Raw genomic sequence first — 57671 nt, 5'->3', positions numbered from 1 at the left:
GGTGATTTCACAACAACGCAAACGCGTACACCAAGTGAGGAAGTCACCGAGCAAGATGATGGCTCAGTACTTGTAGATGGCGGTGCTAATATTCGCGATTTAAATAAAGAAATGGGTTGGGAGCTACCAATTGATGGGCCGAAGACCCTGAGTGGTTTAATAGTTGAATATTTAGAAGATATCCCAGACTCAAACCTCAGTTTGCGTATTGCTGGCTATCCAATCGAAGTTCTCGAAGTTAAAGAAAACATGGTTAAACTTGTTAAAGTACTGCCAAGTAAGCGTACTACTTAATCATCATTAATTTTCAACAAAAAGGAGTGGTCATCCACTCCTTTTTTGTATCTAAATTCTTATTTCCTTTCTGAAGTTTCATATTTACAACGTACGCTCCCGCAAACCGCTAGTGTTTCGGCTACTATTAGTAGCTATTTAACTGCCGCATTTAATAAGGAGCAATCATGGACGAAATATCGATCGAAAACATTTATAATCAAGCAATTGAGCTACTGCTACTCTATGGACCTAAATTCATTCTCGCTATTGTTGTTTTAATAGTTGGGTGGTGGCTTATCGGTCGTATCTCAAATATGGCTGAAAAATCAATGACCAAGGTTAAGTTTGAAGTGGGACTTACACACTTTTTGGTGTCATTTATTTCGGTCATTTTAAAAGTACTTCTGCTAATTTCAGTTGCGTCAATGATAGGAATTGAAACTACTTCATTTATTGCAATGCTTGGTGCAGCCGGTTTGGCCGTTGGAATGGCCTTACAAGGCAGTCTTGCTAACTTTGCAGGTGGTGTGCTTATCCTGTTCTTTAAGCCTTTTAAAGTGGGTGATGTTATTGAAGCCCAAGGCTATATGGGCACAGTAGTTGAAATTCAAATTTTTGTTACCGTTTTACTTACCTATGATAATGAAAAAATTATTATTCCTAATGGCACTCTTTCAAATGGTTGCGTTAAGAATAAGTTCTCAGAGCCATTACACCGGGTTGCGATTGAATTTGGTATCAGCTACGGCGATGACGTACATAAAGCCCGTGATGTGTTAATGAAGGTATTAAATGACTATGATCTAGTTTTGAAAAATATCGAAGAGAAAAAGCCGGTTGTACATGTCAGTCAACATGGTGAGAGCCATATTGGTATGCTCGTTTGGGCTTGGGTTGAAACAGACAATTATTGGCCAGTCTATTTTGGTTTATACGAACGTGTGAAAATAGCATTTGATGCTGAAGATATTACCATTCCGTTCCCACAACGCGATGTGCATATACACCAGTTCCCTGGTAAATAACCATTAAAAAGCCCGCATATTGATGCGGGCTTTTTAATATGAAAACCTTAACTAAATAAGCGTTCAAACCAGTTTTTATCTAGATCAGCTTCGCACTTTTTAAGTTGTGCGCCATACCGGCTAGCTCGGTGTTTTACTTTATTGGCAACACTCATCAACCACTTTTTACTTTTATAAGTACCGCGTTTATAGCCGCCCCACCCTTCATGGTAATTCAAGTACTGCGCGTAGGCGTCCCATTTTGATATTCCGTTTACTTTATGAGTTTTATAAACAAACCAAGCCATAAAGTCTATCGCATCATCAAAATCGTCTCTGTCTGCCCCACTATTACCAGTTTCGCGAATGTAATCTGACCAAGTTGGCGTTTTTGCTTGCGAGTATCCATACGCTGAACTGGCTCGGCCAATAGGAATGACCCATAAGAAATATTCCATAGGTGGCGCTGCATCATGGCGAAATGAGCTTTCTTGATACATCATACTCATGAGTACGTGTTTAGGTGAGCCCCACTTTTCTTGCGCATCACGCGCATCGTAGTACCAGTCAGGCTTTTCCTCAAAAATCTTACAAATATCATGAGGTTGCTCTGGAGGAGCCGTTGCGCAACCCGCCATTAAAGCGGCCAGCGATAAAATAATTAAACTTTTTTTCATTTTTTTATGTATCTCGCTGAACTTTTTCTCATCAGGTCAGTCTGAACTTATGAATGCAGCAGTATAGCATTGTTTCATCCCTGAAGAATCTTTGACGCAGCCTCCCTAGGCTGCGTTTTTTTATGTACTCACCTTATTAAGCTTTAGCAAAATAATCATCTAAAAACGCAGTAAAAGATAGCTTGTCTGCTGCTTTTACTTCTCGCTCTTTAAGCACTGAATCAGATGCCTGTTTAGTCAAAAATGCATGATCATAAAATTGATAATCAGCCTCGACATGGTTTTGCTTATATTTTTGCGCAAGTGTTAAGGCAAAAAGACCATTATCTTGATTTTCTTTTGCAAGTGCACTGACATATCGACCAGAGAAAGTTTTATTAGGGTTTTTGACCCAACTTGCAAGCTCTGCGATTGTTTCGCTGTAATAGCTCACACCATATGCGTTATCCATATAGTTAGCCACAGCAGCTAGATTAGTAAATATAGATTCAGCCCAGTCAACAAGCAGAACCTTTTCACCTTGCTTATTCAACGTAAGCTCAGGGTCTCGGCCTTCATTTACAACCGCATCAAGATTAGCTGTACTTAACTTTTGTTCCTGCCAATCCATTTCTGGAGACTCAGACAATAAACAATAGGTCAAAAATACGTCTAAAAAGCGAATTTGCTGTAAATCAATACCGGTTTCACTGAATGGGTTAACATCTAGCGCGCGTACTTCTATATACTCGATCCCACCTCGTAACAAGGCATCAGTAGGTGTTTCTCCTGAGGCTGCATTACGTTTAGGACGTATCGGTGAGTAAAATTCATTTTCAATTTGTAGAATATTTTTGTTCAGTTGTTTTGGCTGCTCACTACGGTAGTCATCAAGGTGACCATATAGGTCTGATGGCGTATGAATCGCTTCTTTTAAACCTGCTACATATTCTTCTAATGAATTGTACATAACTCGTAAAGACGATTGTGCGCTATTAGTATAACCAAGGTTGCCTAATCGCAGTGCCGTACCGACTTCTAAATAAAGTGTGCCTTTACCTAGTTTCTTAAACGGTAAGTCTGTTTGACGACCCTGCAAGAAAGAATTACACAACGCAGGCGAAGCGCCAAATAAGAAACTAATTAACCATAACTCGCGCTTAAAGTTGCGAATGAGCCCTAAGTAACCATTCGAAATTGAATCTGCAAGTGTGCCTTGGCTGCCGTTTAAACTATACAGGCTTTGCCATAAGCTTTCAGGAAAGGAAATATTGAAATGAACACCCGCAATCGCTTGCATCATACTACCATAGCGATTTTTCAACCCTTCTCGGTAAAGAGTTTTCATACGGCCGATATTTGAATCACCAAACTGAGCTAGTACGATATCATCTTGGTGCTCAATAAAGCATGGCATACTAATCGGCCACAGTAGTTCGTCACCCATTTGAGATAAGGTGAACTTTTGTAAGTCTTTAAGTTGAGCTAGGGTTTCCTCAGCTGAGGTGCTCACTGGAGTAATAAATTCTAATAACGATTCTGAAAAGTCAGTGGTGACATGATCATTGGTTAAAGCGCTACCAACGCCTTGTGGATGACCTTGCCCTGAGATAACACCATTTGGTTTGATCCTTAATGCTTCTCGCTCGATACCACGTTTAATCCCATTAATTGCGTTAGGAAATTGTGCCGTTAACGCTTCTAGCGTTTTATTTAAATCATGTTTTATCAAAAATGCTTCCTCGAGCCGCGTGGCTGTAATCCTAAGGGTATGGGGGCAAAAAATAATTACTCAAGTGCGAAAAATAACATTCAATTACCACCTCACCACTTGAAGCACAATCTTGCCATTGTGAATAGCATTATACAATTGCTTTAGTGGCACTTAATTAATGCTAAATCTATTCATCTGTATAATTTTTATCACTAACTTGTGAACATTAGACCTTTTGCCTAATATGAAAAGGTGAGGCTAAACACAATAATTCTCGCAAGATATTGTTTTAGATCAAGGGAAAGGTGAAATTTTTAAAACTTTAACAGTTATCAATATGTTCCCCCTTCCCTTACATTTTTCTGAGACTATAATCCGCACACCATAAAAAAGTACATTTCAAGGACTCATATGCGTCGTGGGCAAGAAATAATCAATCAAGAAGTGACATACTCCGAACATCAAGAGCTTGTCTCTACAACAGATTTACGCGGCATCATCACATACGTAAATAAGGAATTTTGTACCATTGCTGGTTATACCGAAGAGGAGTTACTCGGGAAAAACCACAATATAGTACGCCACCCAGATATGCCAAAAGCGGCATTTAAAGAGATGTGGGAAAAACTAAAGCAAGGCCATTCATGGCGTGGCATGGTAAAAAACCTCTGTAAAGATGGTCGCTACTATTGGGTTGATGCGTTTGTAACACCTATATACGAACACGGTCAGCTCGTTGGCTATCAGTCAGTGCGAACAAAACCATCTGAACAGTTAAAAACTCGTGCAATGGCGCTTTACACTAAAATTAATAATGGCAAGTCTGTCGCGTCATTTCGTGAAAATATTTCGCTAAGACAAACATTTTCTACGGTATTATTAGTTGCTGGCATTGTTGCTTTAGCGCTTACTACGTCATGGATTGTTGCCTTAGCTGCAGCTGCCCTCATTGCAGCACTTTTTGCACTCAATTATGACGAACTCATTGTAACGCCTAGCCATTTAAAACAGCAGCGTGCTGAGTTTGACTCGGTATCTCGTTATGTGTATTCGGGCTCCCACCCATTTAGTATTGCGACTTATAATCAGCAAATGTTATTTGCTAAGCTACGTACCGTACTTGGCCGTGTTAAAGACTCTACCTACTCATTTAAAGATATTGCCACCAACCTAGATAAGCAATCATCGCTAACAGAGCAAGGAATTGCTGCACAGGGTCATCGTTTAAGTGATATTGCCGCTGCGATGAGTCAGATGAGTACAACTATTGGTGAAATATCTGCAAACACTCACCACACTGCTGAGAAAGTCAATACAACGTACCAAAGCTGTAATGATATAAAACTTCACATTGAAGAAAATAGCTCTATGGTGTCTGATCTGGCTAACCAAGTTGAGCAAGCAGCGAGCACCGCTAACTCTCTTGCCAGCGAAGCAGACAAAATTGGCCAAGTAATGAGTGAGATTGAAGGTATTGCTGAACAAACAAATTTATTAGCGCTCAACGCAGCAATTGAAGCAGCTCGCGCCGGTGAACATGGTCGTGGTTTTGCGGTTGTAGCTGATGAGGTACGTGCGCTTTCATCACGCACTCAAAATGCTACATCACAAATTCACAGCTCAATAAAAGAAATTCAAGATACCTTGTTTAGCTGGTCGAAAGTAATGCAGTCAACTAAAACGCAAGCTGATAGTTGTGTTAATACAACGGCCCATACTAAAACTGAGTTAGCGAGTATTTTTGCGCAAATAAATGAAATTTCAGGTCTTGCTGCAGAAATTTCGACAGCAGCTGAAGAGCAACAAGTTGTGAGCGCTGATATTCGCGAAAATGTCGACAGCATCAAAGAACACAGTGAGGAAAACTTAAAACTTAGCTACAACGTCGCTAAAGACGCTGCAGGGCTGGTTGAAGGTTCACGCAAAGTAAATGATATGCTGTTAACGTTTAAGGTTTAAACTTAGTTAATACAAAAAAGCCGCATTGTATTAATGCGGCTTTTTGCTTTTAAAGCATATTAACGACTTGAGAAAACAAGGCCATTTTCATCGGCGTCAATATGAATAATGGCACCAGGTTGATAATCGCCCCCTAACAAGCGCTGTGCTAATGGGTTTTCAATGGTGTGTTGAATAGCACGTTTTAGCGGTCTTGCACCATAAACAGGATCAAAGCCACTTTCAGCGATACGATCTAATGCTGCATCCGTTACTTCAAGAATGTAGCCTTTTTCTGTTAAGCGCTCGCGTAGCTTGCTTAATTGAATATCGGCGATTTCTTTAATATGCTCATTAGCAAGCGGGTGGAATACCACAGTTTCGTCGATTCGGTTAATAAACTCAGGACGGAACTGACTCACCAATACGCCCATTACTTTTTCTTTTAACGTCGCATAATCATTTGAACCGGCTTGCTCTTGAATAATATCTGAGCCTAAGTTAGAGGTCATAATGATCACCGTATTTTTAAAATCAACGGTACGACCCTGACCATCCGTTAAGCGACCATCATCAAGGACTTGCAGCAAAATGTTAAATACATCTGGGTGCGCTTTTTCGACCTCATCCAATAAAATAACTGAATACGGACGACGGCGTACAGCTTCAGTTAAATAGCCACCCTCTTCGTAGCCGACATAACCAGGAGGCGCACCCACTAAACGTGCAACCGAGTGCTTTTCCATAAACTCCGACATATCAATGCGCACCATGGCATCTTCGGTGTCAAACATAAAGCTAGCAAGAGCTTTAGTCAGCTCTGTTTTACCCACCCCTGTTGGACCTAAGAATAAGAATGAACCGATTGGGCGATTTGGATCAGCAAGTCCTGCGCGAGAGCGACGTATTGCATTAGCAACAGCCACAACGGCTTCATCTTGACCAATCACTTTGTGGTGTAATTGATCTTCCATTTGCAGTAGCTTTTCGCGTTCACCTTGCAGCATTTTCGATACTGGAATACCTGTCCAACGCGATAAAATTTCCGCAATTTCATCTTCACCGACTTGATTTTTAAGCAAACTCATTTCTTGCATTTCGGCTTGTGAAGCAAGGTCAAGTTTGCGTTCAAGCTCAGGGATACGACCATATTGCAGCTCAGACATGCGTTGTAAGTCGCTGGCACGACGTGCCACTTCTAAATCAAGACGCGCCTGTTCAAGCTCAGCTTTGATTACTTGCGTGCCTTGCAATGAGGCCTTCTCAGCATTCCACACTTCGTCTAATTCACGGTATTGAGCTTCAAGTTCAGTGATCAACTCTTGCATTTCGGTGCGGCGTTTTTGGCTCGCTTCATCTTTTTCTTTCGCCAACGCATTGTCTTCAAGCTTTAACTGAATAATACGTCGCTCAAGTTTATCTAAAGACTCTGGTTTTGAGTCAATTTGCAAACGAATTGAAGAACCCGCTTCATCAATTAAATCAATCGCCTTATCTGGTAATTGGCGATCGCTGATGTAACGATGCGACAGCTGCGCCGCAGCAACAATAGCGGGATCGGTAATATCAACTGAATGATGCAGCTCATAACGCTCCTTTAAACCACGTAAAATTGCGATGGTGTCTTCAACCGACGGTTCATCAACAAATACTTTTTGGAAGCGGCGTTCAAGTGCAGCATCTTTTTCGATGTATTGACGATACTCATCAAGTGTTGTGGCACCAACGCAATGTAACTCACCACGGGCAAGTGCAGGCTTTAACATATTACCCGCATCCATCGCGCCATCTGTTTTCCCAGCGCCTACCATAGTATGGATTTCATCGATAAAGAGGATGACTTGGCCTTCTTCTTTGGCAAGTTCATTCAAAACTGATTTTAAACGCTCTTCAAATTCACCACGGTATTTAGCACCGGCAACCAACGCACCTAAATCGAGCGATAATACTCGCTTGTTTTTTAAGCCCTCAGGTACTTCACCGTTGATAATTCGCTGCGCAAGACCTTCAGCAATCGCCGTTTTACCTACACCCGGCTCACCAATTAACACCGGATTATTTTTAGTGCGGCGTTGTAATACTTGAATAGTGCGACGAATTTCGTCATCACGGCCAATAACAGGGTCAAGCTTGCCTTGCTCTGCTCGCTCAGTTAAATCGATGGTGAACTTTTTTAATGCCTGACGGGTTTCTTCAGCATTGGGATCATCAACTTTTTGGCCACCACGAATAGCTTCGATTGCGGCTTCAATTTTGCTAGAAGTAATATTCAGTGCTTTGAAAATATCCCCAAGTGGACCTTTATCGTCACACGCAGCAAGGACAAATAACTCACTCGAAATGAATTTATCTTTGCGCTTTTGGGCATATTTATCACACAAGTTGATTAACGAAATCAGGTTATTTGACAGCTGAACATCACCACCAATACCTTCAACTTTAAACAGCTTCTCAATTTCTTGGGATAACTTGGTGTTTAACTCATCAGCACTCACACCTGCTTGCGCAAGTAGTGCACGCACACTTGAACCATTTTGCTGAAGCAATGAATACATTAAATGCACAGGCTCAATAAATTGATGATCGCGCCCAAGTGCTAATGACTGCGCATCTGAAAGCGCAGATTGAAATTTACTTGTAAATCTATCTAAACGCATAAGGGTTTACCTATTAAAAAATCTAATTGCTTAATTAATGGGTATGCTTAGTGATTTGTTCAAGTAAAGAAGAAAATTTAATCGCAAAAAAGGCGTATTAATTGCGCCAGATCAAGCTAGCCATGCGGCCAGTTTGCCCGTCGCGGCGATAAGAGAAAAACTGTGATTTATCAGTGACGGTACAATGCTCACCACCGTAAACGTTTATTACACCTAATTGTGTTAATTGTTGACGTGCGAGCAGGTAAATATCCGCTAAATACTTATTGCCCTTAACTTTAAATGCGCTTTGATGCTCAGGATTCAATTCACAAAAGCATTCTTTTACTTCTGGGCCCACTTCAAATTGTGATGGGCCAATAGCAGGGCCAAGCCAAACAATTATCTCGCTTGGTTTTGCTTTAAAATGTGCCACTGTATTAGCTAAAATGCCCTGAGCTAAGCCTCGCCATCCGCCGTGTGCTGCAGCAACTTCATTACCCGAAGCCGAGCAAAATAGTACGGGTAAGCAATCTGCGGTCATTATCGCAAGCGGTTGTTTTACTAAACGAGTATAAAGTGCGTCAGCAGAGCGCAACTCACTTAGCTCAGACCTTTCATCAATCACCACCACTTCGCTGCTATGTGTTTGGTTCAACCACACAGCAGGGTTTGGCAGCTGATTTGTAAGTAACGCGCGATTTGCAAGCACGGCTTGCTCATCATCACCAACATGTAAACCCATATTAAAACTATCAAAGGGTGCAACGGATACACCGCCCTGTCGGGTGGTACTCAGTGCGCTAACAGTTTTTGGGGCTGTCCATGCTGGTGTGATCATAATGCTTAAAACTCGATATTTGGGTTTGCTTTAGTATCAGCACGAAGAGCTTCTGTCATCGCTGCCATATCATCTGGAATTGGCGCTTGCCATGTCATTAACTCACCCGTTATAGGATGCGCGATAGAAAGCTTAACTGCATGTAATGCTTGGCGTTTAAAGTCGCGTAGCATTTGGAACAGTTCAGGTGTTGCGCCCTTAGGCGGACGCGGACGACCACCATAAAGTTGATCGCCAACTAATGGGTGATTCAAATAAGCCATGTGCACACGAATTTGGTGAGTACGACCTGTTTCTAAGCGTAAACGTAAGCGCGTGTGAGCACGGAATTTTTCTGCAACACGGTAGTGCGTTATCGCTGGTTTGCCCATTTCATGAACAGCCATATGAGTACGCTTTGTTGCATGACGGCCAATTGGTTTTTCAACCATACCACCTGCAGTCATAGTGCCATTACAAATTGCTTCGTATTCACGGGTGAAGTTTTCGCGCTTTTGCAATGCCGTCACTAAATGTGTTTGCGCGGGAATAGTTTTAGCAACCACCATTAAACCTGTGGTGTCTTTATCTAGACGATGGACAATACCGGCACGTGGCACATTGATAATGTCTGGGTAATGATGAAGTAAAGCATTTAAAACAGTACCATCAGGGTTACCTGCACCAGGGTGAACAACTAGCCCCATCGGTTTATTTATAACTAATATATCATCGTCTTCATAAACGATGTTTAATTTGATATTTTGTGCCTCATATTCTCGAGGAGCCTCAATGGTTGTTTCTACACTGACCATTTCGCCACCGAGTAATTTTTCGCGAGGCGTGTTCAATATTTCGCCGTTTACCGTGATTTTGTCATCCAAAATCCATGTTTTTATCCGTGAACGCGAATAATCAGGGAACAATTGCGCCAATACTTGGTCTAGACGTTTACCGCCAAGGTCTATTGGAACCTCGGCTTGGAGAGAAATTTGCTCTGACATTAGTAACTTTACCCAATTTACCAGTGCAAGCTGTGCTCGACTGGGTTAGAATCGCTTTATTAAGCATTGTATAATACGTATAGTTTACTCGGTTTTCCTCTGTTGGCCTAGCCGAAGACATCGAAGGTAATAAATAAAATGATAAATAAAATAGGGAAACGTGCGTTCGCCATTGTTTTTTCAGTTACAGTACTTGGTTTAGGGGCTTGCTCGTCAGCACCAGATCAAGAAGATATCCAACGCGTTCCTAATAAATCTGCGCAAGCTTTATATGAAGATGCGAAACAAACATTAGATTCAGGCTTATACGCTCGAGCAATTGAGTTGTTGAGTGCTATTGACTCTCGCTATCCTTTTGGTCCGCTATCAAAGCAAGTACAAATGGACCTAGTGTATGCTCACTATCAAGCAGGTAATACTGAACAAGCACTTGCAACTATTGACCGCTTTATTCGCTTGAACCCAAACCACAAAGATTTAGATTACATGTACTACATGCGTGGCTTAGTGAACATTAAAGCAGACCAAAATGCTTTCCAAGAGTATTTTGGCGTAGACCGTGCGGATAGAGATGCAAATCGTACCCGTGTTGCTTTCACTGACTTATCAACATTATTAAAACGCTATCCTAATAGCGCTTATGCGCCAGAAGCAAAAAAACGTTTAGTGTGGCTTCTCAACAAAATGGCGCGCTACGAGTTAAAAGTGGCTGAATATTACTATGAACGCGAAGCATATCTTGCTGCCGCTAACCGTGGCAAATATGTAGTTGAGCATTACTCACAAAGCAGCTACTTAGATCAAGCTTTAGAAATCATGGAAAAAAGTTACGACAAACTCGGCTTACCTGAGCTAAGCGCGCATGCTAAAGCAACGCGTGAAGCGAATAAACGTTAATCCATCACATTTACATTAAAAAAGGCGCCATAGGCGCCTTTTTTAATGTTTGCGATCGAATATACCCAAACCACCTCAAGGTGCGAGTTTCAGTTGGAGTTAAAAGCGATTTAGGCAAGGCATTGATTGCAAGTTATAGTGGTTCTATTGTTAAAATCAATAACGCAGTATAAATCGCTTTTAAACCAACCCTTTGGGCGCTCACAGGCACTTACTCTCATCGTTGTTACTTCTTAAAAGGGACTACCATTCTTGCAAAGTAACGCCTTGATATTAAGCACCTGTGAATCGCTGAATTCTGCATCTTGAGGTGGCTTGGGTATACTAATTAAATCGCATCTTCATCTTCTTCGGCGGTACGAATACGTACTACACGTTCCACATCAGTGACAAAGATTTTACCATCGCCAATTTTACCTGTTTGCGATGTTTTAACGATCACTTCAATCGCTCTATCAACATCTTCATCGCTAAGTACAATATCAAGTTTAACTTTCGGTAAAAAATCGACCATGTACTCAGCACCGCGGTAAAGCTCAGTGTGCCCCTTTTGACGGCCAAAGCCCTTAACTTCGCTAACCGTCATTCCTGTGATACCCACATCTGACAACGCTTCACGAACATCATCAAGCTTAAAGGGTTTTATAATTGCTTCTATTTTTTTCATAGTAACCAGTTAGTTTAAAACATATTTGCCTCGATTTTAGACAATCCATGTCAGCATAGCAAACAAACTGAACAAATAGGTGCACTATAAACAAAGCGTGATATTATTATTAAACTACTTGTAAGTGAGGTACAAGCAATGAAAAACAACAGGAAACATAAAGGCTTCACGCTTTTAGAATTAATGATAGCAGTTGCGATTGTCGGCATTGTTGCCACAATTGCGTTATGGGACAGCTCAGATACATTAGAAAGAAATAGAGCAGAAAATTACTTACTCGACTTGCAGCGGATAATTAGTTTTGCCCGGGCTAAAGCTGTTAGTACAGATACCCAAGTAACTGTATGTAAGGGCTGGGAAAGCCGCATAAAAAGGGACCAAGTGAGTATCTGCCACCCTCTGTCAAAAAATAACGCACAAGAACAAGTTATCTTTATGTTTAGTAACGATAAAGAAAGATTTCCACGTAATGTAATTCAATGGTACGAACCTTATTATGGTGACGAGGTCTACAGGATGCTTCCTCCGCCTAGCAATAAGGATGTGATCACTTATAATGGTGGCGAACAAATTATTTTCGATACCAGTGGTAGTATACTTACTCAAGTGGGAACTTTTGTATACTGTCCAAATCCTAATAATAATGACAATAATAAAGCCCTTCTAATAAACAAATCAGGTAGTGCGTTTTATCTTGGTGATACAAACCTCAAATGTAATTAAATAAACACTTGACATGATTTTAGGTACATCTATATTTAAATAAAATATATCAATAGGGAGTCTTCAAGGATGAAGACACATCTCTTTTATTGTCGAGTACTTGGCGCAACACTCATTGAGGTTTTAATAATGGTATCGGTTGTTTCGATACTTTTAAACCTTGCATTGTTCGATTTAAAACCTTTCTTAGCGCAAAACCGTCTAGATAATCAAATACATCTTATTAAACGCGCAGTCGCTATTAGCCGCTTAAATGCACAAGCAAACAATGCGTATGTCACGTTTTGTGCATTACACAATAACCAGTGTAACTATCAATTCTGGCATAAAAAACTCACTGTCTTTATCGATCATGGACAGATTGGCGTGTTTGATAGTAATGACACTAAAATAGTACAGTTTGAGGCAATCAATAAGCTTGATATGCTCACTTATAACAAACGCAATGCACTAACCTTTTTACCTAATGGAAGACTGATGGGACTCAATAATGGGACTTTTGTTTATTGTCCTGAATACAAAGAAGCAAGCCTAAGTGGGCTTGCTATATCGGTAAATAATGTTGGCAGGGTGAAAGTAATAGATACTGATAAATGTCAGCAATAAGCTAATTAGCGACCCCAGCAAACATCAGTAGACGCTGCAGAGCCTCCATGACGCTGAATACCACGGTCGTCTATTATTAATCTTGTACATTCAGTATCTTTGGCAGGGGGGCCTGCAATTGCAATAGCTGATGCATAGAAAACTGCGCGGCCGACAGTGTTATTAACTTCCAGCCTTAACCGGTAATAACCATTTTCCGTGGTATCGTTTAAGCCAAGTTGATCAAATGTGGTAGCGTATTGACGATTATCCGCAAAGTATTGCTCCTGCTTATTTGCTATATCTAATAAAGCAGTAACAGCTTCACTTCTTGCTGCACGCTTAACATATTCGAAATAATTAGGTAGCGCAATACTTGCTATAATTCCTAAAATAGCAACCGTAATCATTAGTTCAATTAAGGTAAAACCTAACTGCTTATTTTTCTTTCTTGATCTTATATATTTTATACCCATCAAATATTTCTCAAAGACTCGCTATACATTTGATTATAATAGGTTCAGTTTTTTATGATTGCAATTAACTTTATTTTTATACCTTTCTAAAAGGTAAAAAAATGTAGCAATAAAACCATAATCAAACTTTAGCACTGCAGCGAATAATCAAATTAATTAATTTTTACTAGTAAGTTAGATCACGTTTTTCTTGTTTATAAATATACATCTGTTGGGTTTTAAAACCAAAACCAATTGGCACTTTATCACTAACAAGTTTTATTTTACCGTTTTCAATTGTTAACCCAGGGCCTAAGATTTCTTGTACTTTGAATGGGTTTTGAGCGCCCTTAACTCCAGGTCCAATCGATAAAAACTGGCTTTGTTCTCTCACTTTTTCGCTAGTATTGTCATCACAAAAACCATCGCTATTTCCATCGACACAACTATCACCAACGCCAAAATAAAGTTGAGGCGTGTCTGGAACATCGTTCGAAGTTGTGAATTTTAAACTGTCATAGACTTTGGTGCCATAATGTAAATGAAAAGCATAAAGACCGCCAGACCCACCAGTCAGTGAACATTGATTTGCAGTGGCTGTCGCAGGAGAAAAGCTAGTAAAATAAGCTACACCACCAATAACCGTACTTGCAGCTAGTGACTTTTCTCCCGAAGCCGGCAAGTTATAGTACCAACCTTTAAACTCCCCGAGCGTTACTTCTAGTTCTGTGAATTTTTCGACATCGTCAATAGCTTTGCCAAAAGGATCCGAATCTACATTCATTAAGTCTGCTTGAGTGATCACGTCAGGTACATCAGCACCTTTAAATGATTTTGTCACGGTATTAATATCACGGATCATAAAAAGTTGATCGTTGGCTGTCGAAGAAAGAGGCTTAGCGCGGTTTCCGCTACCAATTAATACTGCGTCAAATGGCGTATCAATTCGCGTTTTAATCGTTTTCCCTTCAAAAGTGGTTTCTGATACTTTGCTGAACATTGTACGAGCAATCATTGGTTTATAGAAAAAACGACGATCTTGAGTAGACAAAGCACCACCTAGGCTCGCTAATTTAAAATGCGTCCATGGTTTTTGTGAATCATTAGGGTTATTTGAGGGCATATCAACACGCCATATATCTCCACCTGTATCCGCTGCATACAATCTATCTACATAGCCATCATAATCTGAATCAAGAATGCTAATATCAGAAGCAATGCTGTGCTTTCCTAAAAAGCCATTTTCAGTTGGAGTCAGAGCCCAAATTTTCTTACCTGTTTGCGCATCAACAATAAATATACCCCGCCCTTTACTATCATTGGAGCGCGAAACATTATCTTTATTTGTGTCATATCCGCCCCCAAAAACTAATACAGGGCGGTCCTCATAACCTGCTAAATTAATGTAGGTTACGATTGGCTTTGACCAGGTTTGACCAAGCTCTAAAAAGTCACCAGTTCCCCCTTTGATAGGCTCATCCCACAATAATTTAGGAGAATTAGGATTTGTAATATCAAGGCCATAATAATAATTACCGCCTCGTCTTAAACCAAAGAATGCCCAAACACGATCACTATCATTAACAACACCGTCTCCATTTTTATCATCAAAGAAAACAGAGATAGGTCCGTCTACACCATAGACTTTTGTGTCTGCTTGATTATCACGTAGCGGCTTAATAATTTTATATAGACTTCTAGGTATAAATGCCCAACTTTCGCTTAATACATCATTTTTATCTTGGAACATATGCAAGTACCCAGCATTAGTGCCAATTAAAATTCGGATATCATCATTACCGTAATCAATCGTTACGGGTTTTGAATGCAATGGATCACCGAATATGTCATTACGCGAATCACTGGTAGATCCATCTTTATCTTCATCATCTACATCTACACCACGCGACCAGAAAGCAAGATCATACAACTCTTGTCTGGTTGCCCCACTAACACCAAATGCTTCAGCTGCCTTTTCAACACTACCGTAGTAATCTATTGCATTCCAACCAGAAAAATGACGTAGTACATTCCCTTTTAGATTTGATAATATAACCCGCCTTCCCTGTGCATAAGGAACGCTATCTTGAAGTGCCAAATATGCATTCACCCCACCGAGTTCTACTGAGCTACCATCTGCTCCTTCGCCACTTGGTAACCAAAATGTTTTCGCATTTTTATCAATTAGGCCATCTTCATTTAAAGCAGGTTTTCCATCTTTATCAGTGATTTTGTCGCCAGACACTTTTAATTTTTTCAAATTTCCGCGCCAACGAGCCCCAGTTTTAGGATAAAACATCGCATAATAAATCGACTCTCTGCTACGTGTTTGGTCAACATTGTTACTCGCAACAGAAGGAGAGGTAAAACTATCGTTCACTTCCCTAATTTGAGTTATCGTATTTTTTAGTGCATCAGAAAGCTGATCAGCAGTATTTGCGTGAAGGTATTTCCCCCCCCCTAACTTTGCTGTCTCAGACAGTAAACGCTTACCGTTTTCGCTCATACCACTTCCAAATCCGATAGTATAAACGCGGCCTGTCTCATGGATCTCACTAGTCGAAGGAAATAAGTCAACTTTAACATTTTCCGAGCCATGAATTATTTGCGCAAGCTTGTGGAGGTATACACCCGCGATACGATCGGAGTCGCCCAAATAGCGGCCAAAATACGATTGATACAGATTACTGATAGTGCCATCTTGTTCATTATCCGAACCTGAGCTAGGGTCGCCATCAGTCATGTAGATAACATTTACAGAATGGTCACAGCGTTTAACTTCTTCTGTATTATCAAAGGGAGAGATGTATGAATAGGTATAGTAACGATTCCACCATGGACCTGAAACCGTTTTGTTCTCAATTGAATTATCACGTAGCGCCTCAGCCACCTTTGCACCGTAGTAAAGGCTTTTCCCAGTGATATACAAATAAGCTTCCCAGAGTGTTTCGGTTAAGGGCGTCCCCCCATTAGCAGGTAATGTAGCAATCGTTTGCTTTAGAAAAGAGTTAGAAGAACCGATACCCGCAAGAACATATCCCCCATCAAGTCCATTAAAACGCATTAAGCCAAAATCTATATCGTCATTTCCATCAATTAAATTAGTTATAGCATCTTGAGCGATACCTAACCGGCTATCAGGGCAAAGAATATATCGCCCATACGAAAAACCACAGTTAAAACCTGAGCTTGTTGAGAATGCCATACTACCTGAGGTATCGAAAACTATCAGAACACGGGGTTTCTCATCGAGCTTTACATTATGATTAACGTACAGTTCAATGTCTTCAGCATGGGCCATTGAGCTGAAAATAACAGCACTACCAAGCAAGATTTTGCTGATTAATTTTCCTATATTCATTACAACCCCCACTAAACACCAACGTTCAAAACCAATAACCTAATTGAAAAAAGTTATCTCGAAAGCCCAAGAGTAAGTTACCTTCTAACAACACGATGACTAAATACTTGTAGCTGACGTAATGCAAATAAATTTAAAATTGATACAAGTTAAATTATAACTAATTATTTTGAATTAAAACATAAGTGCTACAAATAAATTAATTATTTGCACCATTTTTTCTTAGAATTTCACTAAAAATAACTAGAGCTTTGGCTATTCACTGAATTCAATACATATTTTGCAGTGTATTGCTTTAACTATTAACAAAAATAATAAAAAAGAGCCAATTTTAAAAGAAAGGTAAGCGAAAGGGATTGCTTTCTACAAAGCAAAGTAACACATTGAATTTTAATGGAAATTTATGTACTTACAATTATTAAAAGGACACCGCTTTAAAACTGGTGCCCTTATTACAGCTGCATTATACAAGTATAAAGCCGCGACTAAATAATATGATAAAAACATTGCATATACTATTATTGAGTTCGGTCATACTTCTCTTGTTTATATATATAAGTTTGTTGAACTTTAAATCCAAGAACCTCATCACTCAGTAATTTAATTTTACCATTTACGGTATGTAAGCCAGGGCCCAATACCCCTTTGGCAACAAACGGATCTTTTTGGCTAACAATCCCGGTACCAATCAACATAAACTGACTTTCACCTTTATCCGATTCACCAAAGAATAGTTGCGGAGTATCAGGTACATCATTCCCTGTTTGGAACTTAAGTTCATCATATACTTTGGTTCCATAATGTAGGTGAAAAGCATAAAGACCACCAGTACCGCTACCTAGACTACACTGGTCGACAACATTGGTTGTCGAGCCTGGTGCAAAACTTGTAAAGTAAGCAACACCTCCTACAACGGTACTCGCAGCTAATGATTTCTCACCTTGAAGCGGCAAGTTATAGTACCAACCATTAAAGCGCGCTAATTCAACCTCAAGCTTGACAAAGCCATCAACATTATCAAGTTTCTTAGCAAAAGGATCTGAACTTACATTCATTAAATCTGATTGTGTGATAGTGTTCGGGACTTTACTCCCTGTAAAAGACTTAGTCACAGTATTTATATCGCGGATCATAAATAACTGATCATTCACCGCTGATGAAAGCGGATTTGCTCTATTCCCGCTGCCAATTAATACGGCATCAAACGGAGTATCAACGCGAGTTACTGTGGATTTACCATTTACAACAACTTCAGATACTTTGCTATATACACTTCTCGCAATAGTCGGTTTATAAAAAAAGCGCCGGTCATTGTTAGCCCGAGTGCCCCCAAGACTAGCAAGTTTAAAGTGCGTCCAGTTCCGTGAGTTTTGCGTAGGCATGTCCACTCGCCAAACATCACCACCTGTATCAGTGGCATACAAACGATCTATATATCCGTCGTAATCAGAGTCTAAAAGAGCAATATCAGATGCGATACTGTGTTTACCTTGAAAACCATTTTCAGAAGGAGTCAATGCCCAGACTTTTTTACCTGTCTCAGCATCAACAATGTAAATTCCTCGCCCCTTAGAGTCATTAGTTCGTCGACTATTATCTTTATTAGTATCATAGCCAGCTCCAAAGATAAGCACAGGGCGATCTTTATATCCAGCTAAATTGATATAGGTTACTTGTGCTTTTGACCAGCTTTGTGCCAACTCTTTGAAATCACCTGAGCCACCGACAATTGGTCCACCCCACATTATTTGTGGGCGATTAGGGTTAGTAATATCTAAAGCGTAATACTCATTTCCGCCACGTCTTAAGCCAAAAAATGCCCAAACCCTATCTGTTCGCGTATCTACAACACCATTTTTGTTTTTATCGTCAAAGAAGATAGAAATAGGTCCATCAACACCATAGACCTTTGTATTTTTATCATTGTCTCTTAATGGTTTGATAATTTTATATAAACTTCTTGGAATAAACGCCCAGGTTTCAGTTAAAACATCATTTTGATCTTTAAACATATGCAGATAGCCTGCATTCGTACCTATTAAGATACGTACGTCATTATTTCCATAATCAATAGTGACGGGTTTTGAATGAAGTGGATCACCAAAGACATCCTCACGAGTATCCGTTGTTAGGCCATCATTATCTTCATCATAAATATCTACACCACGTGACCAAAATGCTAAATCGTATATCTCTTGTCTAGTCGCGCCTTTGGCCCCAAAAGCTTCTGCTGCTTTATCAACACTTCCATAGTAGGTAATAGCATTCCAACCACTGAAATGACGCAATATTTCATCCTTTAAGTTTGATAATATTGCTCGTCTGCCTTGAGCATATGGTATGCTATCTTGTTTAGCCAAATAAGCATTAACCCCACCAAGTTTAACATCATTGCCATCTGGTTTTTCGCTGTCAGCTGACCAGAATGTATGAACATTAGGGGCAATTTTTCCGCTATCATCTAAAGCAGAAACCCCACCTAAACCAACTATCTTATCACCAGATACCTTAAGCTTTTTTAAATTACCTCGCCAACGAGCACTTGTGCTTGGGTAAAACATCGTATTATACAGTGCATCCCGACTACGAGTTTGATCAGTATTGTTCGATGCAATAGATGGTGAAGAAAAAGCCCCACCCTCCTTTCTTAAAGCTGCGAATGAAGTCTCAAGAGCTTTTGATAACTCTTCTGGATTCGTAGCAAGAATATAGCTTCCGCCACCCGCTTTGGCCGTTTCATCTAGGATTTTTTGTCCTCTCTCTGTTAAGCCGTTACCAAATCCGATTGTATTAACAATACCGCGGTCATGTACCTTTGACGTTTTAGGGTACAAATCTATATCGACATCGTCTGTACCGTGAATTATTTTTGCAAGCGGAGCTAAATAACTCTGACCATTATAGTCGTCTAAAAATGTTGTTGCTGGCTCAGAGAAATAATGTTGATGCAATGACTCAATATCAGTATTGCTTTCGTTGTCATGTTGAGGCGAGCCATCACTTATCATCATGATATGAACATCATTGTTACACCTGGCGTTTTTTGTGAAGGTTGAATCTAAAGGAGAAATATATTTAACGCCATCTTCTGCAGTGGTATCACGAAATTCAGCCGGAAATAATGCACCAAACTCAACATTTTGCCCTGTCAAATATAGATAAGTCTCCCACAGTGTTTCTGTAATAGGCGTAGCTCCAATTGCGCCATTGTCCAAAATGAGTTCTTTCAATTTACTATGTTCAGTTCCCAATTTGGCTCTGATAAAACCACCATTTCCAAATGGAGAAAAACGAATAAATCCAAAATCAATATCAGGATTTTCATCGATTACTTTTATGAGTGATGATTTAGCAGCTGCAATTCGGCTATCAGGACACTCATACAAGTAACCATCAACTGGGTGAAAGCATTTAAGCCCTGTATTGGCAGAATACTGCATGCTACCAGAGGTATCGAGTACAAAAATAACACGCGATTTTTCATCAAGATCTTTATCATAATTAACATATAGCTCAGTATCATCAGCATTTGCAGCGGTTAAAAATCCAAGCGTGCAAACATATATAAATACACATTTAAAGTTAACGACCTTCATTGCAATTCCCTCTCTAGCCACCCGTGTTTAAACTTGCCATTTCTTGAGCGACGCCCGTTTTAACAGTTAATGTATGAATACTTTTTTTACCATAGGTAATTGTGGTATTAACTTCGACCATGTTGCATGACACACCGGAGGTGAAGTTGTACTTGCGAGGACATGGCAAATCCAATTCGCCATTATTTAAATTAGTCATTTTATTCGTGGAGTCACCGATCGCGCCCAAATCGAAGCCACCCTCAGGTATTTGCTCAGGCTTTTTAAAAAAAGCACTATTTCTTCCAGCAGCGGCTTGATTTGCAATCACCTTAAGCACTGTGCCCATAACTTCATTTTCAGCAACTTCACGCTCTTGTACCGCGGCTGTTATTTTTGCATCAATACTACTGCTATTCATTAAAGTTACTGCAATCCCTGTTACTGCAACAACCATAATTAGAGCAAGGATCAATACTATGCCCTGTTGCTTTTTAGGAGGGTTTAAATGCGCCACAAATTTGCTCCTACATTGTTTAATCTAATGGTGGTTGTAAAAATTGCGCGTCGATATTTATCATTGAATGTAAGTGTTCTACCACTAGCCCCTTCTCCTAACTCATAGGTTTGATTTTTAATTTGTAAGTCGCCATCTGGCATCAGAGATCTAGCAAGTAAAAATACTTGTACTGTCAAAATTCCACGCCTATTCTCCCAATCAGTAGCCGTCATTTGATTAATACTTTTATAGGTATCAACTCGACTATCATTAGTGGTATCTAAGCCAAAAACAAACCGCATATTTTCAACTCCCTCCATAACAGTTTCTGTATACATACCGCGTACTGGGGTCAGTCGTTTTCGTTTCAGAACAGGAATAACAACACGTTTTTTATTGATATAAATAGTTTCTTTAGAAACATAATAAACATTATGGCGGTAGCGCCACACCGTTGCGTTGACATTTATTGTTGCTGCATTCACAGACCCACGAGTAAACAATGCAAATTCTTGCTCTGCAACAAAATAATAAGAATTATTGCTTGTGTACTTAGGCTCATTTTGAAATCCTTCTAAAAACTTTAATTGTAATACATCCGTATTTGCTGCAGCGTCACGAATACAGCCCAGCGCGGAGGAGCCTGCAGCCTGCACTGCATAAATTGAACGAAAATTAGTACTAGAAGCTAGGTCAGGGAAACTACCGTTATTTAAACCAGCAGAGCAGTCAGGACTTGGATTTGCAACTTGACTAAGTTGCGTATTAGCAGCAGAAAAGGAATCCTCGTAAAAAGTGCCCCAAAAACCAACTTGCTCAATATCCCGCTGTAGTATATTGAGGGCTAATCTGCCAGTTTCTTGCAGCTCGCCAATCATCATCGTGTCTTTAGTTGTGGCTTTCATACTTACATAAGTAAACATTACACCACCTAAAACAATACCACCTATGAATAAGGCAACCATCATTTCAATTAATGTAAAACCTTTATACTTATTCATCTTACGACCTTAAATAAATATAGCTGTCAAGAACGACAAGGCGACGACGGTCATTTACTGAACCACATCCGGTTTTTAAGTTTTCTGCGCTTGCTTTAAACTCTTGTCGACCACGCCAACTAACAATCACTTCAATATTATACTCACTTGGAAGGCCCCCTGAGACTGCAGTGGCTTTAATGCACACCCTTGCTTCATCCAGAGCTCCGGTGTTTTCACGTGCCTGAATTGCTCGCACCCATTGCTGTTTATCAAGTGCAGCGATTTGCTGTGGAGAGCATGTAGCCTGATAACAGCTAGAGACTTTACCTAATGCTGTTTGGCTATGAAACTGCCCACTATATAGCGCTGAAAAAGTAGCCGTATCATTTGCTCTCATGCGGTGGATAATATCATTCCCTAACGCAATTGCAGCCGAGCGCTGCATAGCATCAAAACTTGCTTGCTTTGCTTTCGCTTGAAGCGCGATAGCACCTAATAAACCAAGGCTCAATATAATAAATGCAATGAGCACCTCGATTAAGGTAAAGCCCTGTTGATGAGAGTTATTTTTCATAATGAACGTGGCTAATAAATTGACATACCTTAAGCATAAGAAGCCTAAAAATAATAGCAATAGGTGTATGTATAAACGGTCAATATGTTAGATGAACGGTCAGTGAAACTCTCGCTCCTACTTACCCAATGCCGCTTTTACCGCTTTTAATTCCCGACGACTAACAGATAAAGGCTCTTCTAGCTGGTTCATAATTAAAATATGCCCACCAGGCTGTCGGCTGTTTAAACTATAAATATGTTGCTTATTTACAAGGGTATTACGATGTATTCGCAATAATTGTAAAGGGAAAGTACGCTCGAGTTGTTTAAGGCTCTGTTCAATGATTGCTTCGCCCCCTTCGAATACGACACGAGTATATTTTTGTTCCGCAATGCAACAAATCACATTCTCAATATTTACTCTGCGCAATACACCACCGAGCTGATAACTTATGTAGCTTTTAGCAGAGTCACTTAATTGAGTTCGATTAAGCTTGCTAAGTTGCGATAATGTTTGATTAAGCGAAGACTCAGAAACTGGTTTTACTAAATAACCATCAGCACAGAGTCGGAATGCCTCTAGTGCGTGCTCAGGGTGAGCTGTAAGAAATACGATGGCAGGTGGTATAGTTAACTGTTTTAATGTCGCAGCAACCTCCAGCCCATTAAGCTTGGGCATATTAATATCGAGTAGCACGACATCAGGCTGTAACTGTTTACAATATTCAATTGCTTGTTCGCCATTACAGGCATCACCAATCACTGTATAATTACTATGCTCTGACAATAATCGTGAAATACGTGCTCGAGCTAGCGGCTCATCATCAACAATTAATACTTTTATCATGCTGTTTTCTGCCTTGGTAATACAAGTTTTACCCTAAATATTCCATCGCGATGAGTGGTTGTTATTGTTGCCTTTCGTTGATAAAACAGTGATAAGCGTTCACGAATATTATCAAGTGCCATACCATTACCCGACCTTTCATTCATGATGTTCTTCACTACTGGGTTAGTAATAATGAATGTGTAAGTTTTATCAGACTGGTGCATTTCGACATTTATTTCACCTTGCTCTGCAGTCTCGATCCCATAAAATACTGCATTCTCAATAAGAGGTTGGAGAGTCAAACATGGGATATCGATATCAGGTAGTTTATCAAGTAACTGCCAGTTTACTGTTAGCCGTTCTCCGTAACGCCATCGCTCTAGTGCTATATATTGTTGGCATAGTGTTATTTCATCGGTAAGTAAAATAGCTTTACCACTTTTCATAGCAGCCTGAGAGAGTGCAGCTAATGCAAGAATGGCTTGTTCTGCCGCCACCACATCATAGTGGGTTAGCTCAGCAGCAGTATTCAAACTATTAAATAGGAAATGAGGACGAATGCGGGCTTGAAGCGCATCTAATTTGGCTTTAGCCAGAGCTTTTGTTTGCTGCTCCTTTTGATTATGCATCAGCAAAAATTGAACAAAAAGCACTGTAACCAAAAAAATTATCAGTAGATTACTCACAATAAAGTGCGTCTTAGATGCCATTTCAAAGATATCTGCGAATACGTTAAGTACTGCAAAGCTATACAAGTATGTAAAAATCAGTAAAACAATTACTAAGATAGATAACTGTACTGCCTGAGATAATTTAGCAAGTACAGACCGTGAGAGATAAAGACAAGAAAGACTTGATAAGAAAATAAGGTGCAAAAAGAAACTAAAAATGGCCAGACGTAACCATACATCACCAAAACTTAACGGTGAAAACGCCAATAAAACAGCAATAACTTGACTGACGATAAGTATGGCGAGTACACCACGGGATTGGAAAAGAGCCGCAATCAGCAAGCCGTGTGAATTTGGCTGTTTGCTCATGGGCTCCTCTTTTAACTGTTGACTACTATTTGCTTAGATTAGCGTAGCTCAACAGGAACGGCAAATACTATGTTCTCTTCTTCACCAGGATTTTCAACAACTTGATTACCACCTAGTTCTTTTAAACGAGTAATAACCTGTTGAACTAAAACTTCTGGCGCAGATGCCCCAGCAGTCACACCTACGGCATTTACATTGTTAAACCAATCCGCCTCAACATTACTTGCATCATCAATTAAATAAGCAGTGGTGCCCATTTTGTCAGCAAGCTCACGTAAACGATTTGAGTTAGAACTATTTTTAGCCCCTACTACAAGCAGTACATCCACTTTATCAGCTAAGTCACGAACCGCATCTTGACGGTTTTGCGTAGCATAACAAATGTCGTCTTTACGCGGGCCATCAATGGCCGGAAACTTAGTACGTAGTGCATCAATCACATCTGCCGTATCATCAACAGATAACGTGGTCTGGCTACAGTAAAAAAGGTTTTCAGGATTTTTAACAGATAAAACGGCAACATCTTCAGGGGTTTCTACTAAGTAAATACCGCCCGCTTCGTTGTCGTACTGACCCATAGTACCTTCAACCTCAGGATGGCCATGGTGACCAATCAATACACACTCAATACCTTTACGGCTGGCTCGTGTTACTTCCATATGTACTTTTGTTACCAGTGGGCAGGTTGCATCGAACACTTTAAGGTCGCGACGTTTTGCTTCACTTCGAACGGCTTGCGATACACCATGCGCACTGAAGATAACAATACTATCGTCAGGAACCTGATCTAGCTCTTCAACAAAAACTGCACCGCGATTTTTTAAGCCATCAACAACATATCGATTGTGAACCACTTCATGACGCACATAGATTGGCTTTTCAAAGATATCGAGTGCGCGCTCCACAATACTAATTGCACGGTCGACACCAGCGCAAAAACCACGTGGATTCGCTAATAAAATATCCATTAACCTGTTACCTCTAAAATATCGACTTCAAAGGTTAAGCGCTGCCCTGCAAGTGGGTGATTAAAGTCAATTGTGACCGATTCACCTTGAACTTCACGAACAAGACCGGGTAACTCAGTGCCATCAGGCTGAGTAAAGGCAATAATGTTACCTACTTCAGCAGGGGTATCTGCACCAAACTTACTGCGATCCACATAATAAATGTTATCTGGATTTGGCTGACCAAATGCATCTTCAGGCTCTAATGCAAATGACTTGCTGTCACCGGCGGTTAAACCTAGTAAACATTTTTCAAAGTTTTCTGTCAGGCTACCATCACCCATTCGCAATTTTGCAGGTTTATTATGTACCTTAGTTGAGTCGGCTGCAGAGCCATCTTCTAACTTAATTGAGAAATGAAAGATCACTTCAGAGTTTTCACCAATTACAGCTTGGCTCATGCTTGTTGCTCCTTAGGACTTTCGCCTGTGAAGGCATCAAATAAAAGTAATGCGGCACCGATACAAATCGCGCAATCGGCAATATTGAAAACAGGAAAGTGCCAGTTTTCGTAATATACATGCAAAAAATCAATAACATAGCCATAAGCAATGCGGTCATACAAATTGCCAATTGCACCGGCTAATACTAACGCATATGCAGAACATAATACCTTGTTCGTCGCGGGTAAGCGTTTAAGCCACCATACTAAAAGTACACTGATCGTTACCGCTATTATGCTAAAAAACCAACGCTGCCAACCACCTGAATCACTTAAAAAGCTAAATGCCGCACCATAGTTATGTACGTAGGTAAAATTAAAGAAAGGCAGAATATCTATCGACTCTTTGTAGGCCATGGTATTAACAACAAGTGTTTTTGTCGCATGGTCTACTACTAAAAGTAGTAGACTCAGCCATAGCCAAACTAAGCCACTTTTTCCGGCTAGTTTGCTCACAAACAACTCCTACGCGAACTGACGCTGTTCACCATCGCCGTCAACATTGCTTACACAACGGCCACAGATCTCAGGGTGAGCAGGATCAGCACCTACATCATCACAGTAATGCCAACAACGCTCACATTTTTCAGCGGTTGTTGCAGCAACTTTAATGAATAAACCATCAATTTCTGTAGCTTGAGTACCTTCAGGTTGTGTTGTCACAGTTTCAACAGTTACGCCCGAAGTTAATAGCACAAAGCGCAACTCATCACCTAACGCAGCTAATTTCGAACTTAGCTCTTCACCTGCGTAAATACTTACGTTTGCTTGTAATGTTGCACCTATAATTTCTTCTTTACGAGCCGCTTCTAGTACTCGGTTTACTTCATCACGAACATTAAGGATTGTTAACCAATCATCGTTGCTGAACTTACCTTGTGAAGAGGCTTGTAAACCATCATACCAAACTGAAGTGAACACAAAATTATCACGTTCGCCTGGTAATGCTTCCCAAATTTCTTGTGCAGTAAAGCTTAAAATCGGTGCCATCCAACGCGTCATTGCTTCAGCAATGTGGTAAAGCGCAGTTTGACATGAACGACGGGCATGGCTATCGCTTTTCGCTGTGTATTGACGATCTTTGATTACGTCTAAGTAGAACGAACCAAGTTCACCAGTACAGAAGTTCATTAGCTTTTGCGTTACAAGTAACATTTGATACTTATCGTAAGCCGCTAAGATTTCATCTTGAAGCTCAGCTGCACGGCCCACAATCCAACGATCAAGCTCAACCATGTCTTCAATCGCAACTTTATCAGTTTTTGGATCAAAACCATTAAGGTTCGCAAGTAAGTAACGGCTTGTGTTACGAATACGACGGTAACGGTCAGCAGAACGTTTAAAGATTTCATCAGATACAGTCATTTCTGCTGTAAAGTCAGTTGATGCAACCCATAAACGTAAGATGTCAGCACCTAGTTTGTTCATCACGTTTTGTGGCGAAATTACATTGCCTAATGATTTAGACATTTTGCGGCCGTTTTCATCAACTGTGAAACCATGTGTTAACACTTGTTTATATGGCGCATGACCATTGATAGCAACCGAAGTCATCATTGACGACATGAACCAACCACGGTGTTGATCTGAGCCTTCTAAGTAAAGATCAGCAGGACCGGTTAAATCTTCACGTGCATCAACCACACATGCGTGAGTCACACCTGAGTCAAACCATACATCTAACGTATCTTGTACTTTCATGTATTGCTCAGCGTCATCGCCAAGTAAGGTTGCAGGGTCTAAGTCATACCAAGCTTGAATACCTGATTTCTCAACCAGTTTTGCGGCTTCTTCGATTAGCTCTTGCGTATTTGGGTGAAGCGCACCTGTGTCTTTATCAACAAATAATGCAATTGGCACACCCCATGTACGTTGACGTGAAATACACCAATCAGGACGGCCTTCAACCATGTTTGCAATGCGGCTCTCGCCCCACTCAGGCAACCACTCAGTCTTTTTGATTTCGTTTAATGAATCTTGACGAAGGTTAGCTTGGTCCATACTTACGAACCACTGTGGCGTAGCACGGAAGATAATAGGTGTTTTATGACGCCAGCAATGTGGGTAGCTATGTGTAAGCGCATGATGGTGTAATAACGCATTGTTTTCAGTTAATACGTCAATCACGCTCGCATTTGCTTTAAATACGTGCTGACCAGCAAACATCGGTGTGTCAGGTAAGTAAACACCGTTTGCACCAACAGGGTTAGCAACTTCTAAACCATAAGCAAGACCTGCCGCGAAATCCTCTTGACCGTGACCAGGCGCAGTATGAACCACACCTGTACCAGAATCAGTCGTTACGTGATCAGCAACAATTACAGGCACTGTGAAGTCATAGAACGGGTGAGCAACCTGTAAATTCTCAAGTGCCGCACCTTTTACATAACCTAATACATGGTAATGCTTAAAGCCATAACGGTCCATTGCATCTTTTACTAGCTCTGAACCTAAAATTAAACGCTGCTGTGCGCCTTCGTCATCAACTTGAACTAGGGCATATTCAAGCTTTTCGTGAACTGCTACTGCACGGTTAGCTGGTAATGTCCAAGGTGTAGTTGTCCAGATAACAGTACTAACTGCACCGCTACCTTCATGGCCTTCGGCAAGTTCAAACGCATTGATTACAGCCTCTTGATCAGCAAATTCAAAACGCACATCGATTGCTGGTGACTGTTTATCTTGGTATTCAACCTCTGCTTCAGCAAGTGCTGAGCCACAATCTGTACACCAGTGAACAGGCTTAGCACCTTTATGTAAGTGACCATTTTTAATGATGCGACCAAGTACGCGAATAGCATTCGCTTCAAAGTCAAAGTTCATTGTTAGGTAAGGCTTGTCCCAATCACCAAACACACCAAGACGTTTGAAGTCTGTTTTTTGACCTTCAACTTGTTTCTTAGCGTATTCGCGACACTTTTCACGGAACTCAGCAGCAGACACTTTCACACCTGGCTTGCCTACCTTCTTCTCAACCATTAACTCAATTGGTAAACCGTGACAGTCCCAACCAGGCACATAAGGTGCATCAAAGTCAGACAAGGTTTTTGACTTAACAATAATATCTTTAAGAATTTTGTTTACCGAGTGGCCTAAATGGATATCACCGTTTGCATACGGAGGGCCGTCATGCAAAATGAAGGTTTTTTTACCTTTTTTAGCGCTGCGAATTTGACCATAAAGATCGTCTTCATACCATGTCTTAAGCATCTTTGGTTCACGTTGAGCCAAATTGCCGCGCATTGGAAACGCTGTTTCCGGTAAATTCAAAGTATGTTTGTAGTCGCTCATTAATCCTACTTTCCGTATCGGCTACCTAATTTAAACCAAAACACTGCTTAGCGGCGGTCACATCATCTGCAATCTGCGCCGTCAGTTGTGTTAATGTCTCGAATTTTTTCTCATCGCGAAGCTTTTTAATTAGCTCCACGTGCATAAATTGTCCATAAATGTCTTGCGCAAAGTCGAACAGATGAACCTCTAACAAAGCGCGTGTTCCATTAAATGTGGGTTTGTTGCCAATATTTGCAACCCCAAATAATTCTTTTTCGCCAACTTTAGCTCGTACCGCGAACACCCCATTTACAGGGCATACTTGGCGTTTTAATGCTATATTGGCCGTTCTGAACCCTAATTCACGACCTTTTGCCCAGCCATGAATAACACGTCCAGAAATTGCATAACCATGACCTAACATGGTTTTTGCGTCTTCTAATTGCCCTGCTGCAAGTGCCTGGCGAATAAGAGTACTGCTCACTCTATCATTGAGCCTGCGAAAACTCGCAGTACTTTTCACATCCATGTTTAACTCAGCACCCATTGCTTTAAGCAACGCAAAATCACCACGGCGCCGCTTTCCAAAGCAAAAGTCATCGCCTACAGTTAGAGCTTTTACACCTAACTTATCAACCAATACTTGGCTTACAAACTGCTCTGCTTCCATATTGGCAAATTGTTGATTGAAGCTAATGCAAATCACTCGCTCCACTCCCAATTTAGCAAGTAAGCTAAGCTTATCACGTAGTCGAGTTAAACGCGCTGGAGCATTATCTTTAGCAAAAAATTCTTGTGGCTGAGGCTCAAATAACATCACGGTACTTGGCAATTGATGCTTTTCTGCGTCTTGCAGCAAGCCTTTAATCACTTCTGCATGACCTAAGTGCACACCATCAAAATTACCAATGGTCAACACACAGCCATAATGCTGCGCGCGAATATTGTGAATACCTCTAATTAACTCCATGCCACCTTTTTGCCTTTATCAGCGAGCCCAAAACATTGATATCGGGCTTGAAGCGCCGATTATAATCTTTTTTTTAGTTTGATTCAGTAGTTGCAACACTTTTTATCGTATTTAGTCGCACCCCTAAAATGAATAAGGCTGCAAAATATACAAAAACCGCCAACACTAATAACCCGCCCAACAACAACACTTGCTCAGTAAAGTGCCAAGCTTGCCATATAAATTGCTGGCCTACGTACCACACAGACGCAGCCATTAATAAACTTGAAAACAAACACTTAAAGGTAAAACCAAGGCTCATTGCAGAAAACTGATAGACCCCTTCTTTACGTAATTGATGATACAACAAATAAGCATTACAACTAGCCGACATTGATGTGGCCAAAGCCAGACCTAAATAACCAATAAATGGTGCCAACATAATGTTAAACACCATGTTTAAAACCAGAGTTTTAATACCAATTTTAACGGGAGTTTTTGTATCTTGACGCGAATAAAAGCCTGGCGCTAACACTTTGATTAGCATAAAACTAACTAATCCCACTGAATAAGCCATCACACCGTAGCTCACCGCTTGGACATGATCAATTTCACCGTCCTGAAACGCACCGTGGTCAAATAAAACCGTAATAATAAGCGGGCTAATTACCATTAAACCAAACATGGCAGGCAAGCCTAAGAAAATAACAAACCTTACCCCCCAATCAAGGGTCAGCTGAAAATCTTTTGTACTTTTTGTGCTATGTAATTTTGACAATGCAGGCAATATGACCGTTGCGATACCAATACCAAATAAGCCTAGAGGAAACTCAATCAATCGGTCTGAGTAATAAAGCCAAGCGATAGAGCCTGTCATTAACATAGAGGCAATCATGGTATCGAGTAACAAGTTTATTTGGCTTATCGAAACGCCAAACAAGGCAGGTAGCATGAGCTTTCTAACTTTTTTGACGTTTTCATCTTGCCACCCCCATTTAGGGCGGCTCAGCATGCGGGCTCGATACAAAAACGGCAACTGGAACAGTAACTGAACTAGACCACCCACAAATACGCCGATGGCAAGTGCATACGCCCCCACCGAAAACTTATCATGTAGAAAAATAGCGCAAGTAATAATTGATACGTTTAAAAGTACGGGTGTAAAAGCGGCAACGGCAAAGCGATTATATACGTTCATAACCGCACCGCTGAGGGCTACCAGACTAACAAAAAATAAATACGGGAAAGTCAGTTTTAACAGCGCACTAGCAAGAACGAACTTTTCGGCATTTTCGCCGCCTTGCCACCAATCAATAAACCAGCCAGTACCAAATAATGCAGCAATGACAGGCGAGGCAACCACACCAAATAGAGTAACCGCTAATAAAATGGTACCCAAAGTACCGGCAGCTTGAGCAACAAACAACCTGACCTTATCATCGCCTTGCTGTTCTTTTATCTCAGATAGAACAGGTACAAATGCTTGTGCAAAAGCGCCTTCTGCAAATAAGCGACGTAAAAAATTAGGAATTCGATTGGCAAACAAAAACACATCCGCTGCGGCACTTGCACCCAGTAAATTAGCCACTACAGCATCTCGCACCAATCCTAAAATACGCGAAATCATTGTCATAGCACTGACTATCATTCCGGAACGAAATAATCCTTTTGCCACCTTAAACCCGTTATCAAAAATCTTATAAGATGGGCGATTATGCCTAAAATATCTTTAAAGCACTAGGCTCGAACCCGACCCTTTGTTACAATAGCGATATTAACTGCTAAAGCGGCAAATTGATGTTCGTTATAAGGAGCAGTTTTTCTTGAGATGTCAAAATTTCGTTGACATTCATGATAAAAACAGGCATATTCCACGGCCTTTAAATTAAGCTTATTTTAAGATTGTTAGGAGCAAACCTTGGCTAACATCAAGTCTGCAAAAAAACGCGCTATTACGAGCGAAAAAAATCGTCAACATAACGCAAGCCGTCGTTCAATGATGCGCACTTACTTCAAAAAAGTAGTTGCTGCAATTGAAGCGGGCGACAAAGAAGCTGCACAAGCGGCATTCGCTGTTGCAACACCTATCCTAGACCGTTACGCAACTAAAGGTCTAATCCACAAGAACAAAGCAGCTCGTCATAAGAGCCGTTTAGCAGCTAAAATCAAAGCGCTATAATTTGTTTTTGATGAATATAAAAAACCGGCTTTTGCCGGTTTTTTTTTATCTTAATGTTTTTCAGATAACTGCTATGCAATCTCTAAATCGGGGTAAAACTTTTTCAGCATTGCCGCGATCTTCTTTGGGGTAAAAGGCTTTACAACGAAACCTTTGGCGCCCTTTTCAATCGCTTCTTTAACATTTTCCACTGTTGAATGTGCAGACACCATAACAACATTTGCTTCAGGTGAAATATCATTTATCTGTGAGATGATTTCCTTACCGTCACCATCAGGTAGTTCAATATCTAAAAAGATAATATTAAACTCCTTCTCTTTACACGCGCTTAAACACTGCGCTGCTGTGGATGCCTCTCGAACATTATCGATACCTAGGTGCATAAGCGTTTGGTTTAAAAAGCTACGCACGGTGCCAACATCGTCCACGATAAGAATTGAAAGCTGAGTGTCCATACTATTCCTCTAATCTTTAAAGATAACACTTATTGCTAATACAATATTAACTTAAATAAATAATTTACGCTTTGAATTTGACTATTATATCAAAAACTTCGTTATAATCTCATTATAGAGAGCTATATATAAAAGGCCAGATAAGCTTTATGTCTAATAAAATAAAAAAACAATCTTTGCTTGGTAAAACACCTGAACGAAAAAAACCAACACAAGCAAAGCGACAAAGACCAGTAAACCAACAACAAGCACGCGCACAAGTCGCGCAACAAAGCATTCCTGAAATCGAGCTTAAAAAAAGTAAAGCACGTTGGTATACACTCGCAGCGGTTGTATTAATTCTACTAATTACACCAAAACCTATTTTAATCACCTATGAAAAGCTTGGTATGGTATCTCAGAGTGTGTTCTGGCCAGGCATTTTTGGCTATGGAGCAAACTTATTTGATTCAACCCTCAGTCCCCGTGCAGACCTAAGTCGTAACGTTATTTATCTTTGCCAAGATAAGCGTAAACCAGACACTTGCCAGAAGTACCGTGTGACAGATAAAAGTGGTTTCTTCGCAGCAATGAAAAAACTAACAATAGATTAAAAAAACTAATCTGAAAATTAAAAATTACTTGGTTGAAAGCTGTGTAAAAGATCACCATAATGGCGCTCCTTTTTCAACACAGATATGAATTGATACGACCATGGTAAACGAGCTAGATTGGCTTTTAAACTTAACGCTACTTGCCCTAGGATTAGGTGCATTTTTTATTAACCAGCTGACATTACTACGTTTTGCAGCGATCAGCGCGTGTAGTTTATTGTTTCTATCATTTAGCTTAGATCTAATGTCGTCAAGTGTTATCTCGAATATGAGCTTAGTGTTGATCAATACATTTTATTTATTCAAGGTCTATACATTTGGCCAACTGAATATCAATCAAGGTTAATCTTCTCCTAAGATAAATTGATAGAATAGGCTATCCCATCTATCATCTTTTCTGCCCAAGCAGCATTCTGTTTGGGCTTTTTTTTGCTTACAAGATGACTGAACTGAGATACCATATTAGTCGTATATAAATAATTTGGAGGTGCACTGTGTCATTTAACGACTTCGACTTATTTCTTTCGTCAATGGAAGACGTAAAACCTCTTAAGCATGACACTGTTCAATTTGATTCCACGAAACAAGGCCCTTCACTAGCGCAACAAGAAAAACGTAAAGCAGCTGAGTGTGATTTAGCAATTGATGAAAACTATTTACGCAGTGAGTTTGTTGAGCTGTTAGATCCCCATGCCATATTGGCATTTAAAAAAGATGGTGTACAAGGCCAAGTATATAAAAATCTGCGTTTAGCTAAATATCAACTTGATGCCACGCTTGATTTGCATGGTCAGCCTCTTCAACGAGCTCGCAGCACGCTTTTAAATTTTATTGATGACTGCCACAAACGAAATATTCGTGTCGTGCTTATACGCCACGGCATTGGTATCAAAAATAAATCACAACCAGGTATTTTAAAAAGCTATACCAATAAGTGGCTGCAAGAAATTCCAGCAGTTTTAGCGTTTCATAGTTCCCTTAAGCATCATGGTGGTAGCGGTGCAACGTATGTGATGATTAAAAAGTCAGACGAGAAGAAACACGAGAACAGAGAAATCCATTCAAAAAGAAGTTAACAGAAAAAGCGATTGAAGTGCAGCATTAAAACATGCTGCACATACTTACTGAGATTGGTTGGTTATGATTGGCTAACTTTAGTGGCCTGATCTGGCTGCTCCGATGCATTAGCTTGATTAAACCATGCTGAAACACCAAGAACGATAACTGACACTACGACTAGACTAAATTTAGCTCCACCTTGATTAGATTTCATAACGCCTCTTTTTTATTGTTGTTTTTTTATTGAGCAACAACAGAATAACAAAGTTACAGATGTTAACAAGGTGTTTATTAAACTAATTTGTAATTTGTCAATAACCTTTTGTTCTATCAATCTGATTCATTAGGTTTTTACCTTCGATTAGTCTCTTTACATTATCTGAAATTTGCAAAGTAACTGACTCTATATCTGACAATGCAGCACAGTGTGGGGTTAAGGTCACTTTGTCATGAGACCAATAAGGGTGTGTTTTAGGCAAAGGCTCTTCGCTAAACACATCTAGCGTAGCGCCACGTAATTGCTCATTATCAAGTGCCTCGAGTAAATCTTCATCAACGACATGTTTGCCTCTGGCAACATTAATTAGTACCGTATGGCTTTGCAGTTTGCTAATGAGTGATTTATTTATAATGCCTTGAGTGTGCTGATTAAGTGGTAGTAAGCAAACAAGATAATCAATTTGACCAAGCATGTCATCTAATCCATGCTGTGTGTAATACGTGCCCACCTCAGAATCATGTTTTTCACTATTAGACCAAGCGCTCACTTTAAAGCCATTTGCAAGTAAGCGCTTAGCACAAGCTTTGCCTAGTTCACCATAACCTAAAATACCCACATGTTGCTGTGAATACGCTCGCTTTGGCTTCCAACTGCCGGCTGATTGTTTTAAATAATACTCTTTAAGCCTAAGCTTGTGTGCCAATACATGGGTCAACACATACTCTGCCATATCATTAGCCAGGTTATCATCAACAATTCTAACAACGGGAACATGTGCAGCTATCTTGGTTAAATCAATGCTATCAACACCCGCACCAAAAGAAGAAACGGCTTTTAAATTTACTAACTTAGGCCATAAATCAGCGGGCGCATTCCAAGCAAGTACAAATTCAACCGCTTCGTAATCAGTACACTCTGACCAAAGCTGTACCTTGACCTCTGGTAATAAAGCTTGCAGCTTAGCAATTAATTGGCTGCAATCTCGGCCTGTTATAGCCACAAGTAAAATCATTGTCTTCTCCATTTTGCCTCGTACTCAAAGCGCTCATTAAAAAGTCACACAACTGCAACCTAACTGTCACAGCAAACTCTTAACCTAATTTCATCGCTAAATGCGCTTAAGATTGAGGTGTGTATGATCAGTGTTGATAAAGTAATAGAAGCAAATTTACCACAGTTAGAAAATTCACCAAAAGTAAAAGGCTTAGTAAAAAAAGGCCTGGGTTATTTATTACATGAGCAAGAGTTTGTTGCCTTTGGCGATGCATACCCACACTTACAAGGACTTGAGTTTGTAGAGCAGGTGCTCGAAGAGCTAGACTTTGACACACGCTACAAGCCAAAGCAAATGGAGCATATACCTAGTGAAGGCAATATTATTATTGTGGCAAACCACCCAATTGGTTCACTCGATGCATTAGCGCTAATAAAAGTCTTATCAACTGTGCGCCCTGACTTAAAGGTTGTTGCAAACCGCATGCTAATGTCTATCACCCCAATGCACTCGTTGCTACTTCCCGTTGATAACCTCTCTGGTACGAGTAAAAAGAAAGAACTTGCTAATATCCAACAGCACTTAAAATCAGACGGTGCGTTATTAATTTTCCCTGCAGGTGAGGTATCGCGCTTAAGTCCAACGGGAATTAAAGACTGTAAATGGAACAGTGGTTTTTTACGTATGGCAAAAAAAGCTAACGCGCCTATTTTACCTATTTACATCAAAGCGAAAAACAGCCCGCTATTTTACGGCACCTCAATGATTTATAAACCATTAGCCAGTTTGTTATTGGTCAAAGAGATGTTTAAACAACGACAAAAATCATTAGAGTTTGAAATTGGTGCATCTATCCCACCTGAGTCATATTTAATCGAGAATTTAAAAGATAAAGAAATAGCTCAGCTGATAAGAAAGCAACTGTATCGACTTATTACTAAAAAACCTCTGCCGTTAAAAACACAAACCCCCATAGCCAGCCCAGAAGCGACTAAAGACCTTAAAAAAGCCATTGAGGAGTGTGAATTATTAGGTGAAACCTCTGATGGAATGAAAATTTACTTATATCAATACCGTGGCAGCTCGCCGATTTTTCGTGAGCTAGGCCGACTGCGTGAAATTGCGTTTCGCGCAGTCGGTGAAGGCAGTGGTAAACGCCGAGATATAGATAAATACGACATGGATTATCAACACCTTGTACTATGGGATGCCAAACAACTTGAACTAGTTGGCGCATATCGACTTGCCTGCGCACAAGACATCATAGAAAAACATGGCCGCAAAGGTTTATATACCGATAGCCTATTTAGCTACAGCGATGATATGGCACCGTATTTAGAAAAAGGTATAGAGCTTGGTCGAAGCTTCGTGCAACCCAAATACTGGGGCAGAAAGAGCCTAGATTATTTGTGGTTTGGCATCGGCGCATTCGTTAACCGTTACCCGCAATACCGCTATTTGTTTGGCGCGGTTAGTGTGTCAAATGCACTACCCGAGCAAGCTAAATCGCTACTAGTTCATTATTACCAACATTATTATGGCGCTAAACAAGTGTTAGCAATCCCCAATAATGAATATCGTCATACAGAATCACAAAAAGCACAATGTGCTCAGTTATTTTCTGGTAATGATATTAAAGAAGACTTTGTTGAACTTAAACATGTGCTTGCCAATATCGGCGCACAGGTCCCAACCCTATTCAAACAATACACTGAACTTTGCGAGCCAGGCGGCGTACAGTTTTTAAGTTTTAGCATCGACCCTGAGTTTAATAATTGCATTGATGGATTAGTACTTGTCGACTTAGATAAAGTAAAAGCCAGTAAAGCCAAAAGGTATTTGGGACAGACACGCTAATAGTCATTAAAAAATAAGTCGGCATGTTCGCCGACTTTTTCTTTTTTAACTAAATATATTTCTAAGCGCAGCTAAATATATTTGCTCAATAGTTTTTAAGTCTACTATGGGTACGTGTTCATTAACTTGATGAATGGTATGGTTTCGCACGCCACATTCAATCACTTGCGTGTGCTCATTGGCAAAAAACCGACCATCGGATGTGCCACCACTTGTACTAAGCATTGGAAAGCTGCCAGTGATTTCATGCACAGCTTGTTCAAGCTGCTGCAACAAGCAATTACTTGCTTGATGCAGGGTATAAAATGATTCACACGGACGCTCCCAAACAAGCGTTAGCTGCGATGCTAAATCAGCCAATGCAAATTGAATTTCTTCTTTAACATCTTTGCTTTTATAGCCATGACTATAACGCACGTTAAAGGTGAGCTCACACTGAGCAGGAACAAGGTTATCGACCACATTGGCAATATTAATTCCGGTTACTTGCAGTGTTGTTGCCGAGCTAGCTTCATCTTTGTGCCAGCTAATTGCCATTAAGCGCTTTACAACCTCGGCACTTAAATGTGCTGCGTTTATGGTGTTTTCTGGATAAGCAACATGCCCTGCTTTACCTTGAATAGATAATCGTGCAGAGAGCGCACCCCGCCTGCCATTTTTTATGGTATCACCCACATGCTGATGGCTTGTTGGCTCGCCTACTAAGCAACCATCAAGCACAACACCTTGTTTGGCAAGACGTTCAGCAATCAGTAAAGAGCCGTATTCAGCCTCGCCCTCTTCATCTGAGGTAATTAACCAGTAAAATGTGCCGCGTTTATTGTTATTTTGCGCTAAAAACCGTTTGGTTGCGCAAAGCATAGCGGCAACGCCGCCTTTCATATCTGCTGCGCCACGGCCATAGACACTGCCATCCACTATCTCGCCACTAAATGGATCAACTCGCCAATCACCTTGCGCTGCAGGTACCACATCAATATGACCTGAAAAAGCAACGACAGGGCCTTCTCCAAAAGTGATTTTAGCAATTAAATTAGTAACATGATTAAAACAAAATACATCACAATCAAAGCCTAGCTGGCTTAAGTTACTTTCGAGCCAGTCAATTGCCCCAGCTTGCTCGGGCGTTACCGATTTAAATCGGATCAAGGTTTGTAATGTTTCTACCACCTCCGATTGCTCTGATAGGTGCGTTGCTAACTCTGCATTTGATATCAAACTCATAATAACCCTAGTTATGTAGAAAGCTTGGGTTATTACAACGAGAGTTTATGACCACAATGTGAAACTTAAATTAATGATTTCCTTCTTCAATGAGGGTTTCTTGGGTCACTTTAGCAATGTCTTTGTCTTCTTTGGTTAATTGTGTTCGTTGCCAGCGACCTGCTGCGAACCATAAATAAGTAATAATTGCCACAAGTACATTAGTAATAGCAAACGAATACCATATGCCTTGTGGTCCCAGTGAGGTATGTTTAGACAAAATATACGCTGCAGGAAATTGAATAACACATTGCGAAAGCAGTGACACAATCATCGCATTGAGCATATTTCCTGAAGCCCTAAATGCAGCAACAACACAAAGCTGCACGCCTATTCCGCCCCAAGTTAAACAGATGACGCGAATGAACTCTGCGCCACCAGCGATCACAGACTCATCATCAGGAATAAAAAAAGCCACCAAGTATTCAGCAAATACATAAGCTAAAATGCCCACTAATGTCAGGCCTAACAGCCCCCAAAGCGCGGCTAAACGTGTTATTTGTGCTGCACGCTGTGGGTTTCCTGCTCCCATGTTTTGACCTACCAAGGTAGAAACGGCCATTGAAAGACCCATTGCCGGGATCATCACCATTTGCAAAATATTAGAGCCAACACCATAAGAGGCAATGGTGTGCGTACCAAAGCTGGCGACCAAAAACGACATAATAATTAATCCAAAGGCTCTTGCTGAGAGTTCAACCGAGCCAGGAGCCCCTAAAAAGAACGCTTGTTTCATATATTGCCAATCTGGTTTAAAGCTAGAGAGTTTAAGTTGAATGCCGTGACGGCCTCGCAAAAATACCCAAACGCCTATTAATGCCGCTAAACTTTGCGTAATGAGAGTGGCTAATGCAGCCCCCATTACGCCAAAACCAGAGAAATCACCAAATCCAAAAATCAGTAAGGGGTCGAGCACAAAATTGAGTAAAACAGTACCGCTAACAATATACAGTGGCACCTTAGTTTGCCCGATGCCACGCATTAAAGCCTGAAACATGGCATAAATAAACACAAACACAACACCAATGAAAGACACATGCATAAACTTAAGCGCATCACCAAACACTTGCTCTTCAACGCCTAATAAAGTCAAAAAGTAAGGCGATAATACATAACCTATTAAACCAAGTATGGTTGCGGAAATTGTCACCATTAACATGGTTTGAGCAGCAACATGGTTTACTTTATCTTGCTGGCCAGCTCCCATATATTGAGCAGATAATATGGCTCCCGCCATTGCCAACCCTGAGCCAATAGCAATCACTAAAAAAGTAACCGGCATACTGACAGAAACGGCAGCTACTTGCTCTGCTCCCAAGCGCCCTACCCAAAAAGCATCGGTTAACTGATAAGCAGACTGCAAAATATTAATTAAGATGATCGGGATACCTAATTTAAGTAACGCTTTTGAAATCGAGCCATGAAGAAATAAATGCTGGGGATCAGCCATGAAACACACCTAATAAACTAATAACATCGTTAGTTTAACAGCCGCAACTGAATATAAAGTCAATGAGAGTCAATCTTTTTTTCGCTGTACCCGTTTAAAAACTTAATCTAAATCAATAAATGGCTTCACTTAGTTCAAACATTTTTGAAACTTTGATCTAGAACAGGTTTTGTCCCCTCCAACTTAGTAATAATAGCCTCAACCAAATAAGACAAGTAGTTCGCGGAGAACAACATGAAAACCAAATTAAGCATTGCATTACTTACTTCACTATTAGCACTCTCTCCTGTTGCAAACGCAAACTTAAGCGTGAACGTGGGTGCTATTAACGTAAACCCTGACAACGATAGCTCAAAAATCAATGAAGCTCCGGCACTAGGCTTACGCGCAGATGATGACACGCAATTAGGTATTACTATAGATTATGCACTAGACGATAACTGGGTGCTTGAGTTAGTTGCTGCAACGCCATTTAGTCATGATGTTCAAGGTGCTGGTGGCTTAGCTGGTAATAAGATTGCTAAAATTAAACACTTACCACCAACTTTCTTAGCACAATATCACTTTTTTGATGCAACCTATAAATTCCGTCCATTTGTAGGTGTAGGCGTAAACTATACAGTTTTCTTTGATGAAGAGCCTTCAGCTGCACTAAAAGCAACATTAGGTACTGACGATGTAGAAGTCAAACTAGACGACTCATTTGGCTTTGCAGCTCAAGCTGGTTTCAACTACATGATGAGTGAAAACTGGGGTCTACATGGCATGGTTTCACTTATTGATATCGATACAGATGCAACTGTATATGCTGGCGGCTCAAAAGCATTAACATCAACAGTAGAAATTGACCCTGTCGTTGCTATGTTTGGTATTAAATACAAATTCTAACTTTCATTTTGTGAAAGCCCATACGCACAAAAAGGCCATTAAATGGCCTTTTTTATTTGTTCCCACTCTAGAAAAACTTGCAACACGAACTTGATTCCCGGTCAAGTTCAATCAACTAATCAATTTAGACTACACTATAAAAATAACCCATTTCTTTTTATTGGTTTTTATTTTTTGTTTATTTAACCGTTACTTATTTTACTGTTTTACATTGCAATATCTGAATTTTCAGAGCCAAAGACGTGTTGTTCCTATTTGCTCGCGATTATAAAATGGTTGTAATAATTTTGACCTATCTAAAATAAATTAGGTGGCAGCTCGAGGTGTTAATTGAAAGTAATTGTCAATTCGTTAGTGTTGATTCTTTGCACAGCTCTAATCTCGTGCAAAGTAAAAGATCCTAGTGAAGATAAACCGCAACAACAAAAGCAAGATACAATTAGTGATCGTGAAGCGCTAATTGCGGGCACCGCTGACATCGTATTTACTATTACCAATGAAAATCAAACACCTCTTAACAATGTGAGCGTTGACGTTGCAGGTCAAGAGTACCTATCCGATGAAAATGGACGTGTTTCTATTAGCAACCTCTCTTTTGGTAATCACTCTGTTTTTATTGCACAATCAGGTTATTTCCCAAAGGCAGGTATTTTAGTAAACCAACCTAACTCTGTAACCTCACACATCCAATTAGAAACACAATCAGCAAATTCAAAAAGCTTGTTATTTGCTGGTGATACAATGTTTGGTCGACGCTTCCTAGACCCCAACTTAGAGACAATGGGTACATCTGTACCTAATGTTAACACTGCGCTCATTCGTCCTGACTCAGCACGCGAAGATAGTATCGCCATAACCACAGAAGTTGCAGCGCTCTTTAAAGCTGCTGACTTTTCATCGGTTAATCTTGAGTCACCTATTACGACAATGCCAACAACAGTTCATCCGACTAAAGAATTCAGCTTTTTCTCTTTGCCTGAATCACTGCAAAGCCTTACTGAAATTGGTATTGATTATGTTGGCCTTGGTAATAATCACATCTATGACTATTTGCAGAATGGTCTTGAAGATACACTCCTTGAAGTGTCAAATGCAGGGTTCCTTAATAGCGGCGCGGGTTTAAGTGAAACTGACGCTTTTAAAACTGTCGAGCATAACCTTGATAATGTTAATTTAGTGCTCTTTGCTGCAACTTCAATTACCGGAAAAGAACATCAATATACCTACGTTGCTGACACCAATAAAGGTGGGGCTGCTGATTTAACAAATTCAGCGGCAGTCAAAGCTGCACTTGAACAGTTAGATCCTACTGACTTTGTCATTGCACAAATGCATGGTGGTGATGAATACTCGTATACTCCATCACCTTATATAGGTAGCCGATTTGAAGTTCTTTCTTCACAAAATACTGATCTACTAATTGGTCATCACCCACACATTGCCCAAGGCTTTGCTGTATTTAATGAAATACCAGCCATATTGGGCTTGGGTAACTTTGTATTTGACCAACCCAGACTTGATACCTTATTAGGCCTTGCAGTTATGCTGGACCTTGATACGCAAAGCCAAAAAATCACTCGTGGTTTTGCTTATCCTATTTATTTAGAAGACTATAAACCTCGATTCACCACTGGTTTTTTAAGTCACTATTTATTGAGAAGAATAGCCGAACTTTCTGATGACAATATTACGCTTGTTCCCCGAGAAAGCTACGCTGAAATATATTTTGCTGCAAATCAAGCAACAAAAAATACTCAGCAAGTGACTATCAACATTGATGCCAACACTGACATCATAGACTTGAGACAATATTCACCATCATCTGCTGCTTACGTTTCATCCATAGACGTTAATAGTGGTTCTTTAGATACGCTTTTAGTGGGCCGAGATATTATGGTCTTTGGCGATTTTGAAGATTGGGATAACGACGCAGACACCTTTGAAGTTAGTCGATGGGATCATAGCAGTGAAAGTGTGTTGCCTTGCACTGATAAGCCATTCAATGGTTTGCAAGCTCTGTGCTCAACCCGTGATAAGTTTGACAACACTCCTTCTATTATTCCATTTAGACACACTATGCGGGTTATGGAGTTAACCGACGAAACAGGTGCACTAGAGTTAAGTAAAGACTTTTCGTTACTGACCTATTTGCAATCTGAAAATGGTGGTCAGCTTGAGGCCTTGCTTACTTATACAACAGAAATTGATGACCTTACCTTCGCAGAAAACCAAATTCCCGTTAGCGAAGGAGGTAATCAACCATGGCATGTTTTTAGCCATGACTTTAGTTTACCTTCTGATGAGTTAACACTTGGGCCTAAAAAATTACCACCTCGTGGCGTAAAACTACAATTTAGGCACTATCCACCCAATACAGGAGAAGCGATCACGCGTCTAGATGATGTCGCAATGATCAGCTGGCAACAAAGTATCAACCTAGAAAACGGACAATGGAAGACCGATAAAATGCACGGTTTTGACTTTTTAAAAGTCAACTCAAGTAGTGAAGTGAGCTTAACGCTGACATTCACTGTACTTGATTAAGGAGGAATTGTGGTTGTATTACAACAATTGTTGCGATTAACGCAACAAAGAGCCTTTTGGTTTACTGTTTGCTTATTTGCAATTGTGATTATCAGTAACCTGCTGAATTTATTTCAAGCAAGTAATGCCTTTTTATATAAAAAAATAGAATCTCTCAGTAGCACTCAGCAAACAAATGTAGTGCTTATCACCAGTCAAAACCTTAGTGCTAACCATTCACAATTAGTCACCCAGCTTACAGAGTACCAGCCAAAAGCAATCATTGTTTTAGCAGATGAACCTTTAGCACCTGTAGACAATGAGCGTGTTTTCTACCCTTATTCGCAAAGTAAGTACTGTGTGCCAAACGTAGAGATTTGGGCAACATATCAAATGCGTATTCCAGCAGCCACTAACCTTGAGTGTGAAAGTGTGTGGCAAGCTGTTTTTGGTTATAAGCACGAAAAATCAAGACTGATTAACTTTAAATTGGCAGTTTCTGCGCTACCTAAATTTACAGCTAAGCGAGTTCTTGGCTTTGATGTGATGAGTGAACAACTCGAAAATAAAGTGATTATTGTCGGTCAGCAATCAGCTGAATTTAATGTGCTGATACATGCTCCTAAATTAGAAGGGCTTAATGACCCCTTACTTCTTTTTGCTTATATCGCTGATAGTCTAGAAAAAAACAGCACAATAAATGAGCTTAATTTTGTTATCTCGATAGTACTTGCGCTGATACTGGTATTTGTCCTACTGTTTTTCTTTCAAAAAATGTCGATTAGTTATTCATTTCTAGTCGCACTAAGCATAACTATCATTTGGTGTTGCGCTGGCTATTTTTTAGTGAACTTTGCAAAGTTATTTATCCCTATCGGCCAATACATCATTCTGACCTTTGTCACTTTATTTTGGGTTGTGGTGGCGAGGAAGATTTCTGAAGATAAAGAGCTTACAACTGATGTAAATAACATTCAGCAAATGATGATGGGCCGTTATATTCCGCAAAGCTTTATAGAGCACCCTTCTCCATGGGATCCCATAATACAATTAATTAGCCAACAGTTAGATCTAGAAAAATCAATTTTTTTAGCTCGAAAAGAAGACGACCATCGCGTCGTTGAAATTCGGGCTATCAACTGCCAACTTGATGATATTCAAGAAATGAGACGTGACTATCAGCGAACGCCTTATAGTAATGCGTTAAAGTCATTGGGTATCGTAAAGATCAACCGTCCATTTTTTAAGCAAATCATTGACGGTGAAATCGAGTTTATCGCACCACTGGTATACGCCGGTGATGTCCGTGGGTTTTGGGCTTTATCAATTATTCCTAATCACAACTTTAACCAGCAAGCCTTTGAGCAAAACGTTAATAAATTTGCAGCTCAGGTTGCTGAACTACTATTCCATTACCATATTTTCAAAACAACACAGGCTAAAAACCGTACCTTATTAAACAGGCTACTCACCTTTAAGCTGCACGAGCCTATTAGCCAAAAGGTAAAAAGCTCCCTGAACGAAATGGAGCAAAAGCTTACTACCTTAGAGATGGTTTTTAACCACACAAGCCCAGCAACTGTGCTTTTTAATCTGTTTGGTCAAGTTATTCAAACCAATGCATCTTTAGAGCGTTTTGCTAAGCAGCATCAAATAGCTATTTTTGAAACCACTGCGCTTGATTTGCTGTGTAAAAGTTGTGAGCTTGATATTGAGATTGCAAAGGGTAAATTACGTTACATTACTCTTAATAAAGCGACCGTTGAGCTTCCAGCTAAACTTGGTGCACATCATTACACTCTAATTATTAGAGCGCTTCATTCAGATAACTCGCAAACTGCATCAGGTGCACCTTTTCAAGTATCTGGAATTTTATTTGAGTTTATAGCAAATACTCCCGAAATAACTTCGGAGGCTAAACTTTAATGGATTTCGTTTTAGCGCTTTTTCCTGCAGGTAGTGGACTGGGCCAATCAGTAATAACAACTGTTTGGGTCGGCACGGCTGTAGTATGCCTACTGAATTTGCGCTTTGGTTTTCCACTCACAGGCCTAGTTGTACCAGGTTACATTGTGCCACTTTTGATAATAAGCCCCACCTCTGCCGCGGTGATTATTATAGAAGCAATTGTTGTGTTTGGGGTTATGCGCTTTAGTGCAAATTACTTGATGGAGCGTTTTGGCTACAGTGAAATGTTTGGCAGGGACCGTTTTTTTGCCATCATCCTAATTAGTATTTTAGTTCGTGTTTGTATGGATACCCTGTTTTGGCCAATTATTGCAGATCAGTTGAGCCAATGGGATATAACTTTCGATTATGCATCACAACTTTATTCTTTGGGTCTTATCATCATCGCACTAACTGCCAATGTAATGTGGAATGGTGGCTTTAAGTACGGCCTGAAAGTAACTTTTATTCAGTTGTTCATTACCTATATTTTAGTACGATTTGTACTCATGCCATTTACCAATTTTAGTATCGCTAACTTAGGTATTATGTATGAAGCTGTTGCCGCATCAATCATTGCAGCGCCAAAAGCCTATATTATTTTAGTTATTACCGCTTTTTTAGCTTCCAGAGCAAATTTAAAATATGGTTGGGAGTTCAATGGTATCATGCTACCAGCCCTATTAGCTTTGCAGCTTACCCAACCAAGTAAGATTTTAACCTCATTCATTGAAACAGCTGTTATCTTAGCCGTTGGCGGCTCTCTCATTCATTTCACTCGCCTAAAACATGCACATATCGAAGGTGCTAGATTATTGATGTTATTTTTTACTATAGGCTTTATCTTTAAGCTTATTTTAAACTATATCGTCGTTTGGTTTTTTCCAACGGTAAAAGTAACCGACACTTTTGCATTTGGTTACATGCTGGCCACCTTACTTGCCCTAAAGATCTATCAAAAAAATGCGTTAGGCCTTGTGCTAAGAGCCACTTTTCAAACATCTGTTGTAGGTGGAAGCCTTGCTATTATTGTTGGCTTTTTAGTAATGCTTATCCCTTCTTTACTAACAAAACAAAATATTGACCCTGAAGCAGAACAGTTGCAAGTCATCACGCTCAATCAGCAAGTGAGTCAATACAAAAGCTACTTATATACTACTCGTTCTAATAAGGTAACCGTAAGTAGCTACAAAGCCAGTCAGGCAGTCTCTGATTTCAAATATGCGGTTTATCAGTTAAATGAAGCGATTAAAAGTAAGCAAAAAATAGGTCATCTAAGCGCTTTATTTAACTCTATCGGGTTTAAACTCGTTAGTGATGAAAACTATGTATACCTAATAGATATTGTTGAGAATCAGCAACGCGGTTTATTTGTGATTAACAAAACGCCACAAACGCCACTCATAATCACAGTTCCGTATCCTATCACTGAAAATCTTGCTAGCGACTCAGCAGCCCTCATTTTTCAGCATCTAAAAAGTAAAGCTTTAGTGTTTGGGGCAACTAAAACGCCTCAAATAACATTAGCAAAGGAAAACCAGCAAAGCCCTTTTTACCAAGCATTTATTAACGCATTAGAGGCGCAAGAATTATTGCAAGTTCGTGAATCTAACCGCTACACCGCAGCTTTACTAAAAAGCACGCCTGCTGAAGTTAAAAGCCAGTATTGGATCTTTAATCGACTTCCGGCCTCTATAAGCCAACGCGAAATGCATGAGTTTATCGGCAGTGAAGCAACTTATTTTGGTAAGGCAACAACGAGTAGCTTGCCTTCGAGTAGTTTTAAAGGGTCTATGCTAGAAGTCTTTCTTAATGGAGATAATTACACCAACATATTGGCGTATATATACCGTGAAAATTACCGTTATAGCAATTTAAAACTCAACATAATCAATGAAGAAATGGTCAAAATTGTCGAAGATTTCTCATCGTATATAAGTAGTAAAGGCAGTCTCAATTATCAACCACTGACACACAGCCAAGTTGCGCTTTGGGAATTTGAAGTACTAACACCACTATATAGATTGATACAGCAAATCGGCAATGCCTCACTGAACGAGGATATTTTAAATCACCTGAAGCAGATAAATGGCACTGCAGAGTTACTTAACTATCAGTTACAACTAGTACAGAATAATAGTGGCCGATATTTACTATTAAGTCCCTTACAAAATAATGAAGCAATGGATCTTGGCCAAGGCCTGTATGCGTTTACGCTTAGCAAACATGAAGCAATAAGTTTAAGCGTGCCAAGACCTGTTTTTGAAGGAAATACTCTTAGTTTTGCCAGCCAACTTTTTACGACTTCAAATGCCGCTAACTTATTAATTGCAGGAGCACACCCATATGCTCACCCGAAGGCTAATGTACTTGCTGCAGACAACGTCGATTCATTATTCAATATCGTCCATCAAAGCTATTCGCGTTTTAAAGCACAACAACCGAGCTTAAATATCCAAATTCGCAGCCATAGTGCTCCGTCGTGGATCCGCCCTAATGCAATTGCATTTTCAAACACTCAGGTAAGTGACGTTGCTGCCCCTTTAATGGAAAAACTAACCAAAGACTTAAGCATTTTAGGTGTTAATTACCAAGTAGTAACGGGCCAAAAAGCCACTCGGGGTCTTGAGATTGGTAGCTCACCGCAATATGGCTATCAACAGTTTAATGCAAACAGCGAGCTCGCTACTTTATGGATAGCCTCAGACTTTAAAGAACAGTTTTCAATGGATCAAGATAGTTTGCTTATGCGCCTTCTTGCGATTTCTACTTATCCAACAGTCACCACTATTAACCTAGCCACTTTATCTCCTTCTAACTGGTTAACGTTACCTGACAGCGATAAACAAATTATCTTTAGAAAAATTAATCAATATACCGCCGATAAGCAAATTGCTGTACTGAAAACAATATGTTCAGAGCTTAATGAGTGCGTATTACAAACCATAAAGTTAGAAAATTTAGATAAATTCGCACTGATGATCAAGCAGCACAATAGTCTAGTCGCTATATATAATCCGGCGAGCAATCAATTGATCGATGTGGATGTTTTCAACAAAATGATGGGGGGAGGCTTTGATGTATCTAATTAAACGCTTCTTCGCTATCTTAGTTCTTATAATTGTATTGTTAACAGCCTTATTTGCTTGGAATAGCTTTTTAATTTGGCTAGATTCTGCTGAGCCAGTTAACCCCCAAACCAGTAAAGAAACTCGCTCAAAAGTACAGTGGCTTAGTAGCACAAAACCACTGACTTATACATTTTCAAATCAGCGAACACATTCACTTAGGATCTTATCAAACGCCGTATTTGATCAGTCTGTCACTCTTGAACAGCCGGTAAATTACGCCATCAAATACACTCTTTATAATGACAAGAAAGAGGTGATTGTAGATAAAGTTTATCACCACGCTTCAAAGTTAGTTAATAACAGTCAAGATCAACAAATTAAGCAAATCATTGAAAATAAGCAGTCTTTGAATGTGGCTTCTGGGCAATCATTTTACCTACCCATTAAACATTACCCACAAGCGAAAAGCTTAGCACTTACACTTATTCCTGAAGAAAAGACAATTCAAGGAGTAGTAGTTCGAGTGCATGCTAAAACACCTGACCAAAACGTTGATCCACTCAATAGTTGGCTAAAACGCCCCGTCGATAGACGTAAACGTGCAACTGATTACCTCACGATGGGTGAAAATACCTTAACAAATACTGAAATAACGAATGCAATGGCGTTTTGGTGGCAAAAAATAGCGCCACAAGGTATTCCTGGAATCGACTTTAAATCAGATATTCTTTATGAAAGCTTACCGTATAATGTACTAACCTATGATTTTAGTCAGCAACAGCATAGTCTTGCTGCTTACTATACCAAACATGGTTTATGCGCCAGTATCACATTAGACAAGAGTGATCGTTTAAATTTCACTGTTAGTAATGACCAAGAGACTCCGTCATTAATCTGGTATGACAAACTTCAGTTTGAAGCACCAAAAGTTATAAATTACACGCTAACAGATAAAGAAAACACATATCAAACTCAGCCTCTTGAGCCGGGATTAATTACAATTTGCAGTGAGCAAGAGCTGCTAACCCAATGGCGAACTGAATCTGGTACCGCTATTTTAACAAGTTATGCTGGTAGTTACCTGATTAATGCGCAAGAGCACGTAGAGTTCGATGTTGTGCCATTAAGCCATTTGAACCTTGAGCTCAGGGCTCTCGAAACGAGTCAATTAAATATTTCTCTATACGATGAAAACCAAATCCAAATAGATCGTTACTCTATTACGATCAAAGGTGAAATTTCTGGCTTTGATCGATTAATAGCAGACAACACTCAAAGACAAGCAGTAGGTATGCTGACCCCCTACTACCTTCGTACTGGGAAAGAGACAAAATATGTAAAAATTACGGCTAATAACGATGTGTATGTGCGATTGAAATCAAGACTCGCGAGTTTTCATTATCAACGCCGAATTGCACACCAGCCAATTCTTACTGAGTCTACTAATGGCTTTTATGATATTGCAGCATGGTATGAACAAAAAGCACGTAATCACTATGACTTATCGCAACGCGATCTGTTTGTAAATATTCGTACATTTGCTCCGCCTCCAGACGTTGAGCAAACCACAACTTATTACCAATCTAAAGAGCTTTTCAATCTGTTACCACTATCAAATGTGGCTCTTGGGTTAAGCCCGAACCGTTATTATGAGGAACAGCAACCTGCAGAGGAGTTTAATTTTGGACTCTATGATAAAAATCAGGCTATTCCCTCTGCAAGCTCAAATGATAACCGCTTAATCTCTCGATTAAATAGTAACAGTGCAAAAGAGCTTAAAACTGATGACATCTCATTTGCTGATCAACAGCAGTTAGTTAACGAAGCCAGTGTAATTTATCAAAATTGGTATGGTCATCGCCCATGGGTAAAACAGCGCCTTTATCAATTGGTTAAAAATAAGCCAGCGAAGCTATCATATGATAAAAAGAAACGTCCAATTAGCATTGTTTTTAAAGTATTTCGTGCCCAAAGCAATGAACCTGTAACTTTAAACATTTCGCATTCTGCAAAATACAAGCTTGGGCTTACAAGTGAATACAGTATTGCGAAGCAAAGTTTCCAACTTCACAACTCTAAATTATTAAAGTCTTTTTTGATCCACCCTAAAAAAGTCAAATAACGAGTTATCCGAGCGTTACACTCAATCTAGCTAATGATATAGAGACACTGCAGTATGTGACTTTAAGTTCTTCAGAAACAATTTGGTTGTCTATACTTGAAGAGTACCCAATGCAGGAGCAAAAAGTAAGGTGGTGGAATAATGAACTTTAACTTTATTATTGTTTTTGCATTATTATTTACTCCGTTAACAAGTGTTGAGAGTGATTTTGAGCAACTCACATTTACCTTGCATGCTTGGCTCAATAACCAAGATGAAGTCCCTAAGCACTTTACTTTTAGTGAGGGTGTGTTGTATGCGAAGAAATCTTTAATTTCAGGTGGCGAAATACATTTTAAGCCAAAAGGTAAACCCTGTATTTCTTATGCACCGCATAGATATTTTGACAAGCATACATTACTAATTGCTAAAGCTCTGTTTAGTGAGTGCCAAGTTTTATTGACGAATACTAAGCATAGAAGCAGCCGCGACCTCCAAGGTAAAATTATAGACTTTAGTCAATACCAAAATAGCAGTAGTAATGCCTTCATTCTGGCATACGGTAAAATCGTTGAAACATTTTCAATTTATCAAATCCATGGATTTGCAAAGGAAAAGCGCACTACAGAGCAAGGACGAAAAGCAGATATCATCATCAGCGAAGGCCATTTACATGCATCGCAACGCAGCTTACACATCTCTAAATGCCTGAATTCTAAACTTGATGTAAATGCCCTAGTTTATGGGCAGGATGTATATGAACTAGGAGGTACACAAAACATTCTTAATTCGCTAGGTCCTGTGAATAGTCACTTTTTCCATATCGAGTTAAGTCGCGAACTACGAGAGCGCTTAATTACCAATAACTTACTTTTAAAGCAGTTTAGCCAATGCCTTATTTCATAATCGCTTTTATAACACTTACGCTGCTAGCCTTCAAACCTGCTCATGCTGAACAGCAAGAGCATGCAGTACTTCAGCCGCCGATTTGGTTAAAAACTTCACCTAAATTAGATGTGCTGGCAACGACACAAAAGATACAAGTTGATTCTTTTGAACACCAATATTTATGGCTACCTGAAGGGCATTGGTTGGAGATCAACTCAGAACTGTTAGATAAGTTCATTATGAGTGTAGGCAACACACAATATATTCAGCAACGGATACAACTGGAACGAGACTTACTGTGTTCTAATAACCGCTGCCAACTTCCGGCCTTAGGCCACAACCGTATTGTGGCAATTCAAAACCGTCAGGATGAACAGGCTGAGTTTTCAGCTTTAGTTGGCCACTATCAAACAAAAATTGATAGCTTTAAACGCGCATTAAAACTTGCCAAACCTTCAATATTACTCTCTTCAAGGCAAGGCAGTGAACGTTTTTATAAATTCGATAAAGGCGAAGAAGTTACTCTTTACTTCCCTGATGCTAAAAAAATTAAGCTTTCTGTTAGAAAAAATATGCAATCACTGGAGCGCCACGGTGCTGTGTATGCCTATGTTGATGAAGTACTCACAGCAAAAGTAAACATCATTAATAACCAAGCTCTTGAATATCAAGATCAACAAGTAGGTCTGGTAAATAGTGACTATTTAGCCATTAATGCAGGGCAATATTTAACGATAAGAAGCCACACAGATGCTTACGTAAAAATAACACAAAGCCATCGAGCTATATTCGATGACACAACAGCTAACAAAACCAAGGAAAAGTTGCTGCTACCTTACTGGTTAAAAACCGCTAATGACGCGATGGAATCAGTTTACAATAAATATTCCCTCAACGTTTTTAGTGATGACGTATTTACGCATAATGAGCCTTTGGCTGTAAAACGCCATTATGACTTGCTTTCTTTAATGTCTACTCAGACTCTACTAAAAGGCAGCAGCGTAGTGCATGCCTCTACATCATCAAAAAGTGTTCTAATCACTGAGCTTGAAGAACAACGATTAGTTGATGATCAGTTTTATCCTCGCATTAATAAGCAAGTTAGGGATATTACATCACTTTCTCAAGTCCCCCTTCGTTATGACTTATCGAGTCAAAAACGTGCAACCCCTTGGCTTACATTTGTAGCTCGAAGCGATGAAGATAGTCAGTTAAAACTGACAGCTGGTGGCATGAGCTGGTTAATAAATATCAAGGCAACACAACATTACCAAACGATTAGTGTGTCAGTTCCTGTAAACCACAAAACCATGACAATTCAAAAAACTACTGACGACGTTCCCGTTATTGAGTTTGCAGTTTATGCTCGAACACTCACTGATTTTCCTAGTAACGAAGTACTCTACTTACAACCTGGAGCTCTTGATCAGAACAGCCCTATCACAGCTCAACTGGTAACTAACCACTTAAGAAAGTTATATAGTGACTATCTTGCGATGATACAACCCTATGCGCCAGCAAGGAGAAAAGTTAAGTTACTAAATTGGCAGCAATCTATGCTAACCGCTAAGGATTTAGCTAAATCGGCACCATTAGATGCACTTGCCTTTTTAAAACCATTAACGCAAAACCCCGATCCATCAGTCGCAGAGCAAGCATGGCAAGTTAAAATAGATATTTTACGTGAACAACACCAGTTTCATCTTGCTACGAGTTATTTAGAAGGACTATATAAAAGTACGCAACAAAAGGAATTGCAACAGTTTGCATTAAGATCGCTATTAGAAACTTATCAAGCCGAACAGCAAGAGCTTAAACTGTTTGCGCTATGTGCTGGTAACCTAAATATATTAAGCGAGTGCAGAAATATACTGATCGAACTTGCAACTAAGCAACAGAAAAACCGACTTGCGCTTTGGCTTGCACATCAAGCAGAAGAATCTCAGATTGCCGAACAAAGTTATACGGCTCTAAACTACCATAGTTTGAGCTCTACAATAAAAGCCGAAAATAAACAGTATGAATTACTATCTGGTGCGCAAGAAACATTAATAAATTCACAAGGGAAGTTGCAAAACACCGTACTCTCTCAACATATGCCTTGGCAATATACAGCATTAGAACCAGTCCACCTGAGCATAAGTGCACGGACTGAAGCCAAGCAAAATGGCGAGTATCAAACCGCATGGTTAATGGCTGATAGTGAATACCAGCATAAATTAATACCAATCTTTAGTGATATACCTTCAAACACATTGGTCGTTGAAAGCCAACAGGCAGCCTCTGTTTCTTCAACGATGATTGTTAGTCTGCAAGCTGGAGAAACACTTAATTTATCAGCAGATCAGAAGACCTTTCTAGATGTCAAAGATATCACTGATTCGTTATTTACACGATTTGAGTATTATTCTGATGCTACGAACAAAGTAATCACAGGCGATATTATGTCGCTAATTTATGCCTATGATGCAACACAACGTGAACTGTTAATTAATGGCCTATATTTATTATCTAAAAAGCGTTTAAACAATAATGAATACACGCAACTATTACAGCGGATCGCTACAATACCCGCCTCCGCTTCATTGACCTTTTTACAAAATAGAATAGAAAGTTTTGGTCACTGGCAACCTCTAGATAGCCTTGTAGATTATGCTGGTACACGCCTTTTCGATATCCAAAGTTCTGCACAAACTAGCTTTGCTGATAGGTTTAACCAATTCAAAACGCATTTAAAAAATAATGAAGGATTATTGATTCGACCATTCCACACACTTTACATAGATTTAGCCCAAACAGAGGGAGAACAAATTCGTTTCGTATTTAGTTTTTCTACTGCAGAGCTGGCTCAAGCTAATGTGGCAAACTTATCTATAAAACTCGCTAACAATTTAAAAATATGGTCAGTTACCGAGCAGCAGAGCATTCCTTTTACATTTAACAAACAAGGGCTAGATAATAACATTATTGCCCTTCACTGGCTTAATCCCTATTTATCTCAGCAACTAAAAGTTGAAGCACAACAATATATTGCAGGTCGTTGGAGAAAGTTAGATTTACCCACAACCATGCTATTTTATTCTGTAGTCCCTAACACACCACTAGTGGCAACGTTGAATGCAGATCGCTTGATTAAATTAGAGAAAATGAATAACTACAGTCGTAACGAACGTCAATTTTTCCACCCAGCAGGAAAAATTGAAGTCAAAGCCGCTGAGCTTGAGCATGTACGCCTTTATACATGGGAACTGAGTGATCTTAACAATAAGATTTCAGAGTTTACTCAAGCGCAAATTCCTTTGCCAGACTTAGTCACTTATCAAGCACCTGAGCAGCAAAAAATAGTAAGTGAGCAAACATCATTTCAAAGTGATGATTTAAATTGGCAAGCTTTCATTCTTTACGATCAACAAGAAATATTTCAGAGCGCTGAAAATATCCCAACGCGACGAGACATTGATGTTGGTGCTCGCTTACGTATTAACGACGAAAACAATTGGTATCAATTAGAAGGCTATTATTCATTTAGTGAAAACCAGACAGACATAATGGCGCTTAATGGCTATTATTCATGGCAAGATGATACAACCCCCTGGTATGCGGGTGCGCAACTTCAAAGCCGCTGGCAACCAGGTCATGATGGCTTTGACAGTCAATATGCTCTTGATGGCAGCCTTTATGTTGGGCAAAAATGGCAACGTGACTCAACACATCGCCATCAATGGCAACTGTCACCATTTATTCGCTATAGCAGCGCTGATTTAAACGATTATCTCCGTGACGACTTACTTAATTCAAGTGTGTTCAATTTTTATCGTGAAAACCATGCATCTGGTTGGCAGGGGTTTTATCAATACCGCTATCAACCTTGGGTCGACAATTATTTAAATTTTAGTGTTTCATCCAGTTCAAATGATGATTGGACAAGCCTAGATTATTTACGCTTCAACACAAGCTGGAACCAATATTATCATGACCATATTTTCCAACTCGGCATTGATAGTTATTACCGCTTTAAGGATGAAAACCGTGCTACAGCCACTTGGCAATACATCACACAATTTGCTTGGCAAACGCAAATTAATTTAGGTGATTTCTCGCATGGTTGGCTAAAGGTTCGATTACAACAGGATTGGGTATGGGATAACCACAATATAAGTATCGAATTTTCATCAGGTAATAATCAGCATACAGGTTTTGCCCCTTTTGCACATGATGAAATTATATTCCCAACACTTCAGTTAAATCATTTGCTAGAGCACAGTGACTATGAGTAGTAACGGACTTACAAAACGCCTTGAAAATTTGCTTTTCGCAGATATTGCCAGTTTCTGGTTAGATTTATATCGTCAAAAATACCGCGAACTCGTAGATGAATTAAGTCAATGGGAGCTAATCAAGGATCAGCCTGAAGATTATGACGAAGATGACTGGCTATTACTGCAAGCCATTGCATTTTTAACTCATAAAATAGATACCTTACAAAATCAATTGACCAAGCTTGATAGCGATCACAGACGCTTTATTGAACGTTTAAATCATGCTGAGTTAAAAGCGGAAAGACAATTTCATATTTTAGACTATGCAGCAGCGCTTGGCGCAAGCAAATTGCAACTGCAAAAGGATCAAGAGGCATTTCAACGTTGGTTTGATGAAGGAGCCATCGTAAACCGATACCAAGATAAAGTCTCTGAGCTTGAGCAATCATTGAAATTCTTAATAGGTAAACTAGGTGATCTAACTAATCGTTATTTACGCATTCACTCGGGAGAAATAACTAAATCATGGTTAACACTTAACTTAGAAAGTTTCTTTTTAGGTTTATTAGAAAAAACTGAGAATGAAGCAATTCGTAACTCTATTTTTCGCGCTCTTGCCAACCAAGTTAATTTAATTAGTGAATATGTCGGCGAAACTAAGTTCGATTCCAATCTTGTTGAGCTACTACTGTTTTCTCTTGAGAAGCAATCAACACCTCATGCCGCTAAAGTAGATATTTTAGAGATCCTGATCAATTTAAGACCCACTTTTACCCGCTATTTTATGCGTTCACAAATTGATTTAGATGTCTTGCCAAATGCTAAAGTAGAACGACAACATTTGTTTCTACTGACATCTTTTTCAAAAATTATATGTAAACAACCAAAATTAAATGAGGCTAATTATAAATTACTAATCTTGCTTGCAAAACACGCCTATCCCCGTGTAAGACAGAGTGTTATTGAACAATGTCCACTATTACCGTGGCCTTTTGCTATCAAGCTTTTAATGGTTCGCTTACAAAAAGAAACTCAACAAGCTGTAAGGCTGACTCTCATCAAGCAATTAACAGATCCTCGTTTTACCGAAGAGCTACAATCGTTTCATATATGGCGCCAACAGTTAAAAAAAGTACAAAGCTTTGCAGAAAAACGATTGCTGTTGGAGCTTACGCCACGGATCATGTTTAATTTACAAGTTGAATGTGAAGAGCAAAATCAAGCAGATATATTATTTAAGTCATTTATTAATGTATTAAATAAACAACTTGAGAATGAACAAATTATTGCCGTCAGACGCGTTATTACCCGTGTTCGAGAGCAGTTAGTCAGCTTTATGTATCAGCAACAAGTTGCTGAGATCGAATTTAATTTAAACTCTCATTTAGATATAAATTTAAGCTCGAAGGAGATAGAGCAAGATTTACTTGGCCGACTTTTAAGCAAACAAGCACAAAATAATGAAGCCTTCAACGTAAAAGAAAAAAGTAAAAGCTATCTAATAACAAGGGGATATAAGCGTGGTTTCCGCTTTTGGCGGCTCTGGCACGAATTTAGAAACCCAAGCACAGGAAAACGCCAAAGTTTTAATCATACACAAGCTAGAAAGCCAAGTGCATTTATGCACGTCCCGAGCTGCACTGTTGCAGAGATCAGCAAAACAGAAGTGCCTGGCGAGCCTCGCTTCGATGATAAGCAGTTCAGCGCTCGACCACACTTACCCATGCTTGATTTTTTATTAAGTATTTTGTCGCAGGATAACTTAAAAACACCTGCAAAATCATTTACACCTGATGGTATTTTAGTTATCACGCCACCCTCTAACATACTCAAACGTATGTATGCGTATAGTTGGATTTCATTCAACTTTGAAAAATTAGATGATCTACGAAATGGTTCAGAGGTTGAACAGCGAGATTTCTTAGATCTCATAAGAAGTAAAGGTTTTGTACTTGAATTTCAGCAATATGGGTCTGTTCTTGATGCAGAGTTTCCAGTGGAATCAAGTATTGCCAACTTATATAAGAAACTATCTA

General features: G+C 39.7%; 44 protein-coding genes (2 of these 44 running past the window's edge). 19 read left to right on the top strand and 25 right to left on the bottom strand.

What is annotated here, in order from left to right:
* Window positions 1-294, top strand: the final stretch of a protein-coding gene (locus QL229_RS03715; RefSeq protein ID WP_135925545.1) for a CNNM domain-containing protein. Its footprint begins 975 nt before the window's first position; the window shows 294 of its 1269 coding nt (coding positions 976-1269); its start codon lies off the left edge, out of view; its stop codon occupies window positions 292-294.
* A 167-nt stretch (window positions 295-461) separates the two neighbouring features.
* Complete coding sequence (locus QL229_RS03710) at window positions 462-1301, top strand: mechanosensitive ion channel domain-containing protein (protein WP_135925547.1); 840 nt, start codon at window positions 462-464, stop codon at window positions 1299-1301.
* A gap of 47 nt (window positions 1302-1348) precedes the next feature.
* Here QL229_RS03710 and QL229_RS03705 read toward each other — a convergent pair whose 3' ends face one another.
* Together QL229_RS03705 and gshA are read right to left on the bottom strand one after the other, a co-directional pair.
* Window positions 1349-1957, bottom strand: coding sequence for a hypothetical protein (locus QL229_RS03705; protein WP_135925550.1), 609 nt, complete (start codon window positions 1955-1957; stop codon window positions 1349-1351).
* A 136-nt stretch (window positions 1958-2093) separates the two neighbouring features.
* Entirely contained in the window at window positions 2094-3668 is a 1575-nt protein-coding gene (gshA, locus tag QL229_RS03700; protein WP_138556841.1) for a glutamate--cysteine ligase, read from the bottom strand.
* A 393-nt stretch (window positions 3669-4061) separates the two neighbouring features.
* On the opposite strand from gshA, the gene QL229_RS03695 reads away from it, so the two are divergent.
* Window positions 4062-5609 carry a PAS domain-containing methyl-accepting chemotaxis protein gene (locus QL229_RS03695; RefSeq protein ID WP_135925554.1) on the top strand — a complete coding sequence of 516 codons (1548 nt, stop codon included), beginning with the start codon at window positions 4062-4064 and terminating at the stop codon, window positions 5607-5609.
* Window positions 5610-5668: 59 nt separating this feature from the next.
* Here QL229_RS03695 and clpB read toward each other — a convergent pair whose 3' ends face one another.
* The 3 genes from clpB to rluD all read right to left on the bottom strand — a co-directional run bounded on the left by clpB (window position 5669) and on the right by rluD (window position 10048).
* Window positions 5669-8245 carry an ATP-dependent chaperone ClpB gene (gene clpB / locus QL229_RS03690; protein WP_138556840.1) on the bottom strand — a complete coding sequence of 859 codons (2577 nt, stop codon included), beginning with the start codon at window positions 8243-8245 and terminating at the stop codon, window positions 5669-5671.
* Between the two features lie 97 nt (window positions 8246-8342).
* Window positions 8343-9065 (bottom strand): peptidoglycan editing factor PgeF, encoded by a 723-nt coding sequence (pgeF, locus tag QL229_RS03685; protein WP_138556839.1) that lies wholly within the window; start codon window positions 9063-9065, stop codon window positions 8343-8345.
* A gap of 5 nt (window positions 9066-9070) precedes the next feature.
* A complete protein-coding gene (rluD, locus tag QL229_RS03680; protein WP_138556838.1) occupies window positions 9071-10048 on the bottom strand; it encodes a 23S rRNA pseudouridine(1911/1915/1917) synthase RluD in 978 nt (325 codons plus the stop codon).
* 138 nt (window positions 10049-10186) lie between these two features.
* Between rluD and QL229_RS03675 the strand changes: the two genes are divergently transcribed.
* Window positions 10187-10945: an outer membrane protein assembly factor BamD gene (locus tag QL229_RS03675; RefSeq protein WP_135925563.1), complete on the top strand. Its 759-nt coding sequence runs from the start codon at window positions 10187-10189 to the stop codon at window positions 10943-10945.
* Window positions 10946-11273: 328 nt separating this feature from the next.
* Here the strand turns inward: QL229_RS03675 and QL229_RS03670 are convergent, their stop codons facing one another.
* Complete coding sequence (locus QL229_RS03670; RefSeq protein WP_135925568.1) at window positions 11274-11612, bottom strand: P-II family nitrogen regulator; 339 nt, start codon at window positions 11610-11612, stop codon at window positions 11274-11276.
* Window positions 11613-11750: 138 nt separating this feature from the next.
* On the opposite strand from QL229_RS03670, the gene QL229_RS03665 reads away from it, so the two are divergent.
* Window positions 11751-12335, top strand: a complete 585-nt coding sequence (locus QL229_RS03665; RefSeq protein WP_135925571.1) for a GspH/FimT family pseudopilin — start codon at window positions 11751-11753, stop codon at window positions 12333-12335.
* 69 nt (window positions 12336-12404) lie between these two features.
* Window positions 12405-12941, top strand: coding sequence for a GspH/FimT family pseudopilin (locus QL229_RS03660; RefSeq protein WP_138556837.1), 537 nt, complete (start codon window positions 12405-12407; stop codon window positions 12939-12941).
* A 5-nt stretch (window positions 12942-12946) separates the two neighbouring features.
* Here QL229_RS03660 and QL229_RS03655 read toward each other — a convergent pair whose 3' ends face one another.
* The 14 genes from QL229_RS03655 to murJ form a co-directional block, all read right to left on the bottom strand.
* Window positions 12947-13396, bottom strand: a complete 450-nt coding sequence (locus tag QL229_RS03655; protein WP_135925573.1) for a type IV pilin protein — start codon at window positions 13394-13396, stop codon at window positions 12947-12949.
* A gap of 166 nt (window positions 13397-13562) precedes the next feature.
* Window positions 13563-16736, bottom strand: a complete 3174-nt coding sequence (locus QL229_RS03650; RefSeq protein ID WP_135925575.1) for a PilC/PilY family type IV pilus protein — start codon at window positions 16734-16736, stop codon at window positions 13563-13565.
* A 518-nt stretch (window positions 16737-17254) separates the two neighbouring features.
* Entirely contained in the window at window positions 17255-20332 is a 3078-nt protein-coding gene (locus tag QL229_RS03645) for a PilC/PilY family type IV pilus protein (protein ID WP_138556836.1), read from the bottom strand.
* A 13-nt stretch (window positions 20333-20345) separates the two neighbouring features.
* Window positions 20346-20828, bottom strand: coding sequence for a pilus assembly PilX N-terminal domain-containing protein (locus QL229_RS03640; RefSeq protein WP_138556835.1), 483 nt, complete (start codon window positions 20826-20828; stop codon window positions 20346-20348).
* Entirely contained in the window at window positions 20816-21811 is a 996-nt protein-coding gene (locus QL229_RS03635) for a PilW family protein (protein ID WP_138556834.1), read from the bottom strand. The genes QL229_RS03640 and QL229_RS03635 overlap by 13 nt, the downstream gene beginning before the upstream one ends.
* A 1-nt stretch (window position 21812) precedes the next feature.
* A complete protein-coding gene (gene pilV, locus QL229_RS03630) occupies window positions 21813-22367 on the bottom strand; it encodes a type IV pilus modification protein PilV (RefSeq protein WP_135925587.1) in 555 nt (184 codons plus the stop codon).
* Window positions 22368-22484: 117 nt separating this feature from the next.
* Complete coding sequence (locus QL229_RS03625; protein WP_348649166.1) at window positions 22485-23195, bottom strand: LytTR family DNA-binding domain-containing protein; 711 nt, start codon at window positions 23193-23195, stop codon at window positions 22485-22487.
* The gene (locus QL229_RS03620; protein WP_138556833.1) at window positions 23192-24217 is read right to left on the bottom strand and encodes a histidine kinase; all 1026 of its coding nucleotides are present in this window, start codon (window positions 24215-24217) and stop codon (window positions 23192-23194) included. Before QL229_RS03620 ends, QL229_RS03625 begins: the two co-directional genes overlap by 4 nt.
* A 38-nt stretch (window positions 24218-24255) precedes the next feature.
* Entirely contained in the window at window positions 24256-25185 is a 930-nt protein-coding gene (gene ispH, locus QL229_RS03615; protein ID WP_138556832.1) for a 4-hydroxy-3-methylbut-2-enyl diphosphate reductase, read from the bottom strand.
* On the bottom strand, window positions 25185-25625 hold the full coding sequence (gene fkpB, locus QL229_RS03610) for an FKBP-type peptidyl-prolyl cis-trans isomerase (protein ID WP_138556831.1): 441 nt from the start codon (window positions 25623-25625) through the stop codon (window positions 25185-25187). The genes ispH and fkpB overlap by 1 nt, the downstream gene beginning before the upstream one ends.
* A complete protein-coding gene (gene lspA / locus QL229_RS03605; RefSeq protein WP_135925595.1) occupies window positions 25622-26122 on the bottom strand; it encodes a signal peptidase II in 501 nt (166 codons plus the stop codon). Before lspA ends, fkpB begins: the two co-directional genes overlap by 4 nt.
* Before the next feature lie 9 nt (window positions 26123-26131).
* Entirely contained in the window at window positions 26132-28957 is a 2826-nt protein-coding gene (gene ileS, locus QL229_RS03600; protein ID WP_138556830.1) for an isoleucine--tRNA ligase, read from the bottom strand.
* A 25-nt stretch (window positions 28958-28982) separates the two neighbouring features.
* Window positions 28983-29909, bottom strand: a complete 927-nt coding sequence (ribF, locus tag QL229_RS03595) for a bifunctional riboflavin kinase/FAD synthetase (protein WP_135925600.1) — start codon at window positions 29907-29909, stop codon at window positions 28983-28985.
* Window positions 29910-29982: 73 nt separating this feature from the next.
* Window positions 29983-31563 (bottom strand): murein biosynthesis integral membrane protein MurJ, encoded by a 1581-nt coding sequence (gene murJ, locus QL229_RS03590; RefSeq protein ID WP_281546493.1) that lies wholly within the window; start codon window positions 31561-31563, stop codon window positions 29983-29985.
* A 243-nt stretch (window positions 31564-31806) separates the two neighbouring features.
* On the opposite strand from murJ, the gene rpsT reads away from it, so the two are divergent.
* Window positions 31807-32067 (top strand): 30S ribosomal protein S20, encoded by a 261-nt coding sequence (gene rpsT / locus QL229_RS03585; RefSeq protein WP_036967030.1) that lies wholly within the window; start codon window positions 31807-31809, stop codon window positions 32065-32067.
* Between the two features lie 71 nt (window positions 32068-32138).
* On the opposite strand, the gene QL229_RS03580 is transcribed toward rpsT, so the two are convergent.
* Window positions 32139-32522: a response regulator gene (locus QL229_RS03580; RefSeq protein WP_135925605.1), complete on the bottom strand. Its 384-nt coding sequence runs from the start codon at window positions 32520-32522 to the stop codon at window positions 32139-32141.
* A 149-nt stretch (window positions 32523-32671) separates the two neighbouring features.
* Between QL229_RS03580 and QL229_RS03575 the strand changes: the two genes are divergently transcribed.
* The 3 genes from QL229_RS03575 to smrA all read left to right on the top strand — a co-directional run bounded on the left by QL229_RS03575 (window position 32672) and on the right by smrA (window position 34191).
* Window positions 32672-33115: a hypothetical protein gene (locus QL229_RS03575; protein WP_138556829.1), complete on the top strand. Its 444-nt coding sequence runs from the start codon at window positions 32672-32674 to the stop codon at window positions 33113-33115.
* A 100-nt stretch (window positions 33116-33215) separates the two neighbouring features.
* Window positions 33216-33461 (top strand): hypothetical protein, encoded by a 246-nt coding sequence (locus QL229_RS03570; RefSeq protein ID WP_135925610.1) that lies wholly within the window; start codon window positions 33216-33218, stop codon window positions 33459-33461.
* A gap of 148 nt (window positions 33462-33609) precedes the next feature.
* Window positions 33610-34191, top strand: a complete 582-nt coding sequence (gene smrA / locus QL229_RS03565) for a DNA endonuclease SmrA (RefSeq protein ID WP_138556828.1) — start codon at window positions 33610-33612, stop codon at window positions 34189-34191.
* Between the two features lie 62 nt (window positions 34192-34253).
* Here the strand turns inward: smrA and QL229_RS03560 are convergent, their stop codons facing one another.
* Window positions 34254-34388 (bottom strand): hypothetical protein, encoded by a 135-nt coding sequence (locus tag QL229_RS03560; RefSeq protein ID WP_281546492.1) that lies wholly within the window; start codon window positions 34386-34388, stop codon window positions 34254-34256.
* 97 nt (window positions 34389-34485) lie between these two features.
* Complete coding sequence (locus QL229_RS03555; RefSeq protein ID WP_138556827.1) at window positions 34486-35406, bottom strand: glyoxylate/hydroxypyruvate reductase A; 921 nt, start codon at window positions 35404-35406, stop codon at window positions 34486-34488.
* 123 nt (window positions 35407-35529) lie between these two features.
* On the opposite strand from QL229_RS03555, the gene QL229_RS03550 reads away from it, so the two are divergent.
* On the top strand, window positions 35530-37245 hold the full coding sequence (locus QL229_RS03550; protein ID WP_138556826.1) for a lysophospholipid acyltransferase family protein: 1716 nt from the start codon (window positions 35530-35532) through the stop codon (window positions 37243-37245).
* 45 nt (window positions 37246-37290) lie between these two features.
* On the opposite strand, the gene dapE is transcribed toward QL229_RS03550, so the two are convergent.
* Both dapE and QL229_RS03540 read right to left on the bottom strand, forming a co-directional pair.
* Window positions 37291-38469 (bottom strand): succinyl-diaminopimelate desuccinylase, encoded by a 1179-nt coding sequence (gene dapE, locus QL229_RS03545; RefSeq protein WP_138556825.1) that lies wholly within the window; start codon window positions 38467-38469, stop codon window positions 37291-37293.
* Window positions 38470-38539: 70 nt separating this feature from the next.
* Window positions 38540-39958 (bottom strand): MATE family efflux transporter, encoded by a 1419-nt coding sequence (locus tag QL229_RS03540; protein WP_138556824.1) that lies wholly within the window; start codon window positions 39956-39958, stop codon window positions 38540-38542.
* 234 nt (window positions 39959-40192) lie between these two features.
* Between QL229_RS03540 and QL229_RS03535 the strand changes: the two genes are divergently transcribed.
* The 8 genes from QL229_RS03535 to QL229_RS03500 form a co-directional block, all read left to right on the top strand.
* Window positions 40193-40846 (top strand): OmpW family outer membrane protein, encoded by a 654-nt coding sequence (locus QL229_RS03535; protein ID WP_135925623.1) that lies wholly within the window; start codon window positions 40193-40195, stop codon window positions 40844-40846.
* Between the two features lie 330 nt (window positions 40847-41176).
* The gene (locus tag QL229_RS03530; RefSeq protein WP_138556823.1) at window positions 41177-43390 is read left to right on the top strand and encodes a CapA family protein; all 2214 of its coding nucleotides are present in this window, start codon (window positions 41177-41179) and stop codon (window positions 43388-43390) included.
* A 9-nt stretch (window positions 43391-43399) separates the two neighbouring features.
* Complete coding sequence (locus QL229_RS03525) at window positions 43400-45295, top strand: hypothetical protein (protein WP_138556822.1); 1896 nt, start codon at window positions 43400-43402, stop codon at window positions 45293-45295.
* Window positions 45295-48408 (top strand): poly-gamma-glutamate biosynthesis protein PgsC/CapC, encoded by a 3114-nt coding sequence (locus tag QL229_RS03520; protein WP_138556821.1) that lies wholly within the window; start codon window positions 45295-45297, stop codon window positions 48406-48408. The genes QL229_RS03525 and QL229_RS03520 overlap by 1 nt, the downstream gene beginning before the upstream one ends.
* Window positions 48395-50509, top strand: a complete 2115-nt coding sequence (locus QL229_RS03515; protein WP_281546491.1) for a hypothetical protein — start codon at window positions 48395-48397, stop codon at window positions 50507-50509. Before QL229_RS03520 ends, QL229_RS03515 begins: the two co-directional genes overlap by 14 nt.
* A 141-nt stretch (window positions 50510-50650) precedes the next feature.
* Entirely contained in the window at window positions 50651-51394 is a 744-nt protein-coding gene (locus QL229_RS03510) for a hypothetical protein (RefSeq protein WP_138556819.1), read from the top strand.
* Complete coding sequence (locus QL229_RS03505) at window positions 51379-55653, top strand: TonB-dependent receptor (protein ID WP_138556818.1); 4275 nt, start codon at window positions 51379-51381, stop codon at window positions 55651-55653. Before QL229_RS03510 ends, QL229_RS03505 begins: the two co-directional genes overlap by 16 nt.
* Window positions 55646-57671 carry the 5' end (the start) of a poly-gamma-glutamate synthase PgsB gene (locus QL229_RS03500; RefSeq protein ID WP_281546490.1) on the top strand. Its footprint extends 2054 nt past the window's final position, so only the first 2026 of its 4080 coding nucleotides appear in the window; it begins with the start codon at window positions 55646-55648; the stop codon falls past the right edge of the window. The genes QL229_RS03505 and QL229_RS03500 overlap by 8 nt, the downstream gene beginning before the upstream one ends.

Source organism: Pseudoalteromonas sp. PAR1, from assembly GCF_947311895.1.
Lineage (GTDB): Bacteria > Pseudomonadota > Gammaproteobacteria > Enterobacterales > Alteromonadaceae > Pseudoalteromonas > Pseudoalteromonas lipolytica_C.
The sequence above is the reverse complement of the archived record's forward strand: the minus strand, read 5'-3'. Positions and strand labels throughout refer to the sequence as shown.

Coding starts and splice junctions, on each gene's coding strand:
- QL229_RS03710 (WP_135925547.1), top strand. CDS start 462: ATGGACGAAATATCGATCGAAAACATTTATAATCAAGCAATTGAGCTA.
- QL229_RS03705 (WP_135925550.1), bottom strand. CDS start 1,957: ATGAAAAAAAGTTTAATTATTTTATCGCTGGCCGCTTTAATGGCGGGT.
- QL229_RS03695 (WP_135925554.1), top strand. CDS start 4,062: ATGCGTCGTGGGCAAGAAATAATCAATCAAGAAGTGACATACTCCGAA.
- clpB (WP_138556840.1), bottom strand. CDS start 8,245: ATGCGTTTAGATAGATTTACAAGTAAATTTCAATCTGCGCTTTCAGAT.
- pgeF (WP_138556839.1), bottom strand. CDS start 9,065: ATGATCACACCAGCATGGACAGCCCCAAAAACTGTTAGCGCACTGAGT.
- rluD (WP_138556838.1), bottom strand. CDS start 10,048: ATGTCAGAGCAAATTTCTCTCCAAGCCGAGGTTCCAATAGACCTTGGC.
- QL229_RS03675 (WP_135925563.1), top strand. CDS start 10,187: ATGATAAATAAAATAGGGAAACGTGCGTTCGCCATTGTTTTTTCAGTT.
- QL229_RS03670 (WP_135925568.1), bottom strand. CDS start 11,612: ATGAAAAAAATAGAAGCAATTATAAAACCCTTTAAGCTTGATGATGTT.
- QL229_RS03665 (WP_135925571.1), top strand. CDS start 11,751: ATGAAAAACAACAGGAAACATAAAGGCTTCACGCTTTTAGAATTAATG.
- QL229_RS03660 (WP_138556837.1), top strand. CDS start 12,405: ATGAAGACACATCTCTTTTATTGTCGAGTACTTGGCGCAACACTCATT.
- QL229_RS03655 (WP_135925573.1), bottom strand. CDS start 13,396: ATGGGTATAAAATATATAAGATCAAGAAAGAAAAATAAGCAGTTAGGT.
- QL229_RS03650 (WP_135925575.1), bottom strand. CDS start 16,736: ATGAATATAGGAAAATTAATCAGCAAAATCTTGCTTGGTAGTGCTGTT.
- QL229_RS03645 (WP_138556836.1), bottom strand. CDS start 20,332: ATGAAGGTCGTTAACTTTAAATGTGTATTTATATATGTTTGCACGCTT.
- QL229_RS03635 (WP_138556834.1), bottom strand. CDS start 21,811: ATGAATAAGTATAAAGGTTTTACATTAATTGAAATGATGGTTGCCTTA.
- pilV (WP_135925587.1), bottom strand. CDS start 22,367: ATGAAAAATAACTCTCATCAACAGGGCTTTACCTTAATCGAGGTGCTC.
- QL229_RS03625 (WP_348649166.1), bottom strand. CDS start 23,195: ATGATAAAAGTATTAATTGTTGATGATGAGCCGCTAGCTCGAGCACGT.
- QL229_RS03620 (WP_138556833.1), bottom strand. CDS start 24,217: ATGAGCAAACAGCCAAATTCACACGGCTTGCTGATTGCGGCTCTTTTC.
- ispH (WP_138556832.1), bottom strand. CDS start 25,185: ATGGATATTTTATTAGCGAATCCACGTGGTTTTTGCGCTGGTGTCGAC.
- fkpB (WP_138556831.1), bottom strand. CDS start 25,625: ATGAGCCAAGCTGTAATTGGTGAAAACTCTGAAGTGATCTTTCATTTC.
- ileS (WP_138556830.1), bottom strand. CDS start 28,957: ATGAGCGACTACAAACATACTTTGAATTTACCGGAAACAGCGTTTCCA.
- ribF (WP_135925600.1), bottom strand. CDS start 29,909: ATGGAGTTAATTAGAGGTATTCACAATATTCGCGCGCAGCATTATGGC.
- QL229_RS03580 (WP_135925605.1), bottom strand. CDS start 32,522: ATGGACACTCAGCTTTCAATTCTTATCGTGGACGATGTTGGCACCGTG.
- QL229_RS03575 (WP_138556829.1), top strand. CDS start 32,672: ATGTCTAATAAAATAAAAAAACAATCTTTGCTTGGTAAAACACCTGAA.
- QL229_RS03570 (WP_135925610.1), top strand. CDS start 33,216: ATGGTAAACGAGCTAGATTGGCTTTTAAACTTAACGCTACTTGCCCTA.
- QL229_RS03560 (WP_281546492.1), bottom strand. CDS start 34,388: ATGAAATCTAATCAAGGTGGAGCTAAATTTAGTCTAGTCGTAGTGTCA.
- QL229_RS03555 (WP_138556827.1), bottom strand. CDS start 35,406: ATGATTTTACTTGTGGCTATAACAGGCCGAGATTGCAGCCAATTAATT.
- QL229_RS03550 (WP_138556826.1), top strand. CDS start 35,530: ATGATCAGTGTTGATAAAGTAATAGAAGCAAATTTACCACAGTTAGAA.
- dapE (WP_138556825.1), bottom strand. CDS start 38,469: ATGAGTTTGATATCAAATGCAGAGTTAGCAACGCACCTATCAGAGCAA.
- QL229_RS03540 (WP_138556824.1), bottom strand. CDS start 39,958: ATGGCTGATCCCCAGCATTTATTTCTTCATGGCTCGATTTCAAAAGCG.
- QL229_RS03535 (WP_135925623.1), top strand. CDS start 40,193: ATGAAAACCAAATTAAGCATTGCATTACTTACTTCACTATTAGCACTC.
- QL229_RS03520 (WP_138556821.1), top strand. CDS start 45,295: ATGGATTTCGTTTTAGCGCTTTTTCCTGCAGGTAGTGGACTGGGCCAA.
- QL229_RS03515 (WP_281546491.1), top strand. CDS start 48,395: ATGTATCTAATTAAACGCTTCTTCGCTATCTTAGTTCTTATAATTGTA.
- QL229_RS03510 (WP_138556819.1), top strand. CDS start 50,651: ATGAACTTTAACTTTATTATTGTTTTTGCATTATTATTTACTCCGTTA.
- QL229_RS03505 (WP_138556818.1), top strand. CDS start 51,379: ATGCCTTATTTCATAATCGCTTTTATAACACTTACGCTGCTAGCCTTC.